General features: G+C 53.2%; 49 protein-coding genes and 1 pseudogene (1 of these 50 running past the window's edge). 13 read left to right on the top strand and 37 right to left on the bottom strand.

Going from position 1 to position 57,671, the window contains the following annotated elements; genetic code table 11:
• Nucleotides 1-1,608, top strand: the 3' portion of a protein-coding gene (gene proS, locus ACLD11_RS17020) for a proline--tRNA ligase (protein WP_001260687.1). It extends 111 nt beyond the left edge of the window; the window shows 1,608 of its 1,719 coding nt (coding positions 112-1,719); the start codon falls outside the window, past its left edge; the stop codon is at nt 1,606-1,608.
• Between the two features lie 73 nt (nt 1,609-1,681).
• On the opposite strand, the gene nlpE is transcribed toward proS, so the two are convergent.
• The 3 genes from nlpE to ACLD11_RS17005 are packed head-to-tail and all read right to left on the bottom strand — an operon-like array spanning nt 1,682 to nt 3,379.
• A complete protein-coding gene (gene nlpE, locus ACLD11_RS17015; RefSeq protein WP_023203651.1) occupies nt 1,682-2,383 on the bottom strand; it encodes an envelope stress response activation lipoprotein NlpE in 702 nt (233 codons plus the stop codon).
• A 31-nt stretch (nt 2,384-2,414) separates the two neighbouring features.
• On the bottom strand, nt 2,415-2,837 hold the full coding sequence (gene arfB / locus ACLD11_RS17010) for an alternative ribosome rescue aminoacyl-tRNA hydrolase ArfB (RefSeq protein WP_023206495.1): 423 nt from the start codon (nt 2,835-2,837) through the stop codon (nt 2,415-2,417).
• Entirely contained in the window at nt 2,834-3,379 is a 546-nt protein-coding gene (locus ACLD11_RS17005) for a YaeQ family protein (protein ID WP_001185319.1), read from the bottom strand. The genes arfB and ACLD11_RS17005 overlap by 4 nt, the downstream gene beginning before the upstream one ends.
• A 197-nt stretch (nt 3,380-3,576) precedes the next feature.
• Between ACLD11_RS17005 and ACLD11_RS17000 the strand changes: the two genes are divergently transcribed.
• Both ACLD11_RS17000 and rof read left to right on the top strand, forming a co-directional pair.
• On the top strand, nt 3,577-3,777 hold the full coding sequence (locus ACLD11_RS17000) for a YaeP family protein (protein ID WP_001518678.1): 201 nt from the start codon (nt 3,577-3,579) through the stop codon (nt 3,775-3,777).
• Nucleotides 3,764-4,024 carry a Rho-binding antiterminator gene (gene rof / locus ACLD11_RS16995; RefSeq protein ID WP_000062330.1) on the top strand — a complete coding sequence of 87 codons (261 nt, stop codon included), beginning with the start codon at nt 3,764-3,766 and terminating at the stop codon, nt 4,022-4,024. The genes ACLD11_RS17000 and rof overlap by 14 nt, the downstream gene beginning before the upstream one ends.
• An 83-nt stretch (nt 4,025-4,107) precedes the next feature.
• On the opposite strand, the gene tilS is transcribed toward rof, so the two are convergent.
• The 21 genes from tilS to rpsB all read right to left on the bottom strand — a co-directional run bounded on the left by tilS (nt 4,108) and on the right by rpsB (nt 29,777).
• On the bottom strand, nt 4,108-5,400 hold the full coding sequence (gene tilS / locus ACLD11_RS16990; protein ID WP_076726075.1) for a tRNA lysidine(34) synthetase TilS: 1,293 nt from the start codon (nt 5,398-5,400) through the stop codon (nt 4,108-4,110).
• Between the two features lie 62 nt (nt 5,401-5,462).
• Nucleotides 5,463-5,852, bottom strand: a complete 390-nt coding sequence (locus tag ACLD11_RS16985) for a VOC family protein (protein WP_000901088.1) — start codon at nt 5,850-5,852, stop codon at nt 5,463-5,465.
• Between the two features lie 55 nt (nt 5,853-5,907).
• Nucleotides 5,908-8,049, bottom strand: a complete 2,142-nt coding sequence (ldcC, locus tag ACLD11_RS16980; protein ID WP_411015145.1) for a lysine decarboxylase LdcC — start codon at nt 8,047-8,049, stop codon at nt 5,908-5,910.
• Between the two features lie 75 nt (nt 8,050-8,124).
• Nucleotides 8,125-9,888 carry a chitinase gene (locus ACLD11_RS16975; RefSeq protein ID WP_000524168.1) on the bottom strand — a complete coding sequence of 588 codons (1,764 nt, stop codon included), beginning with the start codon at nt 9,886-9,888 and terminating at the stop codon, nt 8,125-8,127.
• A 179-nt stretch (nt 9,889-10,067) separates the two neighbouring features.
• A complete protein-coding gene (gene accA, locus ACLD11_RS16970) occupies nt 10,068-11,027 on the bottom strand; it encodes an acetyl-CoA carboxylase carboxyl transferase subunit alpha (protein ID WP_411015144.1) in 960 nt (319 codons plus the stop codon).
• Between the two features lie 12 nt (nt 11,028-11,039).
• Nucleotides 11,040-14,522 (bottom strand): DNA polymerase III subunit alpha, encoded by a 3,483-nt coding sequence (gene dnaE, locus ACLD11_RS16965; RefSeq protein ID WP_001294832.1) that lies wholly within the window; start codon nt 14,520-14,522, stop codon nt 11,040-11,042.
• 23 nt (nt 14,523-14,545) lie between these two features.
• Entirely contained in the window at nt 14,546-15,142 is a 597-nt protein-coding gene (gene rnhB / locus ACLD11_RS16960) for a ribonuclease HII (protein ID WP_350389664.1), read from the bottom strand.
• Entirely contained in the window at nt 15,139-16,287 is a 1,149-nt protein-coding gene (gene lpxB / locus ACLD11_RS16955) for a lipid-A-disaccharide synthase (RefSeq protein WP_000741216.1), read from the bottom strand. The genes rnhB and lpxB overlap by 4 nt, the downstream gene beginning before the upstream one ends.
• Complete coding sequence (lpxA, locus tag ACLD11_RS16950) at nt 16,287-17,075, bottom strand: acyl-ACP--UDP-N-acetylglucosamine O-acyltransferase (RefSeq protein WP_000565952.1); 789 nt, start codon at nt 17,073-17,075, stop codon at nt 16,287-16,289. The genes lpxB and lpxA overlap by 1 nt, the downstream gene beginning before the upstream one ends.
• Nucleotides 17,076-17,078: 3 nt before the next feature.
• Nucleotides 17,079-17,534: a 3-hydroxyacyl-ACP dehydratase FabZ gene (gene fabZ / locus ACLD11_RS16945; protein ID WP_000210741.1), complete on the bottom strand. Its 456-nt coding sequence runs from the start codon at nt 17,532-17,534 to the stop codon at nt 17,079-17,081.
• Nucleotides 17,535-17,639: 105 nt separating this feature from the next.
• Nucleotides 17,640-18,665 carry a UDP-3-O-(3-hydroxymyristoyl)glucosamine N-acyltransferase gene (gene lpxD / locus ACLD11_RS16940; RefSeq protein ID WP_001139265.1) on the bottom strand — a complete coding sequence of 342 codons (1,026 nt, stop codon included), beginning with the start codon at nt 18,663-18,665 and terminating at the stop codon, nt 17,640-17,642.
• A 3-nt stretch (nt 18,666-18,668) separates the two neighbouring features.
• A complete protein-coding gene (gene skp, locus ACLD11_RS16935) occupies nt 18,669-19,154 on the bottom strand; it encodes a molecular chaperone Skp (RefSeq protein WP_000758966.1) in 486 nt (161 codons plus the stop codon).
• Nucleotides 19,155-19,276: 122 nt separating this feature from the next.
• Entirely contained in the window at nt 19,277-21,694 is a 2,418-nt protein-coding gene (gene bamA / locus ACLD11_RS16930; RefSeq protein ID WP_001240934.1) for an outer membrane protein assembly factor BamA, read from the bottom strand.
• Between the two features lie 31 nt (nt 21,695-21,725).
• Complete coding sequence (rseP, locus tag ACLD11_RS16925; RefSeq protein ID WP_000949017.1) at nt 21,726-23,078, bottom strand: sigma E protease regulator RseP; 1,353 nt, start codon at nt 23,076-23,078, stop codon at nt 21,726-21,728.
• A gap of 11 nt (nt 23,079-23,089) precedes the next feature.
• The gene (cdsA, locus tag ACLD11_RS16920) at nt 23,090-23,947 is read right to left on the bottom strand and encodes a phosphatidate cytidylyltransferase (RefSeq protein ID WP_000922422.1); all 858 of its coding nucleotides are present in this window, start codon (nt 23,945-23,947) and stop codon (nt 23,090-23,092) included.
• A 12-nt stretch (nt 23,948-23,959) separates the two neighbouring features.
• Entirely contained in the window at nt 23,960-24,718 is a 759-nt protein-coding gene (ispU, locus tag ACLD11_RS16915; RefSeq protein WP_000947413.1) for a (2E,6E)-farnesyl-diphosphate-specific ditrans,polycis-undecaprenyl-diphosphate synthase, read from the bottom strand.
• Nucleotides 24,719-25,030: 312 nt separating this feature from the next.
• A complete protein-coding gene (gene ispC / locus ACLD11_RS16910; RefSeq protein WP_000811905.1) occupies nt 25,031-26,227 on the bottom strand; it encodes a 1-deoxy-D-xylulose-5-phosphate reductoisomerase in 1,197 nt (398 codons plus the stop codon).
• A gap of 141 nt (nt 26,228-26,368) precedes the next feature.
• Complete coding sequence (gene frr / locus ACLD11_RS16905; RefSeq protein ID WP_000622423.1) at nt 26,369-26,926, bottom strand: ribosome recycling factor; 558 nt, start codon at nt 26,924-26,926, stop codon at nt 26,369-26,371.
• A gap of 146 nt (nt 26,927-27,072) precedes the next feature.
• Complete coding sequence (gene pyrH, locus ACLD11_RS16900) at nt 27,073-27,798, bottom strand: UMP kinase (protein WP_000224567.1); 726 nt, start codon at nt 27,796-27,798, stop codon at nt 27,073-27,075.
• Between the two features lie 144 nt (nt 27,799-27,942).
• Nucleotides 27,943-28,794 (bottom strand): translation elongation factor Ts, encoded by an 852-nt coding sequence (gene tsf / locus ACLD11_RS16895; RefSeq protein WP_000808106.1) that lies wholly within the window; start codon nt 28,792-28,794, stop codon nt 27,943-27,945.
• Between the two features lie 257 nt (nt 28,795-29,051).
• Nucleotides 29,052-29,777 carry a 30S ribosomal protein S2 gene (gene rpsB, locus ACLD11_RS16890; RefSeq protein WP_000246886.1) on the bottom strand — a complete coding sequence of 242 codons (726 nt, stop codon included), beginning with the start codon at nt 29,775-29,777 and terminating at the stop codon, nt 29,052-29,054.
• A gap of 348 nt (nt 29,778-30,125) precedes the next feature.
• Between rpsB and ACLD11_RS16885 the strand changes: the two genes are divergently transcribed.
• The 4 genes from ACLD11_RS16885 to dapD all read left to right on the top strand — a co-directional run bounded on the left by ACLD11_RS16885 (nt 30,126) and on the right by dapD (nt 36,545).
• Nucleotides 30,126-31,853 (top strand): hypothetical protein, encoded by a 1,728-nt coding sequence (locus tag ACLD11_RS16885; protein ID WP_411015143.1) that lies wholly within the window; start codon nt 30,126-30,128, stop codon nt 31,851-31,853.
• Between the two features lie 133 nt (nt 31,854-31,986).
• Entirely contained in the window at nt 31,987-32,781 is a 795-nt protein-coding gene (gene map, locus ACLD11_RS16880; RefSeq protein WP_183060093.1) for a type I methionyl aminopeptidase, read from the top strand.
• Nucleotides 32,782-33,018: 237 nt separating this feature from the next.
• On the top strand, nt 33,019-35,691 hold the full coding sequence (glnD, locus tag ACLD11_RS16875; protein ID WP_001094519.1) for a bifunctional uridylyltransferase/uridylyl-removing protein GlnD: 2,673 nt from the start codon (nt 33,019-33,021) through the stop codon (nt 35,689-35,691).
• Between the two features lie 29 nt (nt 35,692-35,720).
• The gene (gene dapD, locus ACLD11_RS16870) at nt 35,721-36,545 is read left to right on the top strand and encodes a 2,3,4,5-tetrahydropyridine-2,6-dicarboxylate N-succinyltransferase (protein ID WP_001186673.1); all 825 of its coding nucleotides are present in this window, start codon (nt 35,721-35,723) and stop codon (nt 36,543-36,545) included.
• A 35-nt stretch (nt 36,546-36,580) separates the two neighbouring features.
• Here dapD and ACLD11_RS16865 read toward each other — a convergent pair.
• Nucleotides 36,581-36,950, bottom strand: a pseudogene (locus ACLD11_RS16865) (hypothetical protein); the annotation flags it as partial.
• 354 nt (nt 36,951-37,304) lie between these two features.
• Here ACLD11_RS16865 and ACLD11_RS16860 point away from each other — a divergent pair.
• Entirely contained in the window at nt 37,305-37,691 is a 387-nt protein-coding gene (locus tag ACLD11_RS16860) for a DUF3461 family protein (RefSeq protein WP_000272193.1), read from the top strand.
• A gap of 185 nt (nt 37,692-37,876) precedes the next feature.
• Nucleotides 37,877-40,846, top strand: a complete 2,970-nt coding sequence (locus ACLD11_RS16855) for a putative mucin/carbohydrate-binding domain-containing protein (RefSeq protein ID WP_411015142.1) — start codon at nt 37,877-37,879, stop codon at nt 40,844-40,846.
• A 121-nt stretch (nt 40,847-40,967) separates the two neighbouring features.
• On the opposite strand, the gene cdaR is transcribed toward ACLD11_RS16855, so the two are convergent.
• From cdaR to dgt, 3 genes are all read right to left on the bottom strand, one after another.
• Nucleotides 40,968-42,125: a DNA-binding transcriptional regulator CdaR gene (cdaR, locus tag ACLD11_RS16850; protein ID WP_000929420.1), complete on the bottom strand. Its 1,158-nt coding sequence runs from the start codon at nt 42,123-42,125 to the stop codon at nt 40,968-40,970.
• Between the two features lie 152 nt (nt 42,126-42,277).
• On the bottom strand, nt 42,278-43,705 hold the full coding sequence (degP, locus tag ACLD11_RS16845) for a serine endoprotease DegP (protein ID WP_000753958.1): 1,428 nt from the start codon (nt 43,703-43,705) through the stop codon (nt 42,278-42,280).
• Between the two features lie 129 nt (nt 43,706-43,834).
• Nucleotides 43,835-45,352 carry a dGTPase gene (gene dgt, locus ACLD11_RS16840; RefSeq protein WP_000146450.1) on the bottom strand — a complete coding sequence of 506 codons (1,518 nt, stop codon included), beginning with the start codon at nt 45,350-45,352 and terminating at the stop codon, nt 43,835-43,837.
• A gap of 84 nt (nt 45,353-45,436) precedes the next feature.
• Between dgt and mtnN the strand changes: the two genes are divergently transcribed.
• From mtnN to ACLD11_RS16825, 3 genes are read left to right on the top strand one after another with little or no spacing between them, the layout of a single operon-like run.
• A complete protein-coding gene (gene mtnN / locus ACLD11_RS16835) occupies nt 45,437-46,135 on the top strand; it encodes a 5'-methylthioadenosine/S-adenosylhomocysteine nucleosidase (protein ID WP_000689822.1) in 699 nt (232 codons plus the stop codon).
• Nucleotides 46,128-46,928, top strand: coding sequence for a vitamin B12 ABC transporter substrate-binding protein BtuF (gene btuF, locus ACLD11_RS16830; RefSeq protein WP_183060090.1), 801 nt, complete (start codon nt 46,128-46,130; stop codon nt 46,926-46,928). Before mtnN ends, btuF begins: the two co-directional genes overlap by 8 nt.
• 36 nt (nt 46,929-46,964) lie before the next feature.
• Nucleotides 46,965-47,588, top strand: a complete 624-nt coding sequence (locus ACLD11_RS16825) for a TRIC cation channel family protein (protein ID WP_411015141.1) — start codon at nt 46,965-46,967, stop codon at nt 47,586-47,588.
• A 100-nt stretch (nt 47,589-47,688) separates the two neighbouring features.
• On the opposite strand, the gene erpA is transcribed toward ACLD11_RS16825, so the two are convergent.
• Nucleotides 47,689-48,033, bottom strand: a complete 345-nt coding sequence (gene erpA / locus ACLD11_RS16820; RefSeq protein ID WP_001278668.1) for an iron-sulfur cluster insertion protein ErpA — start codon at nt 48,031-48,033, stop codon at nt 47,689-47,691.
• Between the two features lie 81 nt (nt 48,034-48,114).
• Nucleotides 48,115-49,536, bottom strand: coding sequence for a H(+)/Cl(-) exchange transporter ClcA (gene clcA, locus ACLD11_RS16815; protein ID WP_411015140.1), 1,422 nt, complete (start codon nt 49,534-49,536; stop codon nt 48,115-48,117).
• Nucleotides 49,537-49,705: 169 nt separating this feature from the next.
• On the opposite strand from clcA, the gene hemL reads away from it, so the two are divergent.
• Nucleotides 49,706-50,986, top strand: coding sequence for a glutamate-1-semialdehyde 2,1-aminomutase (gene hemL, locus ACLD11_RS16810; protein ID WP_183060088.1), 1,281 nt, complete (start codon nt 49,706-49,708; stop codon nt 50,984-50,986).
• 94 nt (nt 50,987-51,080) lie between these two features.
• Here the strand turns inward: hemL and stfH are convergent, their stop codons facing one another.
• The 7 genes from stfH to stfA all read right to left on the bottom strand — a co-directional run bounded on the left by stfH (nt 51,081) and on the right by stfA (nt 57,526).
• Nucleotides 51,081-51,920, bottom strand: a complete 840-nt coding sequence (gene stfH / locus ACLD11_RS16805; RefSeq protein WP_411015146.1) for a fimbrial adhesin StfH — start codon at nt 51,918-51,920, stop codon at nt 51,081-51,083.
• A complete protein-coding gene (locus ACLD11_RS16800) occupies nt 51,920-52,450 on the bottom strand; it encodes a fimbrial protein (RefSeq protein WP_411015139.1) in 531 nt (176 codons plus the stop codon). Before ACLD11_RS16800 ends, stfH begins: the two co-directional genes overlap by 1 nt.
• A complete protein-coding gene (stfF, locus tag ACLD11_RS16795) occupies nt 52,450-52,926 on the bottom strand; it encodes a fimbrial minor subunit StfF (RefSeq protein ID WP_023219280.1) in 477 nt (158 codons plus the stop codon). Before stfF ends, ACLD11_RS16800 begins: the two co-directional genes overlap by 1 nt.
• A complete protein-coding gene (locus ACLD11_RS16790) occupies nt 52,923-53,435 on the bottom strand; it encodes a fimbrial protein (RefSeq protein ID WP_411015138.1) in 513 nt (170 codons plus the stop codon). Before ACLD11_RS16790 ends, stfF begins: the two co-directional genes overlap by 4 nt.
• 18 nt (nt 53,436-53,453) lie before the next feature.
• The gene (gene stfD / locus ACLD11_RS16785; RefSeq protein WP_411015137.1) at nt 53,454-54,206 is read right to left on the bottom strand and encodes a fimbrial chaperone StfD; all 753 of its coding nucleotides are present in this window, start codon (nt 54,204-54,206) and stop codon (nt 53,454-53,456) included.
• A gap of 17 nt (nt 54,207-54,223) precedes the next feature.
• Nucleotides 54,224-56,881: an outer membrane usher protein gene (locus tag ACLD11_RS16780; protein WP_411015136.1), complete on the bottom strand. Its 2,658-nt coding sequence runs from the start codon at nt 56,879-56,881 to the stop codon at nt 54,224-54,226.
• Between the two features lie 84 nt (nt 56,882-56,965).
• Nucleotides 56,966-57,526, bottom strand: coding sequence for a fimbrial major subunit StfA (stfA, locus tag ACLD11_RS16775; RefSeq protein ID WP_411015135.1), 561 nt, complete (start codon nt 57,524-57,526; stop codon nt 56,966-56,968).
• Nucleotides 57,527-57,671 lie beyond the last annotated feature (145 nt).

Here is a 57,671-nt window from a genome sequence, read left to right as displayed (position 1 = left end):
GGGTTATATACCTGGCTGCCGACCGGCCTGCGCGTCCTGAAAAAAGTCGAAAACATCGTGCGTGAAGAGATGAACAACGCCGGTGCTATCGAGGTGTCGATGCCAGTCGTTCAGCCAGCCGACCTGTGGCAAGAGAGTGGTCGTTGGGAACAGTATGGTCCGGAACTGCTGCGTTTTGTCGACCGTGGCGAGCGTCCGTTCGTACTCGGCCCGACCCACGAAGAAGTTATCACCGATCTGGTGCGTAATGAACTCAGCTCTTATAAGCAGTTGCCGCTGAACTTCTTCCAAATCCAGACCAAATTCCGTGATGAAGTGCGTCCGCGCTTTGGCGTGATGCGTTCGCGCGAATTCCTGATGAAAGATGCTTACTCTTTCCACACCTCTCAGGAGTCGTTGCAGGAAACCTATGACGCCATGTACGCCGCGTATAGCCGTATCTTCAGCCGTATGGGGCTGGATTTCCGCGCGGTACAGGCCGATACCGGTTCTATCGGCGGCAACGCCTCGCATGAATTCCAGGTGCTGGCGCAAAGCGGCGAAGACGATATCGTTTTCTCTGATGTTTCTGATTACGCGGCTAACATTGAACTGGCAGAAGCTATCGCGCCGCAAACGCCGCGCGCAGCGGCGACGCAGGAAATGACTCTGGTCGATACGCCAAATGCCAAAACCATCGCGGAGCTGGTGGAACAATTCAACCTGCCAATTGAAAAAACGGTAAAAACGCTGCTGGTGAAAGCGGTGAAAGACAGCAAGTCTCCGCTGGTGGCTCTGCTGGTCCGCGGCGATCATGAACTGAATGAAGTTAAAGCGGAAAAACTGCCGCAGGTTGCCAGCCCGCTGACCTTCGCTACCGAAGAAGAGATTCGCGCCGTGATTAATGCCGGCCCTGGCTCCCTCGGCCCGGTCAATATGCCGATTCCGGTCATCATCGATCGCACCGTTGCCGCCATGAGCGATTTTGCCGCTGGCGCCAACATCGACGGTAAACACTACTTTGGTATTAACTGGGATCGCGATGTGGCGACGCCTGTTGTTGCCGACATCCGTAACGTAGTCGCCGGCGATCCGAGTCCGGATGGTCAGGGAACGTTGCTTATCAAACGCGGTATCGAAGTGGGTCACATCTTCCAGTTAGGAACCAAGTACTCAGAAGCGCTGAAAGCCTCCGTTCAGGGTGAAGATGGCCGTAACCAGATCCTGACAATGGGCTGTTACGGTATCGGCGTAACACGTGTCGTTGCCGCGGCTATCGAGCAGAACTTTGACGAGCGCGGCATTGTATGGCCTGACGCCATTGCGCCTTTCCAGGTCGCTATTCTGCCGATGAATATGCACAAATCCTTCCGTGTGCAGGAGCTGGCGGAAAAGCTGTACAGCGAATTGCGCGCGCAGGGCATTGAAGTGCTGATGGACGACCGTAAAGAGCGCCCGGGCGTGATGTTTGCCGATATGGAGCTGATTGGTATTCCACATACTATCGTGATTGGCGATCGCAACCTGGATAACGACGATATTGAGTATAAATACCGTCGTAGCGGTGAAAAATCGCTGATTAAAACCGGCGATATCGTTGATTATCTGGTCAAGGCGATTAAAGGCTAAACGACATTTTGTTGGGATTGCCCGGCGCCATCCGGCAGATATGTAAAGGCCTCGCACCCTGCGAGGCCTTTTATTAGTGAGTGCAATCTTTACCCGGCGTAAACTTCGCATTTTTATCGGCTATTAGCATTTTTACCGGCTCGCCCGTGTCCGGGTTCGCGGCAAACACAAAATGCCCTTCTACCGTCAGCAGCACCGGTTTTTCCGCTTCACCTTTCGCCGTCAAATAGCCGCGCTCAAGCTGGGCGTTACTGGCGACCGGCAGCCGTTTTCCGGTCGCACAATCGGTAAAGGTCGCCGCATCGGCCCTGTATACATACATACCACGCAACGGCATTGGCGTTACCGGCAGGCTGGCGGTAACAGGCACAAGCGTATAATTAAGCTGCGAAGCCACCGGATTGCCTTCTCTGTCGAGCATCTCCAGCGCATTGCCTTTCGCGCGATAATACGATTTCTCGCCATTGCTGTCGGTTAACACCAGTTTATCCGCCGTCCGCGCCCAGGTACCGTATGACGCAAAAGAGGAAGGTTCTTCGCGCACGCCCTGATAGCGCTCGTTCATCACCCATGTGCCGTCTTTTTCCAGAAACAGTGACGTTTCAATACCTTCACAATCCGCACAGGGCAGCACGCCGCGCCAGCTTTGCTGCATGGGTTTTAATTCCGCCGCCTGCGCAGGTTGCAGGGCGTCAACTTCCGCACGGTTATTACACCCTATCAATGCAAATAGCGTACAGGCTGCCGCTACTGACAATATTGCTGTTCTCACCATAAAATCCTTATGAAATTGCTATTCCTGCCCGTCAATCCAGTGGACGACGAACTTTACCGCGAAGCGCCTTTACAGAAGATTTTTGCGCCTTTGAGGACAAACGGCGCTCTTTCGAGGCACGCGTCGGACGGGTTGCGCGACGGCTTTTCTGCTCCGCAGTTAATTCTTTTATGACGGCAACCAGCCTGGCGATAGCCGCTTCCCGGTTGAGCTCCTGGCTCCGGAACTCCTGCGCCTTAATGATAATGACGCCATCATCGCTTATCAGATGGTGGCTGGCCGTCAGCAAACGCTGTTTATAATACTCTGGCAGGCCAGAGGCCCGAATGTCAAAGCGCAAATGAATCGCGCTAGAGGTCTTATTTACGTGCTGACCACCCGCGCCCTGCGCGCGAATGGCCGTAATTTCCAGCTCATCATCGGCTATGGAGACCGTCCGGGAGATGGCAATCATGAGGGCTGTTGCCAGGCGGTTAGCTGTATTTCCAGATTATTCCGAGCATCAGAAAGCCAGATTGCGCCGTCCTGAATCGTCGCCTGTAGCGTCATGGTACGATCGGCAAATTCACTGAGCTGCGCCAGTTGCCCGTCATCCAGATACCAGACGGACAGGTTAGCGAACTGCGCGCACTTGCTTTGATGCTGCTGCCACCAGATTTGCGCCGCCCGGGAGTTATAAGCAAAGAGCGCGACATCGCTTGCCTGAGTACAGGCTTTCTTAATACGGCGCTCATCCGGCAGCCCCAGCTCTATCCAGAGATCGATGCCCAGATGATCGTTGCGCAGCCAGGCCTCCGGCTCATCTTCCGCGCTGAGCCCGCGTGTAAACTGCAACCGTTCATCAGCATATTTTATCCATGCCAACAGGCGCAGCATCATGCGCTCCTGCGTTTCAGAAGGGTGACGCGCCAGCGTCAATGCCGCATCCAGAAACCGGTTGCGATCAAGGTCAGCCACATTGACGACGGCTTTATAAATTGTCGCTTTAAGCGCCATGAGAAAACTCCTTTCGAATCAGGCGCCCATTGTAGCGAAAACCGCGCTAAAAGGCTGTTAACGAATCTTTTACCCACTCGCGTCAGGCGCTGATATTGCGCAAATGAGTATGGTATAGTCACCTTGCTAAACAAGATTTAACTTCGTAGGCTTAGACTTGCATCCACGGTTAAGTCAGAATGCTGACAGGAGGGCATGTGGAAAAATATTGTGAGTTAGTACGCAAGCGGTATGCGGAAATCGCCAGCGGAGACTTAGGGTATGTCCCGGATGCGCTGGGTTGTGTATTGAAAGTGCTTAATGAAGTGGCGGCAGATAGCGCCCTTTCAGAGTCGGTCAGGGAAAAGGCAGCTTATGCTGCCGCGAACTTACTGGTGAGCGATTATGTCAATGAATGAAACGTATCAACCCATTAATTGCGATGACTACGATAGTCTTGAGCTTGCCTGCATGCATCATTTAATACTGACGCTAACGTTAAAAGATGGCGAGGTTTTGCAGGCAAAAGCGAACGATTTGATCTTACGTAAAAACGTAGAGTATCTGCTTGCCGAGGTTTCCGGCGAGTCTTGTGAACTTCGTCTCGATAAAATCGCCAGTTTCAGCCACCCGGAAATTGGTACCGTGGTAGTTAGCGAATCCTGAGTATTTTGTTGCCGGATGGTGGTGCAAGCACCTTATCCGGCCTACGTTCCATGCGATACGTAGGCCTGATAAGCGCAGCGCCATCAGGCATGCCAAACCAGACTCACCCCTTCTTTATCTTCTGCAGCTCCCTCACGCGTCACAAAAACACCCGCAGCCGCAATCAGCGTTTCGCCGTAAAACAACAGCGGCGTGGTGTCTCGTCGCCAGGGCGGGATCCCCTGCTCCTGCCAGATTTTCTTTAATTTACGTCCGCCGTGACGTCCCACAATGTGTAGCAACCCTGGCGCTTTAAACCGAATGCTGACGGATTCTTCCTCTCGCGGTCGGCGCAGTTCGCCCCCAGGAACGAGCTGTACCGTCCCTAAGCCGGCAGGCAGCGCCAGCGGTGTTTGCCAGGCGGGCCAGGCGACCGTCGTTTCGTGTTGTCCGGCCACGGATTTAATCCACCACAGTTGCGACTGATAACGGCGAATCTCGTGATCGCCAAAGCGTAAACAGGGAGAGGCATCGTCGCGCGCCAGCGCCACCTCCTGCCAGATACGTTCCAGCGCGTCGCGAGAGGGCATCGGCGCATTACGCATCGCCAGCCAGCGACGCAAAATCGCCGCCCGCCGTACATCGCTCATCGACATTAATGGAGAGAGCCGCAATGTTCCCTCCGCCGTGATACAGTCCGTAAGATCGCTGGCCAGAAGCTCGTCCAGCAGCCTTTCTTGCTCGGCGCAGAGCGTCGCGCTACGGGCTACCGCCGCAGGAAAATGCGGCCAGCGCTGCTGCAAGAGCGGAAGCGCGCGCAGGCGTAAGAAATTGCGATCGTAGGCGTCATCCTGATTGCTTTCATCTTCAATCCAGCATAAGCCATGACGCACAGCCCACTGTTCCAGCGTCTTCCGCGTTTCTCTCAACAGCGGGCGAAGAAGCAGAGTTCCGGCAAAAGGCGAGCATTCTCCCATCGCGGAAAGTCCGGCCGGACCGCTGCCGCGCTTTAACGCCAGCAGGAATGTTTCACACTGATCGTCAAGGTGCTGCGCGGTTGCCAGCACTTCACCAGGCAATAGCGTCTGTGCGAACGCCCGGTAGCGCGCTTCACGCGCATGGGCCTCGATACCCAGGCCATTATCTGCCAGCGTCACCCGCTCCACTACCAGCGGAACCTGCCAGCGTTCGCATACGGTTTCGCAATGCCGCACCCAGCTATCAGCATGAGGGCTTAAACCGTGATGAATATGGATAGCACGCAGCGTGACGTCAGGATGGCGTTCTCGCCACAACACCAGTTGATGCAGAAGCACCGTAGAATCCAGGCCACCGCTAAAGGCAGCCAGAATACGGCGAGAAGAGAGTAACGAGGTATTCAACGTGAGAGTGGTCATGATCCATGCTTATAGTGACTTAGCCCGGCAACGTTACCTGGCGAGCGTCTTAATGACAAGCCTTACTGCTCATACAGCTCAAGCGGTAAACCGTCCGGATCGTTGAAAAAAGTAAAGCGCTTCCCGGTATACGGATCGATGCGTATCGGTTCGCACTTAACCTGATGCTTTTCCAGATGCGCAACGGCGTTTTCCACATTTTCCACGCTGAAAGCCAGATGGCGCAGGCCGCAGGCTTCAGGTCGGCTTGGACGCGCCGGAGGGAAGGGAAAAGAGAAAAGCTCAATCACATACTGCCCGTTTAGTGCCAAATCGCCCTTCCACGAGTCACGCTCTTCCCGCCAGACTTCGCTTAGCAGATCGAACCCCAGAATATCGCAGTAAAACGCCTTGCTCACCGCATAGTCTGTCGCAATGATCGCGATGTGATGAACCTGTTTTAATCCCAGCATAGCGTCTCCTTTATTGATTATCAGTACGTTACTCGTCACATTCCCGTCAGGCAAGCTAACAGGCGTGTTTTAAGACTCGTACCTGGTACACCCCGTCTCCATTCCGTTTCGCGCCGTGAATATCCGTTTCAAAACCGGGATAATGCTGGCCAATCGAGCAGAGCATCAGCAGAAAATCGAGCACGGCCCGACTCTGTTGCGTGATCCTCTCGCCGGGCATCAACAGCGGAACGCCTGGCGGATAAGGCAGGATCATATTCGCGGAAACGCGCCCTGGCAGTTGATCGAGCGCCACGGTTTCCACCTCGCCTTTGATCTGACGCTGCCAGGCCTGGTGCGGGGTCATGATCATCTCCGGTAAAACCTCGAACGCCCGCAACATCAGCCCCGGAAGATCGTGCTGGCGGATCAGTTTATGGATCCCCTGCGCCAGATCCTGAATGCGCATATTGCGATAAAAATCCGGATCTTCCGCATACAGATCCGGCAACATATTTTTGACGCGCAGGTTAAGATCGTAGGCCCGTTTAAATTCTGTCAGTCCGCGCAGCAGCCCCATCGCACGGGTCTTATCAATCCCTATGCTGAACAAAAACAGCAGATTATACGGCCCGGTTTTTTCCACCACCACGCCTCGCTCATCGAGGAACTTCGCCACCAGCGCGGCGGGTATCCCCTCTTCGCTCATGTTGCCCTGTTCATCCATTCCCGGCGTCAGGATTGTCACCTTAACCGGATCGAGGAACATATGATCGTCATCGGCATCGGCGAAGCCATGCCAGGTTTCTCCCGGCGTGACCGGCCAGCATTCGGCCTCATCAACCTCTTCCGGCTGCCAGATATCAAAGAACCAGCTATCGGACTCTTCACGTAGCCGCTGTACCTCTTTACGAAAATGGAGCGCCCGCTCCACCGAACGATTAATCAATCTTTTCCCTGGATTGCCGCGCAGCATCGCCGCTGCGGTTTCGATAGAGGCGACAATGGGATAGCTCGGCGATGTGGAAGTGTGCATCATAAACGCTTCGTTAAACGTCTCTTCGTCATATTCCCCTTTGATATGAATAAGCGACGCCTGCGAAAAAGCCGCCAGCATTTTATGGGTGGATTGCGTTTCGAAAATCACTTTTCCGGGCACCCGATCGCCGCTCATCCCGCTTTTCCCCTGGTAGATCGGATGGAAATGGGTATAGGGTACCCAGGCGGAATCAAAATGGATCGAGGGAACGTCCAGCATCTGCTTGATCCAGTTAGTGTTATACAACAGACCATCGTAAGTAGAATTGGTGATAACCGCATGAACCGGCCATTGCGCCTGCGCGGTTTCCGCCACCTTACGCGCAATGCTGTCGCGGGTAAATTCACGCTTAGGAATACCGCCGAGAATACCGAGCGCATTGCGCGTCGGCTTCAACCAGAGAGGCACCACATCGCTCATCATCAGCAAATGCGCCAGCGATTTATGGCAATTACGATCAATAAGTAGCGTACTTCCCGCAGGCGCGGCATACATACCGACAATTTTATTCGAGGTCGACGTACCGTTCGTCACCATATAACTCTGCTCGGCGCCAAAAGTACGGGCGATATACTCTTCCGCTTCCAGATGCGGCCCGGTGTGATCCAGCAGCGATCCCAGTTCAGTCACCGAAATCGACACATCGGCCTTTAAGGTATTGCCGCCAAAAAAGTCATAAAACAGACAGCCTGGCGGGCTTTTCTGATACGCCGTTCCCGCCATATGACCCGGCGTACAAAAGGTATATTTTCCTTCTTTGGCGTAGGTAAACAGCGCTTTGGTAAACGGCGGCGTAATATTATCGAGATATTCGTTTGTATATTGATGAATGCGCGTCGCGATATCTTCAGCCAGCCCCAATGCATACTCAAAAAACCACAGCGCCATGCGCATATCGTGAACGCTAACGTCCAGCGTGGAGTTGGTATTGATAAAGGCGTAGAGAGGAAGGTATTCATTTAGCTGGTTGATTTCGCTACAAAGGTCGAGACTGTATTCATCCCAGTCAAAAATAACGCCGCAGATGCGCGGGTTATGTTCAATAAACTTCAACAAGTCAACGCTATTTTGCGGCCAGATAATTTGAAATCCCAGGGATTGTAATGCACGCTCAAGCTCCTTGATGGGTTCATCTTTATAATAAACCCCGTGCGGCCCCATAATGGCGATGATGTTCATGCTTTCTCCTGAAAAAACCTGAGATAAGCATAGTAACAATCCTGCCGATGCAAAGCACCGACAGGATTTATCTTATTACAATGCGTTCCATGCATCGGCCCAGGCAATCCCTACGCCGGGCTCATAGTAGGCAGGCGCAACATTACACCATGAGCCTTCCGGGAACGGTTTGCACTGGTACAATGCGCCATTACTGTTGACGATGTCGCCCGGATTCCATTTCTGGCTGCTGCTCCAGGCAGGATAGCTGGTGGTCTTATCTTCGTCATCCGCAGCGGCGGCCTTCGCTTTCACATTCAGCGTATAAACCGCTGTACTGGAGAGCGTACCGTCGCTAACGGTCAGATTCACCACATACTGGGTGTTCTGAGTGACATCCGGCGCGTTGAAAATCACAACGGCTTTATCCTGGCCGCTCAGCGTTTTGCCATCCTGCGACATCCAGGTATAGGTGAGCTTGTCGCCATTCGCGTCGGTCGATCCTTCCGCGCTGAGTGAAACCGGGCTACCAGCTTCCACCGCCCCGACCGGCCCGGCAATGCGCGCGACTGGCGCCACGTTTTCATCCGTCACTGGCGCCGGAGTTGGCGTGACATCCGGTTCAGTGGTTCCGTTATCATCGACGACATTAACGTTGAAATAATGCTGTACACATTTCGTGTAGTCGCCCTCTTTAAAGGCGGTATACGGCGTCTGATATCCCACTAACTGGCAGGAATAGGTTTTACCGTCCGCAGTATCGGCGCTCCAGCCCCAGTCTTGTTCCCAATAGATCGGTAACGCGCCAGCGCCGCCTTCATCGAACTGCTTCATCTTTTTACAGCCCAACACTTCGTCCGCCGGCACCGGCACTTTCAGGTAGTTGGCAAACTCTTTGTAGTAGGCGATGCGGTTAAGCGACTGCGCATTCTCATCTGCGCCGCCGCACTCCACGCCGCCATTGATGATTTGAATGGTGACGCCGAAACCTGATACCAGGCCGTTTGCTTTATCGCGATCGTTTGGCTGCCAGGTACCGTCAATCACATGTAGCATAGACGGCTTCGGCGGCTGCGGATACACAAAGAAGAAGACGGCGCTCGCCAGGTTCATCCAGGTATCCGCCACCAGCTCGGGTTTATCCAGCAGAGGGCGAACGTCGCCATACATCGCGTCAGAGAAAGGCCCATAGTTGTAGTTATAAGAAAGCTGTTTTGCCCCGCGACCAAAATAGCTGAGGAAATCGCCATCCTTATCTTTACCGCACGGCCAGGTCTGGCCCTGCCATACATCCGGGTTACATTCGCCGTTGTAGCCGCCTTTCTGCCCTTCTGTCCAGCCGACTTCGCGCAGATAGACCAGCGCCTGACGCCATTCCGGAATGTCACGCCAGCTTTCGTGACCGCCCGTCTCCTGGGCAAAATGCGCAAACATAGTAGCCAGGGTTTTACGGCAGATAGCGTCGCTATCGCGTCCATCGGTGTAGGTACCACAAACCGCCGGGAATTTACCTATCGCTTTCAGGAAGTTAGAGTAAGTGTATTCCGGTGCGCGCATCGGGAACAGATAATCCCAGTCGGCCTCTTTCAGAATACTTTCAACGCGTTTTACGTTTGCCGGGTTAGCGGCGCGCCCCGGTTCGATTTGTTCGACCGCGCTGTTATCCAACGTCTGGATAGAGGATTTCACTGCCTCCATTAACGGAAAATCCGTCAGCGCTTTCTCTTTCGCCGCCAGATCGCTGGCGTTGATGGTCATTGGCTCACTACTGCTAAGCAGCGGCGCGGCCTGCGCACCGGATAAGCTCAACATGATTCCTGCCGCCACGGCGCTGAGCGCCAGTGTTTTTTGCAATCCCATAATTTTCTCCTTGAAGGGTAGTTCACTGCCTGCCCTGGCCACACGCCTGGCAGTTGCTACAGTGTCAGGGAGAACATGCTGTTGCGTTTAATCACATCAACTCATCGGCATCTCATTTTTCCTCGTCCAAAAAAAAGAGGCCGGATTATCCGGCCTCCTGGGAAAAATGAGGTAAATGATTAGGCGTAACCGTAGCTCATCAAACGCTGGTAACGACGGTTTTTTAAATCATCGGTGCTTAACACATCGAGATCGGCTAAATCTTCCAGCAGCTGCGCTTTTAGCGACGCCGCCATCGCTTCCGGATTACGGTGCGCGCCGCCCAGCGGCTCCGGAATGATGGAATCGATTAGCTTCAGCTCTTTCAGACGCGGCGCGATGATGCCCATCGCTTCAGCAGCCAATGGCGCTTTGTCGGCGCTCTTCCACAAAATAGAAGCGCAACCTTCCGGGGAGATAACGGAATAGGTGCTGTATTGCAGCATATTCACTTTATCACCCACGCCAATCGCCAATGCGCCGCCGGAGCCGCCTTCGCCAATCACGGTGCAGATGACCGGTACGTTCAGACGAGACATCTCACGCAGGTTGCGGGCGATAGCTTCAGACTGACCACGCTCTTCCGCGCCCACGCCAGGGTAAGCGCCCGGGGTGTCGATGAAGGTGATAATCGGCATGTTGAAGCGTTCAGCCATTTCCATCAGGCGCAGTGCTTTGCGGTAGCCTTCCGGCGCTGGCATGCCAAAGTTACGACGAATTTTTTCTTTGGTTTCACGACCTTTCTGATGACCAATGATCATCACCGGTCGCTCTTCCAGACGCGCGATACCGCCGACGATGGCTTTGTCATCAGCATAGGCGCGATCGCCCGCCAGCTCATCAAACTCATCAAACGCCAGACGGACATAATCCAGGGTGTACGGACGCTGCGGATGGCGCGCCAGTTGGGCTACCTGCCATGCGCCGAGATCGGCGAAGATTTTGCGCGTCAGTTCTACGCTTTTTTCGCGCAGGCGATGGACTTCTTCATCGATATTAATATCCAGTTTCTCATCCTGGCGGCTTACCGCAGTCAGAGAATCGATTTTCGCTTCCAGCTCTGCTATCGGCTGTTCAAAATCAAGGAAATTCAGACTCATAGTATTCCTGTATTAGTCAAACTCCAGTTCCACCTGCTCCGAACCAATGAGGCCACGCAGATCGTTAAGTAAACGATCGCTCGGAGAGACACGCCACGTTGCGCCAAAACGCAGCCGCGCACGCGCATCCGCCCTCTGATAGTAGAGATGTACTGGAATGGTCCCCGAGCGGTGGGGTTCCAGAGACTGACGGAGTCGGTTTAAAAGCTGGTCATCAATTTGCCTGTCCGTCAGCGAGATAGCAAGCCCGCGAGCGTATTTTTCGCGAGCTTCGTCAATATCCATCACTTCGCGGGCGGTCATTTTAAGCCCCCCGCTGAAGTCATCAAAGCTGACCTGTCCGCTGACGATAAGTATGCGGTCTTTTTCCAGCAACTGCTGGTATTTATCCAGCGCGTCGGTAAATAACATCACTTCCAGACGTCCGGAACGGTCATCCAGCGTACAGATGCCGATACGATTGCCGCGCTTGGTGACCATAACCCTTGCGGCAATCACGAGCCCCGCAGCCGTGGTGACTTTACCACGTTCTGTCGGATGCATGTCTTTGAGCCTTACCCCGCCGACATAGCGCTCAATTTCTTTTAAATACTGATTGATGGGGTGGCCCGTCAGGTACAGCCCCAACGTTTCACGTTCCCCATCTAACACCACCTGCTCCGGCCACGGCTGGCAGCTGGCATAGGATTGCTCGATTTGCTCCGGCTCTTCCGCCAGTACGCCGAACATATCCGCCTGACCGATAGCTTCCGCTTTGGCGTGCTGGTCGGCGGCTTTCAGCGCATCGCCCAATGAGTTCATCAGCGCGGCGCGGTGCGGCCCCAGGCGGTCAAACGCCCCGGACATGATCAGCTTTTCCAGCACCCGGCGGTTGAGCTTTTTGGTGTCGGTCCGCGCGCACAGATCAAACAGTTCGCGGAAATAGCCGCCCTGATTACGCGCGTCGATGATCGCTTCGATCGGCCCTTCGCCGACGCCTTTGATCGCGCCGATGCCGTAGACGATCTCGCCCTCATCGTTAACGTGGAAATGGTACAATCCGGAGTTAATATCCGGCGGCAGAATTTTCAGTCCCATCCGCCAGCACTCGTCCACCAGGCCGACGACCTTCTCGGTGTTGTCCATATCGGCAGTCATCACCGCCGCCATAAATTCAGCCGGATAGTGCGCCTTTAGCCATAGCGTCTGATAAGAAACCAGCGCATAAGCGGCGGAGTGCGATTTGTTAAACCCGTAACCGGCGAATTTCTCCACCAGGTCAAAGATTTTCATCGCCAGTTCGCCGTCGATACCGTTCTTTTTCGCGCCCTCTTCAAAAACGGAACGCTGTTTGGCCATCTCTTCCGGCTTTTTCTTACCCATCGCACGACGCAGCATATCCGCGCCGCCGAGAGTATACCCGGAAAGTACCTGGGCAATCTGCATCACCTGTTCCTGATACAGAATGATGCCGTAGGTCGGCTCCAGTACCGGCTTCAGGCTTTCATGCTGCCACTGAACGTCCGGGTAAGAGAGTTCTTCACGACCGTGCTTACGGTCGATAAAGTTATCTACCATCCCGGACTGCAACGGACCGGGACGGAACAGGGCCACCAGCGCGATCATATCTTCAAAGCAGTCCGGCTGCAGACGCTTGATCAGGTCTTTCATACCGCGCGATTCAAGCTGGAAGACCGCCGTGGTTTCCGAGCGCTGCAGCATGTCGAAGCTTTTTTTATCGTCCAGCGGAATGGCGGCGATATCCAGCGGCGGCTCGCCGTTTTTCTCGCGCCGCTTGTTGATCATCTCCAGCGCCCAGTTGATGATAGTCAACGTACGCAAACCGAGGAAGTCGAACTTCACCAGTCCGGCATATTCCACGTCGCTTTTATCAAACTGGGTAACCGGATGCTTGCCCTCTTCATCGCAGTACAGCGGCGCAAAGTCGGTAATTTTGGTCGGCGCGATGACCACGCCACCAGCGTGTTTACCGGCGTTACGCGTGACACCTTCAAGCTTACGCGCCATATCGATCAGCGCTCTGACCTCTTCGTCCGCCTCGTAAATTTCCGGCAGTTGCGGTTCCGCTTCAAAGGCTTTTGCCAGCGTCATGCCCGGATCGGGCGGCACCAGCTTCGAGATACGATCGACAAAACCGTACGGATGCCCCAGCACGCGGCCCACATCGCGGATAACGGCTTTCGCCGCCATCGTACCGAAGGTGATAATTTGCGATACTGCATCACGCCCGTACATGTCTGCGACGTGCTCAATCACCTGGTCGCGTTTCTCCATACAGAAGTCAACGTCGAAGTCAGGCATCGAGACACGTTCCGGGTTCAGGAAACGTTCGAACAGCAGGTCAAATTCCAGCGGATCAAGGTCGGTAATTTTCAGCGCGTAGGCCACCAGCGAACCAGCCCCGGAACCACGTCCCGGCCCTACCGGCACGCCGTTATCTTTTGACCACTGGATAAACTCCATCACGATGAGGAAGTAGCCAGGGAACCCCATCTGGTTGATAACCTGTAGTTCAATATCCAGACGCTCGTCATATTCCGGGCGACGCTTTTTGCGCTCTTCTTCGTCCGGAAACAGGAAAGCCAGACGCTCTTCCAGCCCCTCTTTCGATTTTTTGACCAGATAATCTTCGGTGGTCATATCGCCGGTCGGGAACTGCGGCAGGAAATATTCACCCAGACGCACCGTTACGTTGCAGCGTTTGGCAATCTCCACCGTATTTTCCAGCGCCTCCGGAATATCGGCGAACAGCTCGCACATCTCATCGATGCTGCGCATATATTGCTGCGGCGAGTAATTGCGCGGACGCTTAGGATCGTCAAGGGTGAAACCGTCGTGGATCGCGACACGAATTTCATGGGCGTCAAAATCATCGCTTTCAAGAAAACGGACATCGTTTGTCGCGACAACCGGCAAACCACGTGCCTCAGCCAGTTCAACCGCAGCATGGAGATAGGTCTCTTCATCCTGTCTGCCGGTACGGATCAGTTCCAGGAAGTAGCGATCGGGGAAATGCGCTTCATAGAAAGCAACGCACTCCTCCACCAGCGCCTGGTTGCCGCGTAGCAGACAGCGGCCTACGTCGCCCATGCGCCCGCCGGAAAGCAGGATCAAACCTTCTTTAAGCTCTACCAGCCAGTCGCGCTCGATAATCGGGCCTGCCGCGCCGTAGCCGCGCTGATACGCTTTCGAGATCAGCAACGTCAGGTTCTGGTATCCCGTATTATTCGCCGCCAGTACCGTCAGATGAGTCAGCTCATCTCCCAGCAGTTCGTTGTGAACGTTAAAGTCCGCCCCGACGATGGGTTTAATGCCCGCGCCATGACCCGCTCCGTAGAACTTCACCAGACCGCAGAGGTTGGTAAAATCGGTGATCGCCAGCGCAGGCATACCTAATGAGGCCGCCTTTTTCACCAGCGGCCCGGTCTTCGCCAGCCCATCGATCATAGAGTAGTCGCTGTGCACCCGCAGGTGAACGAAACGTGGTTCAGACATCTTCAGATTTCTCGATACAAGAATCAGGACACAAGTCCCAGAGCGCGTTTAACAGGCGCAAAACTGCGTCGGTGGTGCGCCGTCGCGCCATACTGTGCCAACTTTTCCAGATGAAAAGCGGTTGGATAGCCTTTGTGCTGCGCAAAGCCATACTGAGGAAAAACGATATCCAGCGCCGCCATTTCTGCATCGCGGGTGACTTTCGCCAGAATAGACGCCGCGCTAATCTCCGCCACGCGGCTGTCGCCTTTCACCACGGCCATTGACGGCACAGGCAGCGCCGGACAGCGATTGCCGTCGATCAGCACATATTCTGGCGCAATATGAAGACCAGCGACAGCGCGCTGCATGGCGAGCATGGTGGCATGCAAAATATTCAGCTCATCAATTTCATGCGCTTCCGCGCGTCCCAGACTCCAGCTTAACGCCTTTTCTTTAATCTCGTCATACAATGACAGACGACGCTTTTCAGACAATTTTTTGGAATCATTCAGACCGGCGATCGGACGAGCCGGATCGAGGATCACGGCGGCGGTCACTACGGCGCCCACCAGCGGGCCACGGCCCACTTCATCCACACCCGCCACTAAATGGGTGTGTGGATAAACAAATTCGATCATTGTGCTAACTCCAGGACGGCATCTGCCGCCTGCTCATCGGCATTACAGCGGATCTGCTGATGCAATTCACGGAAGGTGTCGTGCATCGCATGGCTGGTTTTACCGTTCGCCAGTAGCGGCAACAGCGCTTCGGCGAGTTTTTGCGGTTCGCACTCTTCCTGCAACAGCTCTTTGACTAATTCTCTTCCCGCCAGCAGGTTAGGCAAAGACACATACTCCGTTTTTACCAGACGTTTCGCCAGCCAGAAAGTGAAGGGCTTCATACGATACCCCACTACCATCGGGCATTTTGCCAGCATACACTCCAGTGCCGCCGTACCCGAGGCCAGCAGAGCCGCGTCGCTGGCGATCATCGCCTCGCGCGCCATGCCGTCCAGCAAATGAACGGCGAGATCCGGCGCAACCTCCGCTTTAATTTTTTCAAACTGCTCGCGGCGTTTCGCGTTCACCAGCGGCACTACCACTTCCAGATCGGGATAGCGCTGTCGCAGCAATTGTGCGGTTTTCAGGAAGTCGGCGCTGAGCATTTCCACTTCCGCGCCACGGCTGCCTGGCAGTAGCGCCAGACAATGGGCGTCATGCGGGATACCCAGCACGTCGCGCGCCGCATTTTTATCCGGGTCCAGCGGCATTGCATCCGCCATGGTGTGACCGATAAAGCGGCACGGGACGTTAAATTTATCGTAAAACGCTTTTTCGAAAGGCAGAAAAGCCAACACCATATGGGTGGATCTGCCTATTTTGAAAACGCGTTTCTGTCGCCAGGCCCAAACAGACGGGCTGACATAATGAATGGTCTTAATCCCTTGCTTTTTCAGATTACCTTCGAGGGTAATGTTGAAGTCAGGGGCATCAATCCCGACAAAGACATCGGGCTTGAGTTCGGTAAAACGACGGGTCAGATCGGCGCGGATATGCAACAAACGGCGTAAACGACCGAGCACTTCAACAATGCCCATGACCGCCAGCTCTTCCATTTCGTACCAGGCTTCACACCCTTCGGCCTGCATACGCGGCCCCGCAACGCCCACAAAGCGGGCGTTGGGTACGCGCGCTTTCAGCGCACGAATTAAGCCTGCGCCAAGAATATCGCCGGACGTTTCACCGGCGACCAGGGCAATCGTTAAAGGACGCTGTGCCGCCATTAACGAATCGGACCGCGCGTTGAACGCTCAAAGAACTCGGTAAACGCCTTCACTTCCGGATGCTTTTCAGCAAGTTCAGCGATTTCCAGCTTCGCTTCGTCGAGCGTTTTACCACTGCGGTACAACAGTTTGTAGGCATTACGAATCGCCACCAGCCCTTCACGGCTAAAGCCGCGACGCTTCAGCCCTTCGATATTTACCCCGAACGGCGTCGCATGGTTACCCTGCGCAATCACATACGGAGGGACATCCTGCGCCACGCCGGAGCAGCCGCCGACCATCACATGCGCACCGATAATGCAGAATTGATGAACTGCCGTCATACCGCCGATGATCGCAAAATCATCGACTGATACGTGCCCCGCCAGCGTGGCGTTGTTGGCGAGGATACAGCGATTACCTACCGTACAATCATGTGCGACATGCGCATTGATCATCAGCAGGTTATCGCTACCCACCTTCGTCAACCCACCGCCCTGCACTGTACCACGATGAATGGTGACGCTTTCGCGGATGCGGTTACGATCGCCAATTTCCACACGGGTCGGCTCACCCGCATATTTCAGATCCTGGTTCACTTCACCGATGGAGGCAAACTGATAAATCTCGTTGTCGCGGCCGATTTTGGTTTGACCATTCACGACCACATGAGACTTCAGTACGGTTCCCTCACCAATTTCGACCTGCGGCCCAACAATACAAAAGGGACCAATGTGGACATTAGCGCCAATTACAGCGCCGTCTTCCACAATGGCGGTAGGATGAATAAAGGCGGATTTATCAATCACGAATCAGGCCTCCCGGCTACGAGCACACATCATGGTTGCTTCGCACACGACTTTACCGTCGACCAGCGCAACCCCTTTAAAGCGGGTCAGGCCACGGCGCGTTTTCTCGAAAGTGACTTCCATGATCATCTGATCGCCTGGCACCACCGGACGCTTAAATCGCGCTTCATCAATACCCGCGAAATAATACAGTTCGCCAGGTTCCAGTTTACCAACGCTTTTAAACGCCAGAATACCGGTTGCCTGCGCCATCGCTTCCAGAATCAGCACACCTGGCAAAATCGGTTTGCCCGGGAAGTGTCCCTGGAAAAACGGCTCGTTGACGGAGACATTTTTCACCGCACGCAGAAAACGACCTTCTTCAAAGTCCAGCACGCGATCGACCAGTAAAAACGGAAAACGGTGCGGCAGAAGCTCTAAAATCTCTTCAATCTGCAGAGTATGAGTGTTAGTAGTCAAAATACTCTTCCTGTCCAAATATACAAAAAGGCAATAATAACACGGCCTGCCGCAATCGTATGAATGTGACAGGCCGGAAAAGAATGGCAACTACAAGGCGAAACGTTAGTCTTGTTGATTAACCTTGCGCTCAATCGCTTTGAGACGCTTGCTCATATCATCAATGTTCATCACCAGTGCAGCAGTTTTACGCCATACTTTGTTGGGTTGCAGCGGAATGCCTGAGGAGTAGACGCCCGGTTCCGTGATGGGACGCATCACCATACCCATGCCAGTTACCGTGACTTTGTCGCATATTTCCATATGCCCATTGATCACGCTGGCGCCACCAATCATGCAGTAACGGCCAATCTTCAGGCTACCCGCCATAATGACGCCACCGGCAACTGCCGTATTGTCGCCAATCACGACGTTATGTGCAATCTGGCACTGATTATCAATAATCACGCCATTGCCAATAACAGTATCATCCAACGCGCCACGGTCAATGGTGGTACAGGCGCCGATCTCGACACGATCGCCAATAATGACCCGGCCCAGTTGTGGGATCTTCACCCAGTTGCCACGATCGTTAGCGTAGCCAAAACCGTCCGCGCCGATCACCGTACTGGACTGGATCAGGCAATTCTCACCGATCTGAATGTCGTGGTAAATCGTTACGTTCGCCCACAAGCGTGAACCCGCCCCGATTTTGCTATTTTTTCCGACGAAACAGCCTGCGCCGATAACCACGTTATCGCCCAGTTGTACGCCAGATTCAATCACCGCATTCGCGCCGACTGAAACATTGCTACCCAGCGTTGCCGTCGCATCAATCACGGCGCTTGGCGCGATATTCTGCGCGGGCTGCGGCGTAGTATCTAAAATTTGCGCCATGCGCGCGTAGGTCAGGTAGGGATTTTTAACTACCAGCGCCGCGCTCTTAGCAAAAGGAAGATCGTCCTGCGTCATGACAACCGCAGAAGCCTGGCATAAACCTAAGTGTTCACGGTACTTAGGATTTACCATAAACGTAATGTGGCCTGTTGTTGCAGATTGCATGGACGCAACGCCGGTGATGACGATATCGCCATCACCGTGTAATTCTGCATCCAACTGTTCTGCTAAGTCAGCCAGTCGAATTGAAGGCATTACTTATTTAACCTGTTTCAGTACGTCAGCGGTGATGTCTTTCACATCGCTGCTGTTGTAAGCAACGGTGTTTGCGTCTACCACCAGATCGATACTCTGGTCGTTAGCCACTTTTTTCACCGCAGTCTGGATACGAGTCACCAGTTTGTTGCGTTCTTCGTTGGAACGACGAGCGCGATCTTTCTCAAAAGCCTGCGCTTTTTGTGCGAAAGTCTGGCGCTGAGACATCACGTCTTTTTCCAGCTTAGTACGATCGCTACCTGCTTTCATGGATTGCAGACGCTGCATTTTAGATTGCAGATCGGTTTCCATTTTTTGCAGTTCAGCCGCACGGCCTTTAAATTCGTTTTCCAGTGTATTGGATACACCCGTCTTCTGCGCAACCTGTTGGAACAGATTACCCATGTTGACGATTGCAATTTTGTCAGCAGCCTGTGCGGACGTTACCATCGCCAAACCAAGACCTGCAGCTAATAACCACTTTTTCACAATAAACTCCTTACCATCCCATTTGCACCCGAAGGTACAGCTCTTTGCGTGGCCTGGCGATCCCTGGGGGCATCGCCAAAAGTCATCGCTACACTACCAATGCATTCCTTTGCAGTGAACAATTACCAGGTTTTACCAATGTTAAACTGGAACTGCTCGGCTTTGTCTCCATCGTACTTTTTAAACGGCTGGGCGTAGGAGAAGACCAACGGCCCCAATGGGGACATCCATTGTAATGCGATACCCGCGGACATACGGATGTTGCCTGGATCGCTGTAATCCGGTACATCTGACGGCGCAGATGACGGATCCCAGTTCGTATCCCAAACGGTACCCATATCCCAGAAGAAGGAGGTACGAACCGAGTTGGCATACTTTTCGCTGATGAACGGCGTCGGGGTAATAAATTCCAGGCTGGCGACAGCCATGGCATTACCACCTACCGCATCATCTGATTTACAGCCTGAAGACTGAGTACAGGCTTCGTAATCATCATTGTTATCATTAGGATCGGTGTGAGCACCATAGCCATAAACCGCTTTCGGGCCGATAGTATTCGACTGGAAACCACGCACGGTACTGGAACCACCGGCATAGAAGTTCTCATAGAACGGCATTTCCTTGCCGCCTAAACCATCGCCGTAACCCCAGCGAGTACGCCCCAGAACCACCCACTTGTGATCGTTATCGATAGGCACATAGGTCGCGGTATCCAGCGACACTTTGTAGTATTCGTTGTCGGAACCTGGAATCGTCACTTTCCCCGTCAGATTGACGCGCGAACCGTCCGTCGGGAAATAACCACGGTCAAGCTTGTTATAGGTCCAGCCGTAGTTAAAGGTGAAGTCATCAGCGGCAAAACTGCTGGTATCAGCAGATTGTCCCATCGACTCAAGATAACGATCCATCGCGATCTGCGGCTGCATGTTGGACAGTTTGTTATGGACATAACCCAGACCAGCACGCAACGTGTTGTACTCGTTGATGGGGAAGCCAAGCGTCACATCCGTACCGTAACTCTTGTTGGTATAGTCGGATAGATCCGCGTCGTCCGCCTGGAAGTCGTTATAGAAGATACGACCACCGAGGCTCACGCCGTCAACGGTAAAGTATGGGTTAGTAACGGACAGTTCGCTGTAGGTCTGGTAGTCGTTTTTGGTGCCGTTAATCCCCACGGAATAACCGGTACCTAACCAGTTGTCCTGCTGAACGCCGGCCTGGAAGCTAACGCCGCTTTCTGTACCGTAACCGATACCGAAGTTAAAGCTACCGGTGTTGCGCTCTTTCACCTTGTACACCACATCAACCTGATCCGGGCTACCCGGAACGCGCTGCGTGTCGGTGTCGACGGTTTCAAAGAAGCCGAGACGGTTCAGACGCTCTTTCCCCTGGTCAACCAGGTCGCTGCCCAGCCACGCCCCTTCCATCTGGCGCATTTCACGGCGCAGAACGGAATCTTTTGAGGTGTCGTTGCCTTCAAAGCGGATCTTACGCACGTAGAAACGGTTGCCCGCATCGACGTTCACGCGCAGTTTTACGGTTTTGTCAGCATCGTTAATTTCAGGCTGTGACTGCACGCGCGGATAGGCGTAACCATAGCGACCCAGAAGCTTTTTGATGTCATCTTCCATTTTGGTCACTTTGGTGCCGTTATAGAGCTCGCCCGGTTCAATTTTCGTCAGGTTCTCAATTTCAGCGGAATGTCCGGCCAGGTTACCGCTCACCTGAACCCCGGAAAGCTTGTACTGATCGCCTTCGGTGATATTGACGGTGATGTAGATCCCTTTCTTATCCGGCGTCAGACTCACTTGCGTGGAGTCAATATTGAAACGCGCGTAGCCGCGATCCAGATAGTAACTGCGCAAGGTTTCAAGGTCGCCCGCCAGCTTCTGTTTCTGGTATTTACGATCGCCGACGACGTTCCACCACGGCACTTCGTCACGCAACTGGAAATGAGAAATGAGTTCTTCGGTGCTAAAGGCATGGTTACCGACGATGTTGATCTGTTGGATCTTCGCCGATACGCCCTCCTGGAACACCAGTTTAAGATCAACACGGTTGCGCGGCAGCGGCGTGACGACCGCCTTAACGCTGGCGCTGTATTTACCTACGCTATAGTAAAAGTCTTCCAGACCTTTTTCGATATCAGACAGCGTGGTGCGATCCAGAGACTCGCCAACACGTACGCCAGACGCTTCGAGGTTTTGCTTGAGCATGTCATCTTTCACCGACTTGTTCCCGGAGAAAGTGATGCTGGCAATGGTCGGACGTTCTTTTACCTGAACCAGAAGGGTATTACCATCGCGCAGGACGCGGACGTCCTCAAAGTTGCCGGTGGCGAACAGAGCGCGAATGGTGTTACTGATATCTTCATCATTAACCGTGTCGCCTGTGCGCACCGGCATACTGAGGAGAGCCGCACCAACGGCGACTCGCTGCAGGCCTTCGAAATGAATGTCCTTCACTACGAACCCTTCAGCACCGTATACGGTGGCGCTGCTGAACAGCAGCGACGCTATGAGCAACTTTTTCATCGCCATCGTTATTATGCGTTCTTCCTAACTAACTCTCTTACAACCGAGAGAAATCATTGAAAAGTGCAAGCCCCATTAACAACACCAGCAAAATCGAGCCAATGCGATAACTAAAGTCTTGAACCCGCTCGGATACCGGCCCGCCCTTAAGCTTTTCAATCGCCAGGAACAGCAGATGACCCCCGTCAAGAACGGGCAGCGGAAACAGGTTAATTATCCCTAAGTTCACGCTGATTAGCGCAAGGAACATCAGGTAATAAATCACCCCGAACTCCGCTGACATCCCAGCCCCCTGAGCGATAGAAATCGGCCCACTGAGGTTGTTCAGTTTCACATCACCGGTTATCAATTTACCCAGCATACTGACCGTCAGCTTCATCAACTGCCACGTCTTATCCGTGGCTTCGAGGATGGCGCTAAAAGGCCCATACTGGCGTATAGTCTTGTACTCTTCCGGCAGAGGAATAATTTTAGGCACCACGCCTGCAAACCCTTCCGCCTTTCCGTTAACCGATTTCGTATCCGGCGTTAACGTCAACGACAAGGCGCTCCCCTGCCTTTCAATCTCTAACGCTAACGGCTTACCGGGATTATCGCGTACAAACGTCACGAATTTCATCCACTGCGTTAACGGCTGACCATCGACTTTAACGATCCTGTCGCCCGCTTGCAAACCCGCTTTACTGGCTGCGGAATTCGCCTGCACTTCTGACAGTACCGGTTCAATCTGTGGCCCGCGGGGCCGAATCCCTAAAGAAGATACAGGATCTTGCTTATCAGGCTCAAATGCCCAGTGACGTAAATCAAGCGTTTTGTCCTGCCGCTGGTCGCTACCAAACGGCGCGACGCTCACCGTCGTCTGCTGATCGCCAATTTTGGACACCAGTTGTAAACGCACGGCATCCCAATCAGGGGTTTCGATACCATCAACGGCTTTAAGTTCCGTACCAGGCGCAATTTGCGCCTGCGCAGCAATCGAGTTGGGCGTTATTTCGCCAATGACCGGACGAACGCCAGGGACGCCGATGATAAAGACCAGCCAGTAAGCAAAGATAGCAAAAATGAAGTTCGCAACCGGACCTGCGGCAATAATTGCGGCGCGCTGGCCCACCGTTTTGTTATTGAAGGCGTGACGACGCAATTCCGGCGCTACCGGTTCGGCGCGCTCATCCAGCATTTTGACGTAGCCGCCCAGCGGGATCAGGGCGATGACATACTCGGTGCCGTACCGATCGGTACGACGCCAGAGCGCTTTGCCAAAACCGATGGAAAAGCGCTCAACTCGCACACCGCAGCGCCGGGCAACCCAGAAATGACCAAATTCATGCACAGTGATCAGCACGCCCAGTGCGATGATGAATGCAGCCAGATTCCAGAGAATACTCAGCATAAAACCTTCCGTTAGAGCGTCCTGAACACCAGTAACAACAGGCAAGCAAAGACCGGTACGGCAGCCGTCAGGCTGTCAATTCGGTCCAGAATGCCGCCATGGCCTGGAATCAAGTGGCCGCTATCCTTAATTCCTGCTTCGCGCTTAAACATACTCTCGGTGAGGTCGCCCAGTACAGAAGCCAGAGCCGCCACCACAGAGCAAATCAGCAAGATAACAGGCGCAACATTCAGATTCGCCCACATACCGTAACCCCATGAGATCACGGCAGCCGTAGCAAGCCCGCCGATAAACCCTTGCCAGGTTTTACCCGGGGAAACCTTCGGCGCCAGCTTATGTTTGCCAAATAATTTACCAAACATATACGCGCCAGAGTCCGCTCCCCAGACCAGGATCATGACATAGAGTAGCCATATTGCGCCACTGTAATGATTCTCGTCATAGTGCCAGGCGCGCAGCGCCAGCATGCCCCAGAAAAATGGCACGATAGTTAACAAACCGAAAATGAGACGCAATGTTTTTGAGTTGCGCCAGATTGCCGCCGAACCGGGATAAAATAGCACCAGCAGTAGCGCGACAACCCACCATCCTAACGATGCCCAAAGCGACATCTCAACCAGTGGTTGACGAATGTTGTGATGATACTCAGGCAACAAAAATAGCATCAGCGCCAATAACAGACCACACAGCACCGCCAGCCAAACCCGCTGTGAACGCGCGGCGAAACCGCTTAACTGTCCCCATTCCCACGCGGCCAGCATACAGACAACCAGCGTAATAATAGCGAACCCCACCGGCGGCAATAAAAAAAGCGCAGCGATGACCGCGGGTATTAACACAAAAGCAGAAATCAGGCGATACTTCAGCAAAAGCAACCCCCATCAGGCTTTGTCATCACCAGGCTCGGTACCGCCGAAACGACGCTCTCGATTAGCAAAGGCATGCAGCGCACCTTCAAAGTCTTGTTCATCGAAATCGGGCCAAAGAACATCCGTAAAGTAAAGTTCGGCATAGGCAATTTGCCAAAGCAAAAAGTTACTAATGCGATGCTCTCCCCCAGTCCTAATTACTAAATCCACAGGCGCCAGCTCATGCATACAGATTTGCTGGCCTAGTCTCTCTTCATCAATCTGATCGGGGCGCAGCACTCCAGCCTGCACCTGTTCCGCCAGTTGTCGGACTCCCTGGACAATATCCCAACGTCCGCCGTAATTCGCAGCGATATTCAGCGTTAGACCCGTATTATGGGCGGTAAGCGCTTCTGACTTGCGAATACGTTCTTGTAAACGTGAGTTGAATCGGCTGATATCGCCGATAATACGCAGGCGAACGTTATGGCGGTGCAGGCTTTTGACTTCGCTATCCAGCGCCCACACAAACAGCTCCATTAACGCGCTCACTTCCTGCGCCGGTCGGTTCCAGTTTTCACTACTAAAGGCATACAGCGTTAACGCATCAATACCGTTATTGGCAGCAAAAGAGACCGCTCGCCGGACGGACTTCGCTCCGGCTTTATGCCCAAAGGCCCGGATCTTCCCTTGCTTTTTCGCCCAGCGACCATTGCCATCCATAATTATTGCAACATGACGGCAGCCATGCGCTGGCAAATTTTCGCTTACTGGTTGAGTTGCAGACAACATAACGCGTTTTTTGTCCCTGAAAGGATTTAGCGGTACTCAGGAATACTGAAGCCTTTATACACATTCTCTTCGGTTCGCTTCGCGGATGACTGCGCGTCATCGCCCCTGTCGTGCGCTGTCTGCGCACGCCGGGAACGTATTCGCCTGCCGTCCCGATGCGTCCTGAATGATTTTGTGTATCCACAAAAAAGCCGTGTAAAACCACGGCTAACCTGACCGAAAAAAGCCAAAAACCTGCGATCAGGTGGCGCAGACTATATCACCGAAGCCCAACGCTAACAAATAGCACGATCTTCTGTCGCGGGATAATCGTCAGCGTGAGAGCCGTATCACTTGTTTTCTGGCTACTTCACGCGCGATGGCGTCAACCTGCAATACGTCCTCAACGCTTGCCGGTTCCTGTAAATCCATCCTCTCCAGCACCGCTAAATTGAGCCCGGCGATATCGGTAAAACGAATCTGTTGCGCCAGAAACGCGGCAACGGTGATTTCGTTTGCCGCATTGAGCGCCGTCGTTGCCGCCTGACCTTGCTCAAACGCCTCCATCGCCAGCTTCAGGCACGGATAACGCTGATAATCTGGCGCGCTAAACGTCAGCGCGCTGAGTTTGCAAAAATCAAGCGGCTGCGCGCCGGACGTGACGCGATTCGGCCATGCCATCGTATGCGCAATAGGCGTACGCATGTCAGGTTCTCCAAGCTGCGCCAGGACGCTGCCGTCCTGATAACGCACCATCGAATGAATGACCGATTGCGGATGGATCAACACTTCCATCTGACGTGCGCTGGCATTAAATAACCAACGCGCTTCAATGTATTCCAGACCTTTATTCATCATGGTGGCGGAGTCGACGGAGATTTTTCGCCCCATCGACCAGTTCGGATGACGACATGCCTGATCCGGCGTCATCGCTGCCAGATCGCACATTGGCGTTTCACGAAACGGGCCACCAGACCCGGTAAGCAAAATCGACGTTACGCCATTTTGCTCAAGGTCAGCGTATCCCAGATTATGCTGAATAGATTGCGGCAAACTCTGAAAAATCGCGTTATGTTCGCTATCGACGGGTAAAAGCCGGGCGTTGCTGCGTTTTACTTCGTCCATAAACAGCCGCCCGCAGGTCACCAGCGATTCTTTATTCGCCAGCAGAATCGTCTTCCCTGCGCGAATCGCCGCCAGGGTCGGCAGTAAACCAGCCGCGCCCACAATGGCCGCCATCACATGCCCGACCTCATCAAGCGCCGCCATCTCACAGGCAGCCTGCTGACCGCTCAGAACCTCGGTGCGGCTGCCATGCTGCTGAAGCATTATTTTGAGCTGTTCTGCGCTCGACGTATCGTCCATCACGGCATAACGCGGCGAGAATTCCAGGCACTGCTCCGCCATGCGGGCGACATTTTTACCCGCCACCAGCGCGATAACGCGGAAGCTATCAGGATTATGGCGCACCACGTCCAGTGTGCTGCAACCAATAGAGCCGGTCGAGCCCAGAATGGTTAATTGCTTCATGAAACGTCCAGAAGTGTTGAAACGGAATAAAAAGCAAAACGCCGCACAGGAGACCTGATAATGTCTTCTGCGCGGCGCTTTGTACACCACTCATCCGCCAGGTTTAGCGGTGGAATGAGTTTATATCTGCGTACAGATCAATCAGAACTGCATCAGTTCTGCTTCTTTATCTGCCAACGCCGCATCAACTTTCTTAATTGCCGCGTCGGTCATTTTCTGTACTTCTTCCTGAGAGCGACGATCGTCATCTTCACTGATCGCTTTATCTTTCAGCAGAGCTTTTACTTTATCGTTCGCATCACGGCGGACGTTACGAACGGCGACACGCGCCTGCTCTGCTTCGCCACGGACAATTTTCGTCAGATCTTTACGACGTTCTTCGGTCAGCGGCGGCAGCGGAACGCGAATATCGGTGCCCGCAGAGCTTGGATTCAAACCGAGGTCTGACGCCATGATCGCTTTTTCAACGGCTGGCCCCATAGAACGGTCAAACACGTTAATTTTTAAGGTACGGGAGTCTTCTACCGTTACGCTTGCCAACTGGCGCAGCGGGGTCGGAGTGCCATAGTATTCTACGACAATACCATCCAGCAGGCTGGGAGAAGCACGACCCGTGCGCACTTTGCTGATTTGGGTTTTGAACGCTTCAACGCATTTTTCCATGCGTACTTCAGCATCTTTTCTGATATCGCTAATCACGTTACGAATCCTTGAAAACTAGTCTCAGTCAGACCAGACGGTCACACAATACAAAGATGTGCTAAGTATAGTCTCGTTTAATTTCTGCCAGGTAATAAGACCCGTCAATAGAACAGAATCTTACCCGTATTTGGCGCTCACGGGAATTATTCCGTGATTAACGTCCCTTCTTTTTCGCCCATCACCACACGACGCAGCGCGCCTGGTTTGTTCATGTTGAAAACACGAATCGGCAGTTTGTGGTCACGAGCCAGCGTGAACGCCGCCAGATCCATCACTTTCAGCTCTTTATCCAGCACTTCGCTGTAGGTCAGCTGATCGTACATGGTCGCGGAAGGATCTTTTGCCGGATCGGCAGTGAATACGCCATCCACTTTGGTCGCTTTCAGTACGACATCCGCTTCAATTTCGATCCCGCGCAGACAGGCCGCAGAGTCGGTAGTGAAGAACGGGTTACCCGTACCTGCAGACAGAATCACAACACGGTTATTACGCAGCAGGCTAATAGCCTCGGCCCAACTGTAGTTGTCGCACACGCCGTTTAAAGGAATTGCCGACATCAGGCGGGCGTTCACATAGGCGCGGTGAAGCGCATCACGCATTGCCAGGCCGTTCATGACGGTGGCCAACATGCCCATGTGGTCGCCCACAACGCGGTTCATCCCCGCTTTTGCCAGACCCGCGCCACGGAACAGGTTACCACCGCCAATCACCACACCAACCTGAATACCCAGTTCAACCAGTTCTTTGATCTCCTGAGCCATACGATCCAGTATGCTTGCATCAATACCGAAGCCTTCCGTACCCTGCAGAGCTTCGCCGCTTAATTTAAGCAGAATGCGTTTATAGACGGGTTTTGCATTGGTAGCCATGTTTCTTTCCTGAGACTGTCAACGATTGATATGAGTTAATTCCGGCGACATTGTACGTCGCATTTCAGCGCAGACGCCAGGCGTCGGCTGATTTTACAAGAGAGGCGCAAAAAGAAGCCGCCCTCAGGCGGCTCCTCAGGAAAATCAGGACTGCTTAGACATCGCAGCAACTTCTGCTGCAAAGTCAGTCTCGACTTTCTCAATGCCTTCGCCCACTTCAAAGCGGATGAAGCCAGTCACGTCAGCGTTGTGCTCTTTCAGCAGTTGGCCAACAGATTTGCTCGGTTCCATGACGAAAGGCTGACCAGTCAGAGAAACTTCGCCGGTGAATTTCTTCATGCGGCCTTCAACCATTTTCTCTGCGATTTCTTTCGGCTTACCGGACTGCATCGCGATGTCCAGCTGAACCTGGTACTCTTTCTCTACCACGTCAGCAGACACGTCTTCCGGCTTAACGAATTCCGGCTTGCTTGCCGCAACGTGCATCGCCAGCTGCTTAACCAGCTCTTCGTCAGCGCCTTTAGCGGCAACCAGAACGCCGATGCGCGCACCGTGCTGGTAAGAACCCAGAACGTCGCCTTCCAGGGAAGCGACGCGACGAATGTTGATGTTCTCGCCGATTTTCGCTACCAGAGCAACACGCTCTTCTTCGAACTGCGCTTTCAGGACTTCTACGTCAGTGATTTTGCCAGCAACAGCGGCGTCCAGCACTTTGTCAGCAAATGCCTGGAAGCCAGCATCTTTAGCCACGAAGTCAGTCTGGCAGTTAACTTCCAGAATGAAAGCGACGTTGCCATCGATTTTGGTTTTGATTACGCCGTCAGCAGCCACGTTGCCTGCTTTTTTCGCCGCTTTGATAGCGCCGGACTTACGCATGTTTTCGATTGCCAGCTCAATGTCGCCATTCGCTTCAGTCAGCGCTTTTTTGCAATCCATCATGCCTGCGCCGGTACGCTCACGCAGCTCTTTTACCAGGGATGCGGTAATTTCAGCCATTCTAAAATCCTCGAAAGATTTGATCTGCCCGGCATCAAACCGCACAGATATAAAAGTGAAAAAGGGGGCCATATACAGGCCCCCTAACCAAACGTGATACTACCTGGTCTATAAGGGCTCTCCCCTTCATATTTCGAGCCGCAGGCGCGTTGCCTTCACTCGCTCATCCCGGACACTTACTGATGTAAGCTCCCGGGAATTCTCGAGCTTGCCGCCTTCCTGCAACTCGAACTATTTTAGGGAGTTATCAAGCCTTATTACTCGGCTTCTACGAAGCTTTCTTCCGCCTGGGAAGCCAGATCCTGAGAACGGCCTTCACGAACGGTTGCAGCGACAGCGCCCAGGTACAGGCTAACAGCACGGATTGCGTCATCGTTACCCGGGATAACGAAGTCAACGCCGTCCGGATCAGAGTTGGTATCAACGATAGCAAATACCGGGATACCCAGGTTGTTCGCTTCTTTGATAGCAATGTGCTCGTGGTCAGCATCGATAACGAACAGAGCGTCCGGCAGACCGCCCATGTCTTTGATACCGCCCAGGCTGTTTTCCAGTTTCTCAAGCTCACGAGTACGCATCAGCGCTTCTTTCTTGGTCAGCTTTTCGAAAGTACCGTCCTGAGACTGAGTTTCCAGGTCTTTCAGACGTTTGATGGACTGACGAACTGTTTTCCAGTTAGTCAGCATACCGCCCAGCCAGCGATGGTTCACGAAGAACTGGTCGCAGCTGTTAGCAGCTTCTTTCACCGCTTCGCTTGCAGCGCGTTTAGTACCAACGAAAAGGATTTTACCTTTACGAGCAGAGATCTTGTTCAGTTCAGCCAGAGCTTCGTTGAACATCGGTACAGTTTTCTCAAGGTTGATGATGTGAACTTTGTTACGCGCGCCGAAGATGAAAGGCTTCATTTTCGGGTTCCAGTAACGGGTCTGGTGACCAAAGTGAACACCAGCCTTGAGCATGTCGCGCATGGAAACAGTTGCCATGATTTAAAACCTCTATAGATTAAGTTGGGGTTATGCCTCCACGTATCCCATATTACCGACCCCAAAGGGCACCCCGGAATATGTGCCGATACGTGTGTGTTGTTACACAAAGTGAGATTTGTCGCTCCCGTCCATCGTGTGTAGTCTTCGAATGGATCGGAAGTCCGGCGCGCTTTATACCACAAAATGGCGCTGAAAACCAACAGTTGTTCAACCAAAGAACGCGTTGAGTGGCGATTCGGACTCAAAAAAGCATGGCAGAACTTTATCTGGATCAATTCAGCGAGCGGAAGGGGTATCTACAATCGCGGCACATGGAATAGCAAGATTTATAAAAGGATTTAATTGGTGAATAAAAGTATAATTATCAATATATTAATACTATTAACAGGGTGTGGTATCGCTTCCGCTTATGCCACAGCGCAGACTTACCTCACAGAAGAAACCCACATTGATTTCAGCGTTGACACGCAGCAGCCCAGCACAAAAACGCAACAGAGTATTACTTCGGCCTTTGAGGAAAATAAAAACTGGGTTTGGTTTAACCTGGCGCCAGAGGCGCTAACGGCCAATCGCTGGAATAGCACTTCACGCTATGAGATTAAAAATCAACAAATACAAATCGAAGGGATAACCTACTCTCTCAAAACAGAAAACAACGGTAAAACACTCAGTCTGGTGAGCGAACCAAAGATGGCCTGCGGCTTTTTTGACTGTGTTATTACGTTGAAGCTTCAGCAGGTCGATGACAGCACCCCGGGACTTCAGAAAATCAAATCACGTTTCGCAGAGCAGCAACAAAAATGGCAGACCCGCCTCACTCAGGAGCGTGAACAGCTAGCCGCCCTCGTTCAGAAAGATGATTTTCCCGGCGTCGTTTTTTCTGTCACCTCCAATCTGGCGATCAAACTCCCGTTGTCAATTTATAACTCCCTTGATTCATGGAACTCCGGCGCCTATTTCCGCCGCATGGGAAATCAAGGGCTTTATATTAATATCAAAGACGAAGGTACCCACGTTTATAGCTTTACAGAACGCGAAAAAACAGCGGCAGACCATAAACAATCAGAAATGATTAACGGTGAGATTTTTGTGGTTAAAACAGCAAAAGACCCCGCCTATCTGGACAGATGGCTCGCCAGCCAAAAAGGCATTCTTTTCCGCACCGACAACGGCGCTGTCTACTACAACGAGGACTACACCCCTGAAGCCGTGTATTTTCAGTATGACGATGCCACCGGGACCTGGCTTGTTGCCCGAGCCAATGCTGTAGACGGAGAGCTTACAACCGTTGCGCGTGCCTGGGCTATTGTGCGCACCATGGAGCCACAATATCGCGGTAAGGATGTGTTGTCGCTGGCCGACCTGTCATTGCCGGGAAAAGAGCTCGAATCGCGTTATCAGACCAGCATGAACCAGCTATTCGATGTTGTTGAAACCCAGCGTAGCTTTGAAGAAACATTAACGCCGCTACTGAAAAAACCACAGCGTTTTATTAAGCCTCTTTCACCGCGAATGTCAGTAAAATACAACAGTTGTTTTTCTAATTATATTTATGTCGATATCAAGGTTCATCATACCACCCTTGACGAGGTGATGGCGAAAAACCAACAGAAATATCCCAACGGCAAGCGGCTGGAAAATCTCTTTATTTTTACAATGAACGGAGATAATGCTAATTATTCCTGGTACTACCGCCTGGCCGACAATCTGACGCTGGAGTTTCCGGCCCGGCAGGCGACATCGCTGGAGAACCAGCTATTTCTGGCTCAGGTCTTTAAGCATCTCGATTTCAGCAAGTTGCCGAAAATTCCCGCCAGCGAAAAGAAAAACCTCTTTAAATATAACCCCTTCGCAAAAGCCGTTGCCGATATTGGCTTTGAGGTCGACGATGGTTTCATCGATAACGATGGTAATTTGCTGATTCCGATGCCCAAAAACGGCAAATACTCATTTGAGTGGCAGTCTCCCTATATTGTCGCCACCTTTGTTAAATCTGAAGGGGAAGGTGTATACCGCAGAACCGACCAAAAATTCACCTTTGACCGTCACGGTAAAGCCGTTAAGAAACCCTAATCAACCTGGTGAACCATGCGGACGTCAGCGTTACCAGAATGTTCAACATCTGGCACTGACGCCGCTGCACTGTTAACATTGATACGACATAACCTATTATTGTCGAAATAATCGACACTGCTGGACACTATCCATGGCTATTTCTATCAAGACATCTGAAGACATCGAAAAAATGCGCGTCGCGGGCCGTCTGGCAGCCGAAGTGCTGGAAATGATCGAACCGTATATCAAACCGGGCGTCACCACCGGCGAACTGGACCGTATCTGTAACGATTACATCGTTAACGAACAACACGCGATCTCCGCCTGCCTCGGCTACCACGGCTATCCGAAATCCGTCTGTATCTCTATTAATGAAGTGGTGTGCCACGGCATTCCGGATGACGCTAAACATCTGAAAGATGGTGATATCGTCAACATCGACGTGACCGTGATTAAAGATGAATTCCACGGCGATACCTCGAAGATGTTTATCGTCGGCAAACCGACCATTCTGGGTGAGCGTCTGTGCCGCGTCACGCAAGAGAGCCTGTATCTGGGCATCAAAATGGTGAAACCGGGCATCCGCCTGCGCACCATTGGCGCCGCCATCCAGAAATATGCCGAAGGCGAAGGTTTCTCCGTGGTACGTGAATACTGCGGACACGGTATTGGTCGCGGCTTCCATGAAGAACCGCAGGTGCTGCATTATGATGCAGACGATGGCGGCGTCGTGTTGCAGCCTGGCATGACCTTTACCATTGAACCGATGCTGAACGCCGGGGATTACCGTATCCGCACCATGAAAGACGGCTGGACGGTAAAAACCAAAGACCGCAGCTTGTCTGCTCAGTACGAGCATACTATTGTGGTAACGGAAAACGGCTGTGAAATTCTGACGCTGCGTAAAGATGACACCATCCCGGCGGTCATCACACACAACGAATAATGTTTTGCCTGATGGCGATGCCTTCGCATCTTATCAGGCCTACAAATTACACCTTTACTCAAAATCATTCGAGTTGCCTCAAGGCGGCAAGAGAGTGAATCTTCAGGAGCGTACATAAGTACGTGACTGGAGTGAACGAGCGCAGCCAACGCAGAAGCAACTTGAAGAATGAAGAGTAAATACGTAGGCCGGGTAAGGCGTTCACGCCACCATCCGGCTTTTTAATGGGTGGCGCATATGAATACTCTTCCTGAACAGCACGCGAATACCGCACTCCCCACCCTCCCGGACCAGCCGCAAAACCCTGGCGTCTGGCCGCGCGCTGAACTGACCGTCGCTGGTATCAAAGCCCGCATCGACATCTTTCAACACTGGCTGGGCGAGGCATTTGACAGCGGCATTTGTGCTGAACAGCTTATTGAAGCTCGTACCGAATTTATTGACCAGTTGTTGCAACGCCTGTGGATTGAGGCCGGTTTCGGTCAGATTGCCGATCTGGCGCTGGTCGCCGTCGGCGGCTATGGACGCGGCGAACTGCATCCGCTTTCCGATATTGATCTGCTCATTTTAAGCCGCAAAAAGCTGCCCGATGAACAGGCGCAAAAGGTCGGCGAACTGCTGACTTTATTATGGGACGTCAAGCTGGATGTCGGACATAGCGTACGTACGCTGGAAGAGTGTCTGCTGGAAGGTCTGTCTGATTTAACCGTTGCGACAAACCTCATCGAAACGCGCCTGCTGATCGGTGATGTCGCTCTGTTTCTGGCACTGCAAAAACATATTTTCAGCGAAGGTTTTTGGCCGTCCGACAAATTTTACGCCGCCAAAGTAGAAGAGCAGAACCAGCGCCACCAGCGCTATCACGGCACCAGCTATAATCTGGAGCCGGATATTAAAAGCAGCCCCGGCGGTCTGCGCGATATCCATACATTGCAGTGGGTCGCCCGACGTCACTTCGGCGCTACCTCGCTCGATGAGATGGTGGGATTCGGCTTTTTAACCCCGGCTGAACGCGCGGAGCTCAACGAATGCCTGCATATCCTGTGGCGCATTCGCTTTGCGCTACATCTGGTGGTCAGCCGCTACGATAACCGCCTGCTGTTCGACCGCCAGTTAAGCGTCGCTCAACGCCTTAACTACAGCGGCGAGGGCAATGATCCGGTTGAGCGGATGATGAAAGACTACTTCCGGGTTACGCGTCGGGTGAGCGAACTTAATCAGATGCTGCTTCAGCTATTTGACGAGGCGATTCTGGCGCTGCCTGCGGATGAAAAACCACGTCCTGTTGACGATGAGTTTCAACTGCGCGGCACGCTCATTGATCTGCGTGACGACACGCTGTTTATCCGCGAACCGCAAGCGATCCTGCGCATGTTTTATATGATGGTGCGCAATAGCGCGATCACCGGCATCTACTCTACGACGTTACGCCATTTGCGCCACGCCCGCCGCCACCTGAGCCAACCGCTGTGTTACATCCCGGAGGCGCGCACTCTGTTTCTTAGTATGCTGCGCCATCCCGGCGCGGTCAGCCGCGGCCTGCTGCCTATGCACCGCCACAGCGTACTGTGGGCTTATATGCCGCAGTGGTCACACATCGTCGGACAAATGCAGTTTGACCTGTTCCACGCATACACGGTGGATGAACACACCATCCGCGTAATGCTCAAACTGGAGAGCTTTGCGAAAGAAGAGACGCGCCAGCGCCATCCGCTATGCGTCGATCTCTGGCCGCGGCTTCCCCATCCGGAACTGATCCTGATCGCCGCGCTGTTCCACGATATTGCGAAAGGACGCGGCGGCGACCATTCGGTACTGGGCGCACAGGATGTACTCACCTTCGCCGAACTGCACGGTTTGAACTCACGCGAAACGCAACTGGTCGCCTGGCTGGTGCGCCAACACCTGCTGATGTCGGTCACCGCCCAGCGCCGCGACATCCAGGATCCGGAAGTCATCAAGCAGTTCGCCGAAGAGGTGCAAACCGAAACACGGCTGCGTTTTCTGGTCTGCCTGACCGTCGCGGACATCTGCGCGACCAACGAAACCTTGTGGAATAGCTGGAAACAGAGCCTGCTGCGCGAGCTGTACTTCGCCACTGAAAAACAGCTCAGGCGTGGAATGCAAAATACGCCGGATATGCGTGAGCGCGTGCGTCACCATCAGCTTCAGGCGCTGGCGCTGCTGCGAATGGACAATATTGATGAAGCCGCGCTGCACAAAATCTGGACCCGCTGTCGCGCTAACTATTTTGTTCGTCATAGTCCAAATCAGCTCGCCTGGCACGCACGCCATTTATTGCAGCACGATCTGCGCCAACCGTTAGTGTTGCTCAGTCCGCAGGCCACGCGCGGCGGAACCGAAATTTTTATCTGGAGCCCGGACAGACCCTATCTGTTTGCCGCCGTCTGCGCCGAGCTGGACAGGCGTAATTTAAGCGTCCATGACGCGCAGATCTTTACCACTCGCGACGGCATGGCAATGGATACGTTTATCGTTCTGGAACCAGACGGCAGCCCGCTGGCGGCGGATCGCCATGACGTTATTCGCACCGGTCTTGAACAGACCATTACGCAGCGTAGCTGGCAGCCGCCGCAGCCGCGTCGGCAACCGGCAAAGTTACGGCACTTTACGGTCGAAACGGAAGTCAATTTTCTGCCCACCCATACCGACAGAAAATCATTCATGGAATTGATCGCGCTCGATCAACCTGGTCTGCTGGCCAGGGTCGGACAAATTTTTGCCGATCTGGGAATTTCGCTTCATGGCGCCCGAATTACAACCATTGGTGAACGAGTAGAAGATTTATTCATAATCGCCACAGCGGATCGACGCGCACTTAATAATGTGCTGCAACTTGAGGTGCAACAACGGTTGACAGCGGCCCTCAATCCAAACGATAAAGGGTAGTGTGTTTATTTATATGAAAGAGTTTAACAATGCAGCAGTTACAGAACGTTATTGAGACCGCTTTTGAGCGCCGCGCCGATATTACGCCGGCAAATGTAGATACCGTGACCCGAGAGGCGGTAAACCAGGTCATTTCTCTACTTGATTCCGGCGCGCTGCGTGTCGCAGAAAAAATCGACGGTCAGTGGGTCACTCACCAGTGGTTGAAGAAAGCGGTTCTGCTCTCTTTCCGTATTAACGATAACCAGGTTATCGACGGTGCGGAAAGCCGCTACTTCGATAAAGTCCCGATGAAATTCGCTGATTACGACGAAGCGCGTTTTCAGAAAGAAGGCTTCCGCGTTGTTCCGCCTGCGGCCGTTCGTCAGGGCGCATTTATCGCCCGCAACACCGTGTTGATGCCGTCTTACGTTAACATCGGCGCCTACGTTGACGAAGGCACCATGGTTGACACCTGGGCGACGGTGGGTTCCTGCGCGCAGATTGGTAAAAATGTTCACCTTTCCGGCGGCGTGGGTATCGGCGGCGTACTGGAGCCGCTGCAGGCTAACCCGACCATCATTGAAGACAACTGCTTTATTGGCGCGCGTTCTGAAGTCGTGGAAGGCGTCATTGTCGAAGAAGGTTCCGTCATTTCCATGGGCGTATACCTCGGCCAGAGCACCAAAATCTACGATCGCGAAACCGGTGAAGTTCACTATGGCCGCGTACCGGCGGGCTCCGTGGTCGTTTCCGGCAACCTGCCGTCAAAAGACGGTAAGTACAGTTTGTACTGCGCGGTGATCGTGAAAAAAGTCGACGCCAAAACGCGTGGTAAAGTGGGCATTAACGAATTATTGCGCACTATTGATTAAGCGAGTGAAAAGCGGGGGCGACAGCCCCCTTTGCATTACGGCGAATGCGGTAACACGGTTTCCGGCGCAATCTTTGCCGCAAACGCCGAAGCCAATGCAGTCAAAACGACATAACCGGCAACAAAAGTCCAACTGTTATCATAGACTGCACTTAACGCTTTAGCGATAAACGGCGTGAATCCCCCCTGCCACAACCGCCCCCAACTGAGCGCCAATTGATGAACCGCTGTAGCATACAGGCGGATGAAACAGTCAGGCGAAAAAAGAAGGGTGCACGGCATTCAGTGAATTATGACTAATGTTAATAAGCAGAACGTAGCCCATTGTCATCAGTATGAGCGAACGGCTTTCCAGCAGCCAGAAAAAGGGAAAAGCCATTGCCGCGGCAAAAAGCGCGCCAAATACCAGCGCGCTTGCCAGGCCATATAATAGAAAATCATAATATTCAATGGAGCTTCCTGTCCAGGCGGAAATCACCACCCGGCGAATAGTCGCATTATACGTTCCGGACATAGACTCCGCCTCCCAAGGTTATCGACCGCTACCTCCGGTCAATTTCTCACACTGACCTCAAACGCTTTCTCTATAAACGGAATATCGCGTTGAATTACTTAAGCTATCAATAATCGCCGCCCTTTTACTCATGACGTTGTCGAGACGTCTTCTGCGATCAACCGCGCTTTTTTTGTATCCATTGGTGGCGAAAAACCAACTTTTCGTTAATTATTCAAAAGTTATAGTGTGATGAAGGATACCGCTATGTATGACAATCTAAAAAGTCTGGGCATTACCAATCCTGAGGAAATCGATCGTTACAGCCTGCGGCAAGAAGCCAATAACGATATCCTGAAAATCTATTTTCAAAAGGATAGAGGTGAATTCTTTGCTAAAAGCGTGAAGTTTAAGTATCCACGCCAGCGTAAAACGGTGGTGGCCGATGGCATCGGTCAGGGTTATAAAGAAGTACAGGAGATTAGCCCTAACCTACGCTATGTAATTGACGAGCTGGACCAAATCTGCCAGCGCGACCGCTCAGAACTCGATCTCAAGCGTAAGATCCTCGACGACTTGCGCCACCTGGAAAGCGTCGTCGCGAATAAGATCAGTGAAATCGAAGCCGATCTGGACAAGCTTACCCGCAAATAAAAAAGCTGCCGGGGCTTCATTTCGGGCCCCTCTCACTCTGCTGCTCCCTCTCATCCGCCTCACGGTTACCACCATTTTTCATCACTATGCCTCACAGCGGCTCAATACATATCATTTCGTTATCCTGCTGTATTTATTAATAAAAATAAAAAGCTATGTTCATCCTCCCTATTTATGGAGGTTATATGACTCAGGAAATCACGCTAACATGTTATTCGCTGCCTGCGGCTCCCGGACTGGATAACATCAAATTTGAAAAGGGGCGCGAGCACGACCGCCAGGCGCTGGGATTTATTCTGCCAGCGAATACGCAGTTGCAAATCCGCCAGCCAAATAACAACGCCGGTAACGCCAGACTCCGTCTGCTGTGCAATGACTCAGCGTGTGAGAAATCGCTTACGCTGAACGGCAACTGGCAAACGATCAGCACAACGGTCGATTCCGTTCCCTTTATTGATACCCTCTTTTTTGCGCAGGGCGGCGAGTTTTCGGTGATCTACCGACAGCCAATCAGCAATAAAAATTTGCCACACTGGCGTAAGGGGCAATCCGAAGACGCTTTTTTCCAGACCTGGGAAGAACAGGCGTCGCCTTTTGCCCTGCTGGAACTGGACCGCGTGCGTTTTCTGCTGCCCTGGGCGGATCGCGCTAATGTCATCAACGCCGGTATCACCACGCTGGATGCGTACTATACGCGAGTGATCGACGCCTATAATGACTGGACTGGTCTCAGCGATAGCCCTGCTTCGCCGCTGAATCAAAATGTCGCTAACCGCTATTTTATTAAAGCGGATAAACACGGCGTCGGCGCGGCTTATTATCTCCCCTGGTGGTGTGCGCAAACGGCTGCAACATTAAGCCAGGGGTGGATCGATAATGTCGCCACGCAGTGGACGATTCTGCATGAAATCGGTCACGGCTATCAGGGCGTCTTTATGAATGACGTCGACCTGCCAGTCGGTGAGGTGTGGAACAACATTTACGCCGCGTTTTTCCAGCAGCTTAACCTGAACCAGGGGAACCATCTTTATACCGACGGCTGGCTCTACAATTACGGGCGGCAGTCTGAGCAGGAGTTGCAATTCATTACCCATCTGCGGAATCGCACGCCGGTTAGCGCCTGGGGCGTCCGCCCCCGCCTGCAATTTCTGATGCTGATGTTATTTAAAGGCGGAACAGAAGCCTTCCGGGTGTTTAACCAGAACTACCGCGAGCTGGGTGCTGACGAAAACTTTTTGCCCTGCGAGCATCGCCTGACCGATCTGCTGGCGGACGCCATCGCCACAGCCTCAGGTTATGACGTCGCGCCGTTTATTCAGCTGTGCGGCTTACCGGTCGATGCGTTCACCCGCGAGCAGATCGCCGCACGGGCGGTAAAACCCGTCTGGCCGCTTTACGATCTGCTGCCGGAGCGCGAATGGGAAAGCGCGCGCCAACAGTTAGGGCTGGACTCTTTTGTCTGGCTGGTTGAAAACGCCGAGCTGGCGGCGCTGAACAAAACGGGAACGCTCACGCTAACGCTGAATATCGATCAGCCGGAGCAACTTTATGGACGCGCCTTAACGCTACACGACAACGCCGGCAGCACATATACATTGCCCGTCAACGACAGTACGCTCACGTTAACTCCCCTGCCCATTGGCATTTACCATCTCACCCTGCCCAAAGGGCGATCGCAGAAATACCGCCCGGACACGGACTATGTGGTTATCCGCGAAGGGGAAAACGCACTTACCGTTAATTTCACCGCCTTGCAGGACAGCGCCGCGCATAACGAGCAGTTGATTTTCCTCGGCTACGGTGACATGCCCTTCGCCCGTTTAGCCGTGGATCATGAGGCCAGACAATTAGTTCTGGATATCACGAACGCCACGCCGCACAGCTACTTCGCGAATACGTTATACGCCAGCATAACGGTGTTAACCGCCAGCGGCGAAAAGGTTTTTGAACGTAAGATGAACGGAACAAACTGCGCCACCGGAAAAATTGTGGTGCCGTTTAGCGACCACTACCACCTTTATCTTTATCATGCCGAGCCTGGCCGCCTGAAAGCCTCGCCGGGCTATCTGACATTGGTCTCGTCGACGAAATATCAGTTACTGCGTCTTGATAGCGAAGGGCTTTATCATTTTTCGCTCAACAACGATCCTGTCGCAGATCTCCAGGCTATGTTCAGCCATCGCGCAGATGCTATCCGCGCCTGCCCTTTATTAATGGCGCAACCTTATGCCGCTTGCAAAAACGATCTCTGGCTGATGCTCTCCCACATTGAAGAGCCGACCCGTAGCGCGTTAATGCGCGACAGCGTTGATGTGCTGCCGGCGGATAACAGCGAGCCGGGCGAAGGCATCGGTAAAGGCGTGACGTTGCAGTTACGCGGACAAGGCGACAGAACGTTTTGCCAGCTTGCTTACGATAATCGGCAACAGCGCATGACAATAGAAACACAGGCCGGGCAGCCTCATCCTTACTATACCGCGACATACAGCACGCTCACGGTGAAGGAGGAGTCCGGCGAGGTTATCTATAGCCGTCATTATGATGGCATCACCCACTATCCAGCCGATAGCGATACGGTTGTTTTGCAAGCGGGAATGTACATTGAGCTCTTCCATGACGAACCTTACCGTTGCAGCGCCATCAATGAAACGACCGGGCAAAACGTCACGCTGAAAAAACACAACCGCTGGCGCGTGGTGAGCGATGGGCTGGAGGTCGACTCACCGGAACAAACGGAAGAGAAAAATACCTCCGATGCTGCCGTATTATATGGCGATAAATTCAGCTGGCAGCTTATTGGCAAGGAAGAAAATGGTTTTGCCAGTATGGAAATAGACATCCGTGCGCAACAATTTATCTTTACCGCATACCCAATTGCGCCGCATAGCGACTTCGCAACAGAATATGCGGCAGTGACGATTTATAATACGCGCGGTACGGTGGTTTACCGTCAGTCGATAAAAGGTTCGGTGCAGCTTGGCGGCTATACTGACGTCTGCGGGCTGGATGAGGATTATACGATTGAGGTCTTTCATGCCGAGGGCGCAGACCAGTCGGTTATCCGCAACCCGCTCAATGGCGAAAGCTGGCCGCAGCCGCAACACGTGATCTGGCAGGTCACGGCGCGGGGATTGCAGCGCCTGACCACGAATTAACCCCACCCCATCACAGCGTCTTCGGGCGCTGTGAGATTACGTTGTCGAATGGCGGTTTTGCCTAATCCGGCCTACTACTTCGCCCAAATCCCCTGGTCTGGTCAGCGAAGCGCCGCCGGACTTAACGCTGTTCATCCAGTTGTAGCGCCACATACAGCAACAGCCGATCGTCAAAATTTCCCAAATCCAGCCCGGTCAGTTCCGAAATACGATTTAGCCGATATTCCAGCGTGTTACGATGAATAAACAGCGCCTTAGAGGTCGCCAGCGGCTGGACATTATGGCGAAACCACGCCGTCAGCGTCCGACGTAATAACCCGTTGTTATCCATCGCTTTGAGTTTTACCAGCGGGCGCGCCAGCTCATTGGCCTGCCAGCCGCCACGCAGGCTATCTAACAGAACCGGCAGCATCAAATCCTGATAAAAATAGCTGCGGCTTTCTGGCATCCGCTGTTTGCCGACCATCATCGTGGTGCGCGCCGTGCGGTATGAGCGTGCAATACTGCCCGGCCCGGTAAAGTAATTGCCCAGCGCCACGCGAAAACGTAGCTGACCATTCTCTTTCATTCGCGAGATAAGCTGCTCTACGCGCTTACGATGATCTTCAGCATCCCAACGACCAAACGAGTTTAAGGCGGGTTTGAGCACCACCATCTCGGTGAGAGACACAATGGCTATCAGGTTGTTACGCTCCGGCGTGGTAAGCGCATTCTGCAACTGCTGAAGTTCCGCCATTGCGCTATCGACGCCAAGCTGGCCGCTATCGACTTCCACCACCGCCGCCACACGCGGCTGGTTCAAATCAATCCCCAAACGCTGCGCCCATTCCACCAGCGCCGGCGTATTTTCTTCGGCCTGAATCAGGTTCATCACCAGCTCTTCACGCAAACGGCTATCCTGCGCCAAAAGGTGCATTAACCGCGACTGCTCCAGCATCATTTCGGCAGTCATACACACCAGTTCACCATATTTACGCAGGTGCTCTGGTTCGCCGGTGAGACCAATCACGCCGACAATTTCGCCCTCAAGGCGTAAGGGAAGATTAATCCCCTGACGCACCCCGTGCAGGTGTCGCGCCACGGCGTCGTCGATATCCACAACCCGGCCCTGCGACAGCACTAACAGCGCGCCTTCGTGCAATTCACCAATACGTTCCCGATCGCCGCTGCCGATAATGCGCCCGCGGGCATCCATTACGTTGATATTGGTATCGATGATGCGCATAGTGCGCGCCACGATATCCTGCGCCATTTTGGTATCAAGATGCCAGCCAGCCATAAATCCCTCCTGTGAGCAGAGCACAAGCATAAGGAAGATGACAGGTCTCGACATTGTGCAAATGCACAAAACAGTGCAAAGAAGTATGGAGTTGTGGGGGGTTTCACAGAAAAGTGTTGCCCCCTTCCATGGCGGAAGGGGGACAAAGGTGATTACTGCATCAGCAAATAAATAGAACTATCACCACGCTGAATATTCAGCGCCAGCACCGACGGCTTGCTGTCGAGAATTTTACGCAGCTCGGCGATATTTTTCACCGGCTGCTGGTTAGCGCCGATAATCACATCACCTTTTTTGAGGCCAATTTGCGCGGCGGGTGAATTCGCTTTCACGCTGCTCACCACAACGCCTTTATCCTGGCCTTTATTGCTCATTTCAGCGCCTTCAATCCCGCTGAAGATGGTGCTGGAATCAACCTGACTCTGGCTGCTCTGCTGCAGTTCCAGATTAACCGTAATCGCTTTACCCTCACGCAGCAGACCGAGGCTGATTTTGCTGCCGACCGGCATAGTGCCGACCTGAGCGCGCAGCGCCGCAAAGCTGCTGATCGGTTTACCGTTCAGCGAGGTAATGACATCCCCGGCTTTGATACCCGCTTTCGCTGCGGATGAATTCGGCATCACCTGGCTGACGAACGCGCCACGCTGGGCGTCGACTTTCATCGCTTTCGCCAATTCGGAATTCAGCTCAGTCCCCATGATCCCCAGTTCGCCGCGTTTCACCTGGCCGTATTCCACCATCTGCGACGTCAGATTTTTCACCATGTTACTGGGGATAGCGAAGCCGATACCGATGTTGCCGCCGTCCGGCGCCAGAATCGCGGTATTAATACCGATCAGCTCACCGTTCAGGTTCACCAGCGCGCCGCCGGAGTTACCGCGGTTAATCGCGGCGTCGGTCTGAATAAAGTTCTCGTAATTTTCTACGTTCAGGCCGCTACGCCCCAGCGCCGAAACGATACCTGACGTCACCGTTTCGCCCAGACCAAACGGGTTACCAATAGCGACGGTATAATCCCCCACGCGCAGCGCGTCGGAGTCCGCCAGCTTAATCGCCGTCAGATTCTTCGGATTCTGAATTTGAATCAGTGCGATATCAGAACGCGGATCTTTGCCCACCACTTTAGCATCGAATTTACGTCCATCGCTAAGCTGTACTTTAATCACGCTGGCGTTATCAACCACGTGGTTGTTGGTAACGACGTAGCCCTTCGCGGCGTCAATAATTACGCCGGAGCCCAGCGCCATGAATTTCTGTTGTTGACCGCCGTTGCCGCCGTTACCGCCGCCCTGGCAGAACGGAGAATTCTGGAACGGAGAACCGTCCTGACAGAACGGGGAGTCATCGCCAAAGAACTGCTGGAAATTACGCGGCATACGCGGCGTATTCACCGTGGTGCTACCTTCTACATTAATACTGACCACCGATGGCATCACTTTTTCGAGCATCGGTGCCAGGCTTGGCATCTGCTGGGCAGTCATTGCTGAAGAGGACGTTTCAGCCGCCGTGGCAGACAGAGGCGACAATGCCAAACCTAAACTCAGAGCCAGTGCACTCATTGCTAATGTGGTTTTTTTCATGTGTTTCAATCTCGATTAACAGGTAACGCAAAATTGCTGTGTACGTCAGATTCATTTTATAACGCGAAGTTCCGGAACAAAGTTTCTGGAAAAAGTAAAAATTTATTGTCCATCTTTACAAAAGTCCATTTACTGTTCGACCGCCATCAAACGCCGATATTCATCCCATGCGTAAAGGTCAGTCATCCCGCTGATATAATCCTGAATCAACCGACAGCGATAATAATATTCCAGTACCGGGTACTCCGCCGAATCCGTAGGTAATTTACTGACGACTTCCACGTAGGCCAAACGATGGCGCGTAGAAAGTTTCTGAAATAAGCGCGATTCTATGGGGAAGCGTTTCAACCGTTCTTTTTCCACCAGCTCGCGAAAGTCGTTAAGCGACAAACTTAATAGCGGCTGATAGATATCTAATAACCCGCTGATCACCCGGTATCCCTGTAGTTCAAGCTGTTCTACATCCGGATGACTAAACACATGTTCAACCGCCACATTCTTATAGAGTTCAAGCAGGCGGCTAAAACCGCTGGCATCTTCCAGTAACGCCTGATTGAAGGTACCGGCAAAAATCTGCGGCAAATTATCAATAAAACGCTGAGCGGCATAGGGCACCAGTTTATTTAATGTATTTACCCGTAAATACATAAAAAACTGATCTTCGGTACTGCGGCTTAATGTATTGGCGCGTGATTTTTCCCACGCATTTCCTACCACTAGCTCAAACAGCGAATCCTTCTCATGGTGGCCCCACGCGTGATATAAATGGTGATAAAGCTGCTCAACGCTAAAGATTCTTTTCTCTACCGCGTCTTCAAGATCGGCAACACAATAAGAAATATCATCTGCGGCTTCCATAATCCACGTTAATGGAAAGCGACTGTAAGGCGCTAACTGAAGTTCTTTACGTAACCTCGCAATATACTTCTCTTCAGAAAGATAATAGCCCGGTTTCTTCATTAAATAGCGATGGGAATCCGGCACCGGCCCTCGCCACCATGCCGGACGGGTATATTTTAAAATTCCGCCAACCTGCGCCCAGGTAAGATTCATCCGCATGAGCGTATGCACCAGACGAATTCCCTGTGCATTGCCTTCAAAATGGCAGATATCCTGACGTACCTTGCGGCGAATATCGTTCAGATTTTCTTCGCCTTCCTGTAACCGTAGCGAGGAAACCACACAGCGATCATGCGTGAGCGGCTGACTTTCCGCATCTTCCGGATGCAGCCGCTGACGAAACCAGTCATTGATCGCCGCCTCGCCAAAATGACCGAACGGCGGATTTCCGATGTCGTGCATCAGGCAGGCCATTTCCACAATACTTTCAAAGGGACCGGTCAGCGCGTCCAGACCGTACTCCTCCAGTCGGTTTTGCTCTTTCAGGCGGCTTAAAATCTCTTTCGCGATATAACGCCCTACCTGCTGCACCTCCATCGAATGCGTCAGGCGAGTACGCACCGCGGCATTGCGCTCCAGCGGGAAAACCTGCGTTTTTTGCTGCAAACGGCGTATAGCCGGAGAGTTGATAATCCGCCCGCGATCGCTTTCAAAAATCCGCAGGATCTCATGTTCCGTCTTTACGCCCTGCGGTGAACGATAACGACGATGCCAGTTAATTTTATTTCGGAAATCGATCGATGCCATATCCTCTCCCCGCCTGAGAAATGCGCTTCCCCATAAGCGCATGATAAACTATGCCCCCAAAACTGACTTATCGCGAGTAAATCTATGAAAATCGGCATCATTGGCGCAATGGAAGAAGAAGTTACGCTGCTGCGTGACAAAATTGACAACCGTCAGACGATTACGCTGGGCGGCTGCGAAATTTACACCGGCCAGTTGAACGGCACCGAAGTGGCATTGCTGAAATCCGGTATCGGTAAAGTCGCGGCGGCGCTGGGCGCAACGTTGCTTCTGGAGCACTGCAAGCCGGACGTGATCATCAATACCGGTTCCGCAGGCGGTCTGGCGTCCACGCTGAAGGTCGGCGATATCGTCGTCTCTGACGAAGCGCGTTACCACGACGCTGATGTGACCGCTTTCGGCTATGAATACGGGCAATTACCGGGCTGTCCGGCCGGATTTAAGGCCGATGACAAACTGATCGCCGCCGCGGAATCCTGCATCAGGGAGCTGAATCTGAACGCGGTACGCGGCCTTATTGTTAGCGGTGACGCGTTTATTAACGGCTCCGTCGGGCTGGCGAAAATTCGGCATAACTTCCCCGACGCGGTCGCCGTAGAGATGGAAGCCACCGCTATCGCCCACGTCTGCTATAACTTCAACGTGCCGTTCGTGGTGGTACGCGCTATCTCTGACGTGGCCGATCAGCAATCGCACCTCAGCTTTGACGAATTCCTCGCGGTGGCGGCGAAACAGTCGACTCTGATGGTCGAAACGCTGGTACAGAAACTGGCGCATGGCTAAGCGAATATTCAGGGCGCTGGTCGCCCTGCTGCTTACGCTCCCGGTGTGGCTTTACGCTGCGCCGCGCGTCATTACCCTCTCTCCCGCCAATACGGAGCTTGCTTTTGCCGCCGGGATTACGCCCGTTGGCGTCAGTAGCTATTCCGACTACCCGCCCGAAGCGCAAAAAATAGAACAGGTCTCTACCTGGCAGGGAATGAATCTGGAACGCATTGTGGCGCTGAAGCCGGATCTGGTCGTCGCCTGGCGCGGCGGCAATGCGGAACGCCAGGTAAACCAACTGACGTCATTAGGTATTAAGGTCATGTGGGTAGACGCGGTAAGCATCGAACAGATCGCCGACACGCTCCGTCAACTGGCCGCCTGGAGCCCGCAGCCGGAAAAGGCTCAGCAGGCAGCGCAGACATTGCTAAACGAGTACGCCGCGCTCAACGCTGAGTATGCCGGTAAAGCTAAAAAGCGCGTCTTTCTTCAGTTTGGCATGAATCCTCTGTTTACCAGTGGTAAAGGGTCTATTCAACATCAGGTTTTGACAACCTGCGGTGGAGAAAACGTCTTTGCTGACAGCCGCGTGCCGTGGCCGCAAGTCAGCCGTGAGCAGGTGTTGGCAAGGCATCCCCAGGCCATTATCGTGGCCGGAAAAGCGGGCGAAATTCTCAAAATTGAACAATACTGGGGAAACCTGTTAAAAATTCCGGTTATTCCGCTTAACAGCGACTGGTTTGAACGCGCAAGCCCGCGTATTATCCTCGCCGCAAAACAACTCTGTAATGCGCTTTCACAGGTGAATTAGAGCCTGTCTTACCAGGCTCCCAGTGGGGATTCGACAATGCTCGTCTATTGGCTGGATATTGTAGGCACGGCTGTATTTGCTATCTCTGGCGTGTTGCTGGCCGGGAAATTACGTATGGACCCGTTCGGCGTCCTGGTGCTCGGCGTCGTTACTGCCGTCGGCGGCGGGACAATCCGCGATATGGCGCTGGATAACGGCCCGGTATTCTGGGTTAAAGATCCTACCGATTTGGTCGTCGCCATGGTCACCAGTATGCTGACCATCCTGCTGGTTCGCCAGCCAAGACGTCTGCCGAAATGGATGTTGCCGGTACTGGATGCGGTCGGGCTGGCGGTGTTTGTCGGCATTGGGGTGAATAAAGCCTTCCTCGCTGAAACGGGGCCATTAGTGGCTGTCTGTATGGGCGTGATTACCGGCGTCGGCGGCGGGATTATTCGCGATGTTCTGGCACGCGAGATCCCCATGATCCTACGCACCGAAATCTATGCCACGGCCTGTATTATCGGCGGGATTGTTCACGCCACCGCGTTTTATGCGTTTTCAGTACCGCTGGAAAGCGCCAGCATGATGGGTATGGTTGTCACGCTGTTTATTCGGCTGGCCGCCATTCGCTGGCATTTGAAATTGCCGACGTTTGCACTGGATGAAAACGGACGTTGATATTGTTTTGCCCGATGGCGCTACGCTTATCGGGCCTACAGGAAAGATGTTGTAGGCCGGATAAAACGCTCGCGTCGCCATCCGGCACAACGAACAACAATCAAATGCTGAAGGAAGAGCCACACCCGCAGGTACTTTTCGCATTCGGGTTGGTTACAATGAAGCGGGAACCTTCCAGGCCTTCGGTATAATCGACCGAACCACCCACCAGATACTGCAAACTCATCGGGTCAACCACCAGGCCAACGCCCTGTTTTTCGATGGTCATATCCCCTTCGTTAACCTGATCGTCAAAGGTAAAACCATACTGGAAGCCGCTGCAACCACCGCCGGTGATATACACGCGCAGTTTCAGATTCGGGTTATCTTCGTCAGCGATAAGACTTTTTACTTTATTCGCTGCTGCGTCGGTAAACTGCAGCGGCAGCGCTACGTCATCACTCATATTTTGCTCCAAACGACATCGGTAATTGGATAAATTTTCACCCAATATTGGCAGTCATTATCTAATACCCTGGTAATTCATTCAAGTATTCTCGCCCGCAGGCGCATTCTGGTTTTTCGCCGCCTGTTCCGCATCCTGCTTCGCCAGAGTACGCGCCAGGATGGTTGAGTATAACGGCTTCCCGCCCAAAAACTGGGCTAATAGTGTCGCGCCAAGACAGGTGATAATCATTGGCAAAATGAGCTGGTAGTTATCGGTCATCTCCAGCACCAGCACAATCCCCGTCAGCGGGGCGCGCACCGACGCCGCCATCAGCGCCCCCATCCCGGCAATCGCAAAGGTACCGGCCTCCAGGTGATACTGCGGGAAAAGCACTGCCGCCGCCATACCGAAGGCCGTACCAAGCAGCGTTCCCAGCGCCAGCATTGGGGCGAAAATGCCCCCCGGCGCGCCGGAAGAAAAGCAAAGCAGCGTCGTGACCACCCGGGTAATAAAGATGAACAGCAGTAGCCCGACGCTAAAATTACCTGCCGCGGCGATAGGAATAAGGTTAAATCCGCCGCCTGCCGCTTCCGGCTCAATCAACCCCAGAATACCGCACAGGCCGCCGATCACGCCGCCCATTAGCACCCATTTTTTAATTTCGCCGCCATGAAAGCGCTGAAACATATCCTGGGTACGCAGCACCAGCGAATTAAATACCGGCCCGACGCAGCCAAAAATAATGCCGAGGATAAGATATAACCACAGCGTGTTAACCGGCGCATCAGACAGTTTGCCGACTTCAATAATCGGCGCTTCACCGTTAAATATGCGGAACACAATGCTCGACATGATGACGCCGGTAAACACCGCTTTAATCGAAATCAGGTTGTAGCGAAACTGCGGGCGCATCTCTTCAATAATAAACAGGATACCCGCCAGCGGCGCGTTAAACGCCGCAGAGAGCCCCGCCGCCGCGCCGGTCGCCAGCAACGTATGCCGCGCTTCGGCGCTGCGCATACGAAAAACATCCAGCACCATGCGCCCCAGGTTGCCCCCGATTTGCACCGTTGGCCCTTCGCGCCCTAATACCATTCCTGCGCCCAACGTTCCCATCCCGCCGATAAACTTCACCGGCAACACGCGCCACCAGCGCACCGGACGTAACTCCTCCAGCGCGCCTTCAATTTCCGGGATACCCGATCCGCCGGCTTCCGGCGCAAATTTACGCACCAGGAAATAGCCGACCATCGCCAGCAACGCCGAGAGAATAAACGCCAGCGGCCACAGCAAAAACGCATGGTCCGCGACTTGAACCAGCGCGCCAATGCGCATGTTTTGTACCCAGGAAACCGCCTTTTCAAAGGCGACGCCAACCAGTCCGGTAAGCGTGCCGACAACGGCCGCCATGAACAGGATGGCCAGCGGCGTTTTATCCCGCTGCATTAACCGGCGAATCTGATCTCTGCGCCGTAAGCGCACAATGTGCTGAGCTAAAAAGGTGGAAGTGTCTGTTTTCATCAGAAGATCATTAATTGGTAATACAAATCTAAAGTCGGCATTCTACTCGCCAACGCCGCGAAAATCCCCTGCAAATCGTATTGTTTCAAATGCGTAAAACTTTCATAACCTTCTCTGAATAACTTAGAATAGCGGGTATTCACTTTTTCTACGAACCAGGAATCTTTCCATGAGTAAGTCTGAAAATCTCTATAGCGCGGCCCGCGAGCTGATCCCCGGCGGCGTGAACTCCCCTGTTCGCGCCTTCACTGGCGTGGGTGGTACTCCGCTGTTTATCGAAAAAGCGGACGGCGCGTATCTGTACGATGTCGATGGCAAAGCGTATATCGACTATGTCGGTTCCTGGGGGCCAATGGTACTGGGGCATAACCACCCGGCTATCCGCAATGCGGTGATCGAAGCTGCGGAGCGCGGTTTAAGCTTCGGCGCGCCAACCGAAATGGAAGTGAAAATGGCGGAACTGGTCACCAACCTGGTGCCGACCATGGACATGGTGCGCATGGTGAACTCCGGTACCGAAGCGACGATGAGCGCTATTCGCCTGGCGCGTGGTTTTACTGGCCGCGATAAGATTATCAAATTCGAAGGCTGCTACCACGGCCATGCAGACTGTCTGCTGGTCAAAGCCGGTTCTGGCGCGCTGACGCTCGGCCAGCCGAACTCGCCGGGCGTGCCGGCCGATTTCGCGAAACATACGCTGACCTGCACTTATAACGATCTGACGTCAGTGCGCGCGGCGTTTGAACAATATCCGCAGGAAATCGCCTGTATCATCGTCGAACCCGTGGCGGGCAATATGAACTGCGTCCCGCCGCTGCCGGAATTCCTGCCAGGTCTGCGCGCCTTGTGTGATGAGTTCGGCGCGCTGCTGATTATCGACGAAGTGATGACCGGTTTTCGCGTAGCGCTGGCCGGAGCCCAGGATTACTACGGCGTCGTGCCGGACCTGACCTGTCTGGGTAAAATCATCGGCGGCGGGATGCCGGTAGGCGCGTTTGGCGGTCGTCGCGATGTAATGGATGCGCTGGCGCCGACGGGTCCGGTTTACCAGGCGGGTACCCTTTCCGGCAACCCGATTGCGATGGCGGCCGGTTTTGCCTGCCTGAATGAAGTCGCCCAGCCCGGCATTCATGAAACGCTGGATGAGCTCACCACCCGTCTGGCGGAAGGTTTGCTGGAAGCTGCCGAAGAAGCGAATATTCCGCTGGTGGTTAACCATGTCGGCGGCATGTTCGGGATTTTCTTCACCGACGCTGAGAACGTAACCTGCTATCAGGACGTGATGGCGTGCGACGTTGAACGCTTTAAGCGTTTCTTCCACCTGATGCTGGAGGAAGGCGTGTATCTGGCGCCATCAGCGTTTGAGGCGGGTTTTATGTCGGTCGCACACAGCATGGACGACATTAATAATACTATTGACGCCGCGCGTCGGGTGTTTGCGAAATTGTAAAAAAGAACGTGCAGAAATGTAGGCCGGGTAAGGCGAAGCCGCCACCCGGCTTTTTTTGGTTCATCGCAGGTTAGCCTGAACCGCACCAAACACCCTAAATCTCATCAATAATATACTGGAAGCTACAGGTCGACGTGAATTGCCCTGAGCCAATGTTGCTGGTGTTCACCGACACATTAATATCATGAAGTTCAACATCGGTTATCGGATGATCAACGGCGCTGGTCGTGACGCTCGACTGGTCGCAGCCCAGCACATTGAGCGTAATACCCGATGAGACAAAACGGCAATAAGCGCCACGGTCGTCAAATTTGCTGCCATCGCAAAGTTTCCCCCCCTCCATCAAATAGGTATGTAACGTGCGATTCACCGTGCCACCGGTGGCATCAAGCATGAGGGTTGTTTTCTGTTTCGAAACGTTCGCATCCCAGGAGATATCAAAAGTATCAACGGGAACTTTCGGGCAAACTGAGCTGCGCGTATCCGGCGGGGAATACGTTTCGTTAGTGATAAAAGTGGTAGCAACGATATGGCTCGACGCCAGCCAGGGGCAACCATAATCATCGCTTTGTACCGTAATCTCCAGGGTAAAAGAACCACACCCCCTCCAGTTCGAGGGAAGATTCTTGCACGCAGATCGCGAAACAGTGTTATCAAAATCCTTCAATACAACCTTCGGCGCAGGTTCTGGCCCAGACCAGGAGTCTGCGGTTAGCGTTTCTCCTTTACGATGTCCCGAAAGGTTCCAGGAGCCATAGTACACTCCCTCCGGAGTCGCTATCGTCACCTCCGCCACAATAGATTTGTCGCTATTAGGGCCAATACCATAATACATCGTGGTACTTGAAAACGTCGCTTTCAGCATGGGTTTGGCCACTACCGAACTGCCATAAACGGCAATCAGCAGCAAAAATAAAGCCCGTATTATTTTCATCATAAATACTCAAATGTAACCAGTGCACTTGCGAAGAACGTTCCCGGAACCAGATCTTCGCCAGGAAGGTGCTGTACCCAGGCATTCAGGCTTAGCGCGTTATTCCCCGTCACCAGCGTGAATATCGCACCCTCTTCATCGTTTATGCCCACGGGAACGCCGGATAGCGTTTCAATACCAATCCCGATCCCGGAAGCGCCTGAATGGCTATCGATGGCCAGGATACCGCGCATTCCGGTCGCTTCGGTTCCAGTGAAAGTTACCTGCACCCCGTTACTCAGCGCCGAATCGCAATCCGTGAGTTCAAACACCAAAGGCTTACGAGCAGACTGGCCGTCGGGAGTGAAATCAGAACTCTCAAGCGACGAAAAATCGACTTCGGCAATCCCCGTCCCCTGCATCGTGAGCGTGCAAGGACTGACCACCAGACTACCGGAAAAATGCAGATTATCTGCCGCTGAGACCGGCAATATCAGCGCCCCCCAAAGGATGAAGGCCACGCCGTGTAATAACGTCTGTTTTTTAACCATTACTGATAATCCACCTGTAATGTTGCCGTCGCATCGAAGTCGCCTTCTGTCAGCGAGGCTCCGCTCTTTTTAACCGGTATGGCTTTCAGAACAGGTGCCGACTGCTCATTTACAGTAATGGTGGACCCCAACGTAAACGGTTCGTCGTTTTGCCTAAGTTCAATCCCCAGCCCCGCCACGCTGGTATTTATCGCCGCCGGATTAAAATCAGTCACAGAGCCGCTTAGTGTCAGGGTCATTGTCATCGTATCGTCGCGCACCGCTGAATCACAGGTGATCTCATACGGAACATTCTGTGCGTAACGCGTGCCATCTATTTTACTAATCAGCATGTTACCGAACTTAACTTCGATCGTCTGATTATGGCTAATCGTGCAATTCGGCGGTGATATTAACGTACCGTGAAACTTAAGATTCTCAGCCGACTGCGCGGCAAAACTGCTGCTTATTAATACCATCAAAGCCATTTTTTTCATTGGTAATCCACCACCAGCGTAGCGCCTGCGTTAAACGCGCCACCTGTTAACGTTACGCTATTATCTTTGACAGGAATCGCCTCGATGGCCGGACCGCTGCCACCGCTGTATTGAAATGACAACCATTGCGTATTGCCAGGTGAAACCAGCGCGCCATCCGTGGCGGTTTGCAGACGGATTCCCAATCCATCGACATCAGTTTGCAATACCGACTCGCCATTGATAGTCACGGCACTTCCCTGAATCTGTAACTTCAGGTAATCGCTCACTCTGCCGTTACAGCTCAGGCTATAGCCCACCGCCTGCAGGTAATTCACCCCATCCACTTTCGTCGTCAACACATTGCCAAATTCCACCTCACCACCGGAAATGGTACAGGGCGGTGCGGCATTAACGACTATCGTCAGCGTCATGTTGACCGTCTTACTTTCCGCTGCCAGCGGCATACTGACCGCACTCAGCATGGCCGCACACGTTACCGTGCCCAGCCGTAACCGCCATTGCCTCATCTTGCGTCTCCTTGTCGGTTACGACTTTCTGCTTTTTGCTTTATCTACCGCACAACTGTTGTCAGTACAGTTAAAAATCAGCGGTAACCGCGCGCCATAATCGTTGACGTAAGTCAGCACAGGCGAGCGACCTAATTCACTGGCTTCCCCTCCCAGCGTCACGTTGCTTTTTGGTGCAATCACTAATGGGCTAAAGCCTCTGGCCGGTGTGCCGTCCATGCGGCTACTGGCGTTGCTTAACACCACGTAGTAACCGGTCGGATTGCTTACCTGATAGCCATTGCCCTGACGCTGAAGGGTGATCTTGTATTGCCAGGGATGCTGCATATCAATTTTCGATAGCGCCTGCGGGCGGTAAAAAACTTTGATGCGCGTTTGCAGGGCAATTTGCAGCGTATTGGGCTTGTCGCTTTGCGGCGGAATTTCGCGCACGTTGTAATAAAAAAGCGTTTCCCGATCCTGGGGGAGCGACGCCAGCGCCGGCATCCCCTGAATTTTGACCTGTCCGATTCCCGACGGCTCAATGCGCTGGACCGGCGGGACGACGATTAAAGGCGAGGTGATTTTGGCGCCCTTCTCATCTTCCACCCAGGACTGCGCCAGATAGGGCAGTTTGCTGTTGGCGTTTTTCAGATCGACGCTTATCGATTTATCTTCGCCGCGAAACACCAGGCGGGTGCGATCGGGCGCGATGGCGGCCTGAGCGCTACCGTAGCCGCCCAGCAAAAGCAGCAAAACAGCAGCCAGGTTATAACGTTTTAATGGCATCATGAATGCGATTTCCTGAATCAATGTGTTGGATAACGAGAAGAGAGCGCTTCGGGTTGCGTTGAAGGCGTCAGCCGCTGTGTATGAAGCTGGAGTGATGGTTTCTCTTCGGGCTGCGTTGCCATAGGTGATGAAGCGTCGCCGATGCACGGCAGCAGCAGGCCGCTAAACAGATCGCCCGGCAGAGGATCGGGCAACGCCGCTTCACACTGCGTTTTACCTTCCCATGTCACCTGCAACCGCTCGCCGGGGTTAATGCCGATCAGATAAACGCTGCCGTCTTCACCTACGATCCCTAACTGTTGCTGGCGACTGTTGTAAACCTCCGCGCCGAAGGGCGGCGTGCCGCCATCGCGCAGGCGGATACTGGCCATGGTTTTTTTACCGCTGAGCACCTCCATGCGGCGATAACCGATCGCCCCTTCCGTCAGGGTCGCCTGAGCGATGGAGAGGGTTGCTTCCGCGTCTTCCGGCAACTGGGTAATGTCGATTTTCACCTGATTGCGGTAGTAGTCGTTGACGTCGACAATGACGGCTTTACCAAACGCGTTGGTATATACCGGCGTGCTGTAGCCGGAGATGGGTACGTTCGCTTCATCGCCGACATCCACCATCAGCCGCGAGCCGCCGTTGACGCTGGTGCGGTGCAGCGCCCCGCCTTTCGCAGTCAGCGTCGCGCCGCCCTGGATGTTCAGCCCACCGGAGGTATAGTCGCCTTCCTGATAGTTCGCACTGACGTCAATGTCGGCATAGCTCGCTTGATGACGGTAGTAGCCGTCGAGAGTCGCGCCGTTATCCGCGCGGCCAGCGTTGATCTGGTAGTTATTGCGATCGTCAATGCGCTCGTAATAGCCGACCTGATTGCTGTTGTTGTCATCGCTAAAGGAGCCGTTGTAACTCAGCGTGCGGTTGTTGCCCCACGGAATACTGAGCGAGACGTACACGCCGTCATCACGCTCATTGTCATATTCGTTGCGAAAACCGTTCACCGACAGACTGATCCCGCGCACCTCACCGACATCAAAATAGTGCGACAGCGTCAGGTTATAGCTGTCCTGGTTGGGTTGATTCCAGTAGGTGCGATGGGTGTAGTTGATATAGGCGTTGACGTTTATTGCCGAAAAGTTCTGGCTGTACGTCAGGGTATACATCTCTTTATCGTGGCCGGTGCGCTGACGATCGTTATCGTCATTATGCGTATCGATAAACTCGTCCATCGTCATGTAGTTTTCTTCGGAAAAGCGATAACCAGCAAACGTCAGACGGCTGTCTATATCATCAAAATCTTTAGCGTAGCTGGCACGGAACGAGTTACCCCGAATGGTGCCGTCGCCGTAGGCGCTACCCTCTGGCAGCGTCGCACGGGAATGGGTGACATCGATGGAAAACGCGCCCAGCAGCGCCAGATCGCGCCCCAGTCCTAACGCCAGCGCCTGATAATCCTGCTCGCCGATGGCACCGCCGTACAGCGACCAGCCGTTAGCAATCCCCCAGGAGGCTTCGGCTGAAGTGAAAAAGCCGCCTTCCATATTGTGATCCCAGTCCTGCGGTCGCCCGGCTGCCAACTTGTAGCGCACCTGGCCGGGACGGGTCAGAAACGGAATGGAGGCGGTACTGACGTCATATTCCTGCACCTGACCGCTTTGTTCTTCAATTTTGACGTGTAGATCGCCGGATACCGTTTCATTAATATCCTGAATGCGAAACGGCCCCGCCGGGACCTGCGACTCATAAATCACCCGCCCGCGCTGGGTCACGGTGACTTTGGCGTTGGTGCGCGCCACGCCTGATATATCCGGGGCGTAGCCGCGCAGATTAGGCGGTAACATCTGATCGTCGGTGATAAGGCTGCCGCCAACATAGTTAAAGCCGTCGAAAATATCGGATTCCAGCGATCCTTCGCCCAGCGTTAGCTGCGCCTGGAGCTGCGGGATCGCCCGCCAGGCGTAATAGCGGTTCCAGTCCCAGTTCTGTTTGGAACTGGAGCCAAAGTTGTCTTTATCTTCGCTGTCATTTTCGTGACGATAGTTAGCCTGCCAGTCCGCGCGCAAACGCCACGCGCCGAGGTTGGCACCCACCGTGCCGTTGCCGCTGATATCATATTCATCGCCGTCATCATGTTCAGCATGTCGCCACTGGCTGTTAACGTTGTAGTCAAATAACACGCCGGGGATCCCTTCATCCCAGCGGGAAGGTGGATCCCACTCTTCATCGCTGTATTCCAGATACGCCTGCGGAATAATCACCGCCAGCGTTGACTGGCTTAAATCCGTTTGGGTCTCCATCCCTTCCAGTTGCTCTGGTTGCAGACACTGACCGGCATTTATCCAGATCATTTTATCTGCTATTTCAGGTTTTAACCCCAGCAGCGATACCAGTTCAGGCGATAAACAGGGATAGGTGTTATCAGGATCGTTATTATCAACGGAATACGTAATAACATTATCCTGGGCAATTTGACTCTGATTGACCAGTACCTGGAGATGATAGCTCCCCGGCATAATGTAGCCTTTACGGGAAAAACGGGAGAGATCCAGGCTGGCATCATCTTTAACATCAAGAAATCGGGTATTAAATTGAATGGGCGCTTCCGCATAGCTATTTTCCGGACCGACAGCCAGAACAATACCCACCACGGCCGCAAGCGTGCTCAGACGAAATTTTTTATAGTGAGCCATCAGACAATCTATCCCTGAAATATATAATCTATTTTTTACTTTGAGCATTATCCTGCGGCAGACTGCCGCAGGATAATATTTCACTTACAGATAGCTGATCGTGAAGTTTACGGTGCTGCTGAATTCGCCGGTATCGATAATGGTGGCAGCGGAATCGCCTTTCACCCAGGCTTTGAAGTTAAGAGTCTGTTTCGCCGCCGCAACGCTGCCGTTCATCGTCAGGTTTTCGCTGTAAGCGTCGCCCAATTTGATCGCAGAACCCAGGTGGTTGCCGATGACAATGCTGGAACCCGCCATTTCGCCGCCACCGATACGCATCAGCGCAACGCTGCCCGGATTAGCGCTGGATTCGTTACCGATGGCAGAGAAAACGGTAGACGCTTCTTTCTCAGTGGTGAATGCGCAGTTTTCCAGACCGATATGGAAATCGACTTTTGAAGATTCTTTACCGCCCATCAGAGAACCGGTACCGATATGGCCCAGGTTAACGGTCTGGTGTTCGTCGCCAACCACGATTGAACACGGTGAATCTTCAATAGTACCGGTGAAAGTAACGGTACCGGTATTACTACCCGCAGCATTGGCAAAGCTGGAAACACCCATAACCAGTGCGGCGGCAACCGCAGCTTTTACTGCTGTATTCATTTTTCATCCTTATTAAAAGTTGGTGAGTATTTTTACGCTATTCACACGGAGCTATACTCAATACCCCATGTTTATATTAGTAGATATATACCCTTCATACTTCAAGTCGCTTATGTGTTGGCTACGCTCACTCACCCCAGTCACA

The organism is Salmonella sp. 741265116_PST, from assembly GCF_046567715.1.
GTDB lineage: Bacteria > Pseudomonadota > Gammaproteobacteria > Enterobacterales > Enterobacteriaceae > Salmonella > Salmonella enterica.
The sequence above is the reverse complement of the archived record's forward strand: the minus strand, read 5'-3'. Positions and strand labels throughout refer to the sequence as shown.

Bases quoted from the DNA above. Each gene is read 5' to 3' on its own strand.
- nlpE (WP_023203651.1), bottom strand. From the start codon at position 2,383: ATGGTGAGAACAGCAATATTGTCAGTAGCGGCAGCCTGTACGCTATTT.
- arfB (WP_023206495.1), bottom strand. From the start codon at position 2,837: ATGATTGCCATCTCCCGGACGGTCTCCATAGCCGATGATGAGCTGGAA.
- ACLD11_RS17005 (WP_001185319.1), bottom strand. From the start codon at position 3,379: ATGGCGCTTAAAGCGACAATTTATAAAGCCGTCGTCAATGTGGCTGAC.
- rof (WP_000062330.1), top strand. From the start codon at position 3,764: ATGTCAATGAATGAAACGTATCAACCCATTAATTGCGATGACTACGAT.
- tilS (WP_076726075.1), bottom strand. From the start codon at position 5,400: ATGACCACTCTCACGTTGAATACCTCGTTACTCTCTTCTCGCCGTATT.
- ACLD11_RS16985 (WP_000901088.1), bottom strand. From the start codon at position 5,852: ATGCTGGGATTAAAACAGGTTCATCACATCGCGATCATTGCGACAGAC.
- ldcC (WP_411015145.1), bottom strand. From the start codon at position 8,049: ATGAACATCATCGCCATTATGGGGCCGCACGGGGTTTATTATAAAGAT.
- ACLD11_RS16975 (WP_000524168.1), bottom strand. From the start codon at position 9,888: ATGGGATTGCAAAAAACACTGGCGCTCAGCGCCGTGGCGGCAGGAATC.
- accA (WP_411015144.1), bottom strand. From the start codon at position 11,027: ATGAGTCTGAATTTCCTTGATTTTGAACAGCCGATAGCAGAGCTGGAA.
- dnaE (WP_001294832.1), bottom strand. From the start codon at position 14,522: ATGTCTGAACCACGTTTCGTTCACCTGCGGGTGCACAGCGACTACTCT.
- rnhB (WP_350389664.1), bottom strand. From the start codon at position 15,142: ATGATCGAATTTGTTTATCCACACACCCATTTAGTGGCGGGTGTGGAT.
- lpxB (WP_000741216.1), bottom strand. From the start codon at position 16,287: ATGGCGGCACAGCGTCCTTTAACGATTGCCCTGGTCGCCGGTGAAACG.
- lpxD (WP_001139265.1), bottom strand. From the start codon at position 18,665: ATGCCTTCAATTCGACTGGCTGACTTAGCAGAACAGTTGGATGCAGAA.
- bamA (WP_001240934.1), bottom strand. From the start codon at position 21,694: ATGGCGATGAAAAAGTTGCTCATAGCGTCGCTGCTGTTCAGCAGCGCC.
- rseP (WP_000949017.1), bottom strand. From the start codon at position 23,078: ATGCTGAGTATTCTCTGGAATCTGGCTGCATTCATCATCGCACTGGGC.
- ispU (WP_000947413.1), bottom strand. From the start codon at position 24,718: ATGTTGTCTGCAACTCAACCAGTAAGCGAAAATTTGCCAGCGCATGGC.
- ispC (WP_000811905.1), bottom strand. From the start codon at position 26,227: ATGAAGCAATTAACCATTCTGGGCTCGACCGGCTCTATTGGTTGCAGC.
- pyrH (WP_000224567.1), bottom strand. From the start codon at position 27,798: ATGGCTACCAATGCAAAACCCGTCTATAAACGCATTCTGCTTAAATTA.
- tsf (WP_000808106.1), bottom strand. From the start codon at position 28,794: ATGGCTGAAATTACCGCATCCCTGGTAAAAGAGCTGCGTGAGCGTACC.
- rpsB (WP_000246886.1), bottom strand. From the start codon at position 29,777: ATGGCAACTGTTTCCATGCGCGACATGCTCAAGGCTGGTGTTCACTTT.
- map (WP_183060093.1), top strand. From the start codon at position 31,987: ATGGCTATTTCTATCAAGACATCTGAAGACATCGAAAAAATGCGCGTC.
- glnD (WP_001094519.1), top strand. From the start codon at position 33,019: ATGAATACTCTTCCTGAACAGCACGCGAATACCGCACTCCCCACCCTC.
- dapD (WP_001186673.1), top strand. From the start codon at position 35,721: ATGCAGCAGTTACAGAACGTTATTGAGACCGCTTTTGAGCGCCGCGCC.
- ACLD11_RS16860 (WP_000272193.1), top strand. From the start codon at position 37,305: ATGTATGACAATCTAAAAAGTCTGGGCATTACCAATCCTGAGGAAATC.
- ACLD11_RS16855 (WP_411015142.1), top strand. From the start codon at position 37,877: ATGACTCAGGAAATCACGCTAACATGTTATTCGCTGCCTGCGGCTCCC.
- cdaR (WP_000929420.1), bottom strand. From the start codon at position 42,125: ATGGCTGGCTGGCATCTTGATACCAAAATGGCGCAGGATATCGTGGCG.
- degP (WP_000753958.1), bottom strand. From the start codon at position 43,705: ATGAAAAAAACCACATTAGCAATGAGTGCACTGGCTCTGAGTTTAGGT.
- dgt (WP_000146450.1), bottom strand. From the start codon at position 45,352: ATGGCATCGATCGATTTCCGAAATAAAATTAACTGGCATCGTCGTTAT.
- mtnN (WP_000689822.1), top strand. From the start codon at position 45,437: ATGAAAATCGGCATCATTGGCGCAATGGAAGAAGAAGTTACGCTGCTG.
- btuF (WP_183060090.1), top strand. From the start codon at position 46,128: ATGGCTAAGCGAATATTCAGGGCGCTGGTCGCCCTGCTGCTTACGCTC.
- ACLD11_RS16825 (WP_411015141.1), top strand. From the start codon at position 46,965: ATGCTCGTCTATTGGCTGGATATTGTAGGCACGGCTGTATTTGCTATC.
- erpA (WP_001278668.1), bottom strand. From the start codon at position 48,033: ATGAGTGATGACGTAGCGCTGCCGCTGCAGTTTACCGACGCAGCAGCG.
- clcA (WP_411015140.1), bottom strand. From the start codon at position 49,536: ATGAAAACAGACACTTCCACCTTTTTAGCTCAGCACATTGTGCGCTTA.
- hemL (WP_183060088.1), top strand. From the start codon at position 49,706: ATGAGTAAGTCTGAAAATCTCTATAGCGCGGCCCGCGAGCTGATCCCC.
- stfH (WP_411015146.1), bottom strand. From the start codon at position 51,920: ATGAAAATAATACGGGCTTTATTTTTGCTGCTGATTGCCGTTTATGGC.
- ACLD11_RS16800 (WP_411015139.1), bottom strand. From the start codon at position 52,450: ATGGTTAAAAAACAGACGTTATTACACGGCGTGGCCTTCATCCTTTGG.
- stfF (WP_023219280.1), bottom strand. From the start codon at position 52,926: ATGAAAAAAATGGCTTTGATGGTATTAATAAGCAGCAGTTTTGCCGCG.
- ACLD11_RS16790 (WP_411015138.1), bottom strand. From the start codon at position 53,435: ATGAGGCAATGGCGGTTACGGCTGGGCACGGTAACGTGTGCGGCCATG.
- stfD (WP_411015137.1), bottom strand. From the start codon at position 54,206: ATGATGCCATTAAAACGTTATAACCTGGCTGCTGTTTTGCTGCTTTTG.
- ACLD11_RS16780 (WP_411015136.1), bottom strand. From the start codon at position 56,881: ATGGCTCACTATAAAAAATTTCGTCTGAGCACGCTTGCGGCCGTGGTG.
- stfA (WP_411015135.1), bottom strand. From the start codon at position 57,526: ATGAATACAGCAGTAAAAGCTGCGGTTGCCGCCGCACTGGTTATGGGT.